The organism is Microcoleus vaginatus PCC 9802 (assembly GCA_022701275.1).
Taxonomy (GTDB): Bacteria; Cyanobacteriota; Cyanobacteriia; order Cyanobacteriales; family Microcoleaceae; genus Microcoleus; species Microcoleus vaginatus_A.
On record CP031740.1, the window covers coordinates 5,554,044 to 5,611,714 of the forward strand.

A 57,671-nucleotide genomic window follows, 5' to 3' on the forward strand; every position below is an offset into this window, starting at 1 on the left:
CCAGCTATGCTGGTTGGGCTGATTAACGCGCGGAGGGGTCAAGGGCACGCACCCCTATGGCTTGACCATTTTGCAAAACTAGCCTTAGCAATCGGTCTGGGATTGAGCTTGTATGACTTCGGAGGCCTGACAAGTCTCAGTCAGGTGCTGGAACTAGGAATGGCTTTTGGATTCCTAATGGGAACTTATCTGCTTTCCAAAGACAAGCCTCATGGATATTTCTGGCTGATGCTAGGGAATATTACTTGCGCCGGTCTTATGGGTATTCAGGGTCATTGGCTGCTTCTAGGCGAACAAACAATCTCCCTTGGATTCGTGTTTGACGCTTATTGGGTACAGCGGAGAAGACTTAAAATCAGGTCAAATAATTGACCTACCTTTAAGCGCTTTTAATAACAGTAAGATTTGCCTCTGCTTGAGTTTCTCTATCTCCCACAAAAAGTTTGCTAAAAAATGATGCAATAGTTGTGCATTTTTTTACTCAACAGATGAGAGCGATCGCAAATAATGATTTGTGCTTGATGTCTAACATCATTTCCAAATATTTTTTTAACGAAGAAACTGCTGAACCGCTTGGAGCAGCAAAACAGTACCTCTGGGCAAGAGGAATGCGCCTCGAAAGAGGGAAAGCATGGGGAGAAGACCCCCTCTACTCGTGACGATGCACCGTGAGATAACAAGTGGACTTCGATGAACCATGAATTAGAATCTCCACGCATCGACGGCTTGAGAGTATTTCAAATCCATATAACAAAACCTGCAAATTAGACAAAACTTGCAAGTTATGATTTCTGGCCCCTTTTTTAAGCATCTTTCACAAACAGGGAAAAAGCGTCAAATCTTCTCGCCCTCACCCCAATCGCCGCAACATCTAATTTACAGCAGATTGCAGGTTTATGAAGTAGACCCGCCTATCAATCAATCCCCGTACAGACACGGGACACGGCCGTGTCTAAAGTTGCTTCATAAACCAGGAATACGCTGTATATGCTTCGCAGTTTATGAGAGCGAGTTTTGTTAAAAAAGAATTAGTCAGGTTTTTCGTGACGAATGAACTCCTCAAAAGCTTCAAAAGCTGACTGCAAACCATTAGATAATCCGTGATTAATCCGACTTGGTATGAAGGGTCTAGACTTTCGTCAGCTTGGCTTTTAGGTGGTATCTGACTGTTGCGTAAACCGCTTTATAGGAAGCTTCAATGCTGTATTCCTGCTGCAACCACTCTTGAATCTCTCCATAGCTTTTAAAGCCTTCCTGGGGGTCGCTGAGGCGCATTGCCAAACTAGCGCGGGCCAGAGGAGGAATGGCCGGCTTGCGGCCGCCACTGTGCTTTGTTTCGAGGAGCCCTTCGAGTCCGTCAGAGCGGTACTTTCTCAGCCACCGCTGCACTGTAATTCGATTGACCCCGATCGTCATTGCCAATTCTTTAACTGTCTTAACGTGACAAATTTTGAACAGGTAAAGTGCTTGAATTTTTTGAAAGCCGCTTGCTGTTTTTTGTTCAGTTAACAGGTTTTTTAGTTCTTCAATTGTCTCTGTGATGCTAAGTTTACATACTCCAGCCATATCAATTACCTCACAATTCGCGTTCTACAATACCTTTGTTTGACAATGGAGCAAAAGCTGCTCCTATCCTAAATGCTGACCTTGTGTTTGCCCTGAAGCAATACAAAAGCGTTCGTTCTCATTAAACTTTTTCCTTCCTGGAGGCACTCAGACGCTCAGAAACCGGATTATTTTAACCTGGAGCAAGGTTGCAACGATTTTTTTGGGTAAAAAACCCACTTTCGGCGCCAGTTTTGTATTTGATGGACAAGCCTCATTGCTAATACTGATAGCCGTTAACCGATCGACTGTAACATTAGCGGCCATAGGTGACTCTTAAGGAATACCATTTATTCTCTTCTTGTTAAACATCTATCATGGTTTTCCTGGTATTTATTGGTATTTTTTGCGAACGTATGGGCGATTTTTAGTCATTAGGTGCTAGCAAACAGGCGAATGTACACCAGCGATCGCATTTTTATACAGACATTCCCCTAGTCCCCGAAGTGCATTTTTGGCTTTCGCTGTGCGAAAAATCCTTAGATATCAGCACTCTCATCGGTCAGAGCGGGTAGCGCTGAGTGACGTTGCAACCGACTTTCTTGCCGCGGGCAAGTATCTGTGAAACTACTGGCTTTATTGCCAATTGAGTAAAACACGGCGAGGGTGGCATTGTCAATTTCCCAGCATTACAGTATAAGTATCGGCTATTTTTGCCCGCCTGCTGTGATCGAAAGGGGGGTTTCTATGTGATCCTACTAACATGGCTTTGTGATCTTGGTCACACCCCTACTCAGTAAGCTCAACTACCCACAAAAAGTTATGGGTTTGATCGGAGTTTCCACGTAGAATCTTTGGGATTTAGTTAGGAAGTGGGCTCAAACTTGTTGTTAAAATTTTTAAAGATTAATTTTTAACCAAAGGGAAAACAGAATGCAGCTTTGTCCTTCACCCTCACCAAACCATCTAATTTATACTCAAACCTTGCAGATTGAGGGAAGTTTCAGGCTGGGTGTGAATATTTCAGAATCTAAAATAGCAGAACATCCGGTGTAACCAGCTTGCTGACAGTATTCTTCATTTAAAAGGTGTAGAGAAGCCACAATGAACGTTGACGAACTGCTCAAGCTATACGCAATAGGAGAAAGAAATTTTAGCGGGGTCTACCTGCACGAGGTCTACCTCTACGAAGCAGAATTGATTGGAGCCAATCTGTATGAAGCCGACCTGATTGGAGCCAATCTCAGCAAAGCGAAACTCAACAGAGTCAACTTTGGCAAAGCCAATTTGTGCAAGATTAATTTGATGAGAGCAGACTTAGGTGGAGCCGACCTCACAGAAGCACTTTTAGTTGAAGCTAACCTGAATCGAGCTGAGTTGATGGGAGCGAACCTCAGCAAAGCAGACTTGAGCGGAGCTTCCCTGATCCAAGCAACTTTAATTGGAGCCAACGTATCTCGGGCCACACTCAGCCGTGCAGACTTGCACGGAGTAAATCTTTACGGAGTAAACTTGCGTAGGGCGGTGCTGACAGAATGCGATTTAATTGGCGCAAACTTGAGCAAAGTAGACCTTAGCGGAGCCGACTTAATGGGGGCGAGTCTAATTAGGGCAGACTTGACTGAAGCGATTTTAAGTGCGTCAGACTTAAGCGGAGCAAACCTGTTGGGAGCAAACCTTACAAAAGTTAACCTGAGCGGAGTATATCTTAAGGGTACAACAATGCCCGACGGCACGATTCACGACTAATTTATTTGTTAATTTTTATGGTTGCCGAGAACAGCGGCTAAAGGGTAATGAGGTTTTCATTACCCTAATTTATTGGCAGCGAAATCTTTATTTGACACTAAGGTAAGGCCGAGAACTTCAATGTAGGGTGCTGATGGCGCACAGAACTCCTACATACGGCGAGTCAAAAGATTTGTTGGGTGAACTTGTGTTATGGTGATTTTCAATTGCTTGGATAAAAGCTATTTTAGATTTAATATTTTGGATTTTGGACGGTCAAAATGAAACTCAGAATCCTCGCTGCGGCAACGCTGCTGAGCGCGATCGCCCCGATCGCTCCTGCACCCGCCGAGAACATCCAACACACGCAACAATTACTAGCCACCCGACAGTGCCCCAACTGCGACCTCAGCAGTGCGGGCTTGGTTTTAGCCAACTTAACCGGAGCCAATCTCAAAGGTGCTGACTTGAGGTTGGCTAACCTCAGCCGAGCCAACCTCACCGGGGCTGACCTCAGCGGTGCCAACCTCAGCGGCACCAGCCTGTTTGGCGTCAACCTGACAGGGGCTAACCTCACCGGTGCGAACCTCACCGGTGCTGACTTGAGAAGTGCCTATCTCACCGACGCCAATTTGCTCAACGCCAATTTAACTAACGCGCAACTGCTCGGAGTTAGAGGAATGCCAACCAATATCGGCACCGCTGAAGACTTCTACCGGTTGGGAGTGCTGGAAGCTCAAGCAGGAAACTACAGAAACGCCATTGATTATTACAATCAAGCCCTGAATCTGAAATCGGATTTAGCAGCCGTTTATTTTGCGCGCAGTATGTCTCGCGCTGACTTGGGAGACTTCGCCGGCGCGACTCTAGACGCCGATCGAGCAAACAAACTCTTTACAGCTCAAGGAAATCCCCAAGGTCAGGATTTGTCAAAGCAGTTAGCCGAAGCCATTGTTGCACGTCAAAAGCCTACGGAACCCCGCACTTCCGGCCGCGGCGACTTTATGAGTCTTCTCGGTTCGATCGGTTCTGTGCTGGTGAAGCTAATGTTGCCTTAAAGAGTTGTGAACGACTTGGGCCTGCTCCAACGAGTTTTCATGCTGCGCCAACCCAAGCGATGCAGACCGTTTCATACACCCATCTGGCTTTACTAAACCTCTAAAGTATCTAAGGCAGATATACTTAGCCTAGTCTGGATATATCTGTCTAGGCTAGTTTAACTATTGATAGTAAGGAGGGGTAGTAGTATGAATAGATTTGAAAATATATCAGTAAGGGGTTTTCGGCGTCTTCAAAATATTGAGCTTGAAATGAGAAATCTCATCGTCATGATTGGTGCAAACGGATCAGGAAAAACTTCTTTTTTAGATGTTCTTTCAATACTAGCCGCTTCAGCAAGTGGAAATTTACAGAATTTATTGCAACTTAAAGGCGGCTTGAATGAAATTTTGACAAGAGGTAAAGTACAAGAACTGGAAATTGAAATTTCAATGCAAGTGCCAGATAAAAAAACTCCTTTGAATTACAGCTTAACATTGTCACCCAAAGGTTTATCCTATGAAGTCAGAGATGAATATTTAACACAGCAGAGAAATCCCAACAGGCCTGAACCCTTCAAGTATATTGAATCACAAGGTTTGGATATTAAATATTTTCAAGATGGCAGTGGATTGGTGAGGCCCAATTGGGAGCATAATCCTCTTGAAACCTCCCTTTCTCAAGTTCCTAAAATGTATCGCGAACCTGAGGATCTGAGAAAGAGCCTTGCTTCTTGCACCTATTATGGAGCACTCGATGTTTCAGAGAAAAGTCCAATCCGTCTACCTCAAGCAATGCGCCCTGCAAAGTTGCCTGGAGCAAGCGGTGAAAACCTCGTTTCCTGTCTTTATGACCTTCGGGAAACCGATCGTGACCGTTTTGAAATGGTTGAAAATATCATTTCTGCAGCCTTTCCAGATTTCGAGCCGTTAAACTTTCCTCCGGTTGCCGCAGGAACTATGTCTATGACTTGGACAGATAGGAATTTTCCTCAGCCTTTCTATGTCCATGAGTTATCAGAGGGAACGCTGCGTTTCCTCTGGTTGGTTGCGCTGCTTCAAAGTCAAACTTTAACAACCGTCACGTTGCTAGATGAACCAGAAGTTAGCCTGCACCCGGAACTCTTAAGACACTTAGTTTATCTAATGAGAGAAGCTTCAAAACACACTCAACTGATAGTTGCAACACACTCAGATCGACTCATCAGATTTCTTAAGCCAAGCGAAGTTTTGGTCTGCGACTTGGAAGAAGGTGAGGCAAAAATGAGGTGGGGTGACACTTTTAATCTGGATAAATGGTTAGAAGATTATAGTCTTGACCAGCTTTGGGCAATGAATATAATGGGTGGCCGTCCATGAAAATTGCTATTTTGGTTGAAGGAGCTACTGAAGCGGCATTTAAAAAGAAGCTTCGTGAGTTTTTGGAAAGTCGTTTAGAGCAAAAAATGCCCAAACTACACTTTATAACACAAGATGGTCGAATTCCCAAGGAAGGGAAACTCAAGAAAATAGTTGAAAATCTCCTCGATAATGATGGCTATGATGCTGTAATTGCACTTACAGACGTTTATACCGGACAGCCGGACTTTAAAGATGCCAATGATGCTAAAAATAAAATGATGATATGGGTAGATAAAAACCCAAAATTTTATCCTCACACGTAAGGATTCAGGTCTAAACTTGAGGGATTAAAGATGGGGTCTGCACAGCCGAGTTAACCATTGCCTTTATAGCCTGGTCAAAAAAATCAATTACAGAACGTCTTTGACGACGACAAGTTTGTATAACTGTCAATAAATTGGCAGTATTTTGGAACCGCTCCATCGAGCGGGAACCTCCACTAACTTTTCTTTTTGTTACTGCTAAACGTAATGTTCGTTCGGCTAAATTATTATCGGGTGGCAGCTCCGGGTGGTCTAAAAAATACCACCACTGATCGAATTTCTTTTGCAAAGAGCGTAAAACTTTACCAGCTTCCCCTCCGGCTTGCTCCATCCATGAATGAATAGAAGTTTCAACTTTTAGTTTAAACCCTGATGCCCAACTCAAGAATTCATCACAATTTTGGTTTTGTTGGAATAAAGCGTAGTTTTTAAAGGCTTCATCGAGCAGACTGATAAAGAAGGTCCCAATCTTTTGGTTATTTAATCCGGGAAGTTTGATCAGCTTCTTGAAATGACGGCGTAAATGCGCCAGGCATTTCTGTTGTGCTTTCACCGGATAACCATTATAGGCGCTATAGTCATCAGAACTAAGTACACCTTCGTAGCAAGAACCCAGGATGGATTCTAATTCGGCGCGAGAACGAGTATCAGCCGCATGAAATAGAGCGAATTCGGTATTGGCAAAAATCCATAACCATTCTTTGATCCCTTTGACTAACCAAGGTGTTTCATCAACATGAATATTTTGCTGGGTTTGCTTGAGCCACTCTTTAAGCCGGTCAATACTTGAATTTACTGCACCGTCTATTCGTTCATTTGTGGCTACTAATGTTCCCACCCCGATTTCTACTTTCCCCAATTCCCACAACAGTTCTTGTTGTTTTTCGTAGGATAAATGTCCGTAATTATTGAGCCATCCCAAACAAGCTTGCAGTCTGATTCCTAGATCTTGTCCTGGTACTATCTCCGCTGACCAGTCTGCTGTTTGTGTTTCCCCACACTCGCTGCAAATACACGTATATCTTTGATATTCTACTATTTCAATTGGCCTGTCCACTAACTGTGCTACTTGCTGTGTTTCTATTTTTATTGGTTTGCTACTGAATTCCTGTTGACCACAGCATCTACATACTTGCGGTCGTAATATCTCAAATCTATCTACTCGACCAAACCCTTTTCTAGTTTTTCCCGGATGCCCTGGTTGTCCTCCTGGTTTCCGTTTTGGGGTTTGGCTCTCGAATGGTTGAGCAACTGGATAGTTCTCGGTTTTTTTGAGGATGTCTGCCGATGGGGGTTTTGATGATGTTGTGCTGTCTAAATCTCGGCTGACTTTTAGTTCCTGTATTTTTTTTTCTAGTTCTACTACTCTGGATTTTAATTGCTCTATAGCCTGTGCCTGCTCAATAATTATCTCTACCAGTTGCGAGGGAGCCAACTGGTTCAATATTTCACTGTCTAGTTTGAGAGGCTGCTCTTTTTTCATAATTATAATAATCTCCCTCCTGTATCATCTTTGTCAATACCCCCTGACCTGAATCCTTACCCTCACACAGCATTACATGATTTTGAAGCATGGCTTCTTCCCTACTGGACAACTATCCAGAAGCTAGCGAAACACAACCGTTCTGCTCCTAGCGGTTTGCCTGAAACAGTGAATCATCAAAAGCCACCTTCCTATTGGATTAAGGAGATTTTTAGCTCTGGAAAACGCGGAAAAGACTATAACAAAGTGATTGATGGAATTGCTATTTTGAAAAAAAACGATCTGATGATTGCGATTCAAGCTTGTCCAGAACTAAAAGCTTTTGTGAATCGAATTATCTCTCTCTGCGATGAAGAGAAAATAATTTCTTGACGTAAAACGCGATCGCTGTTAATTACCCGAATTCTCAAAGAAGTCGGGTATCTGGGTGTGTTGTTTTTTTAGGTTGTTCTAGTTAATTCAGGGGAATCTCGATCCAGAACTCTGTACCATGACCGGGTACAGAAACACACTTAAGTACGCCTTGGTGTTTCTCAACTACAATTTGGTAACTGATAGACAGTCCTAAACCCGTGCCCCGACCTACGGGTTTAGTAGTAAAAAATGGATTAAATATGTGAGAGATTAACTCTTTGGGGATGCCGTGACCATTGTCGGCAATGCAAATTCCTACGGTTTTTTCATCGATTAATTCAGTGCGAATCCGAATGCAAGGGGATGGGAAATCAGGAATCAAACACTCGGTGGTGGCATTTATATCTCCTGACTCGATAGGCCGTATTTGGGAGCTTAAATGTGTCGGCGCTGCACTTGCCGCTTTAAAGGGAAGATTCATAACTCGCTCTTTTTTTCCCATTTCTAGGGCGTCAAGGGCATTACCGATCAGATTCATAAATACTTGATTGAGCGAGCTGGCATAGCATTCTACTAAGGGCAAATTGCCGTATTCTTTAATGATTTCTACGGTGTTGTGATCAGAATTGGCTTTGATCCGGTGCTGCAAAATCAACAGGGTACTGTCAATGCCCTCGTGAATGTCAACGGCTTTTTTCTCGGCTTGATCGCTCCTGGAAAAATTACGCAAAGATACCACTAACTGGCGGATGCGCTCAACTCCGACTGTCATGGAACCCAAAATTTTTGGCAAATCTTCGGCAAGAAATTCGATGTCGATTGCTTCGGAGCACTCGCTAATTTGTGGGTTGGGATTTGGGTAGTGCTGGCGGTAGAGTTCCACCAAGCAGAGCAAATCTTTGGTGTATTCGCTGGCGTGGGACAGATTGCCGTAGATAAAGTTAACGGGGTTATTGATTTCGTGGGCGACTCCGGCGAGGAGTTGTCCGAGACTGGACATTTTTTCGGTTTGAATCAGTTGGGCTTGGGTATTGTGCAGTTCTGTGACTGTTTTAGCTAGCTGTTCGGCTTTTAATCGCTCCGCAGTTGCTGCATTGAGACTTTCTTGATAAAGTTCTGCTTGGTGAATGGCGATCGCAGCTTGAGCCGCTAAATGTTGCACCAATTCCTGTTCTGCTGTTTGCCAAACTCTCGGCCCCGAACACTCATGGGCAATCAGCAACCCCCACAATTGGGAATCTTTGCCTCTCATCGGCACAATTAAACTTCCTCTCACCTGCAACTCTTCCAAAAATTCGCGGTGACAGGGTGTTAAATCCTCAGTATAAATATCATTAATTGCTCGCGCCCGTCCGGCTCGATAAAAGCAGTCTGAGCCTTCGGGAAAGCATTCTTGTGGAGATGTGATACCCAAAATTGACCGCCACTGGCCGCCCACAGCTTCGACAACTACCTCGCCCTGTTTGTCTGCTGCAAATCGGTAGATTACCGTGCGATCTGTATCCAACAAAACTCTGACTTCTCGCACAATAGTTTGCAGTATGATTTTTAAATCTAAGGTGCTGCGAATCTGGTCTCTAACTCGCGTCAATATTTTGGCAAAGTCCAAGGATTTTTGCAATTGGGCGGTACGTTCTTGAACTTGGCGCTCCAAGTTGGCATTCAGGGTCTGCACTTCTTTATAAAGAACGTACTGCCCAATTGCCGAACAAAATTGGCTGCCTATAGCTAAAGCTTGCTCAATTTCTTCGCACTTCCACTCGGGCGACTGACCTTTTTTTATTTCTCGCCAGAGTTCAAAGGATTGTCTGGGAAGGGTTTGTGCAGCGCTGCTGTCAAAGCGCCCCGCCCACATTTTTTCGGTATCTATTGCATTGCGAAAAATGGTCAAACAGCCGACTACTTGTTGTTTGTAGTGGAGAGGAATTACCAGCAAGCCCCTAATTTTAGTAGATTGGAAAGCGGGAACTAAAACTCTAAATAGAGGTTCTTTGTATAAGTCGGTAATTATCAAAACGGGAAATTGAGAATTAGTAAAAATTGAAAATTTGGGGAGTTCTTCGGTATTTTTGAATCCTTTGGTTAGCCATTCCTGCCAGAGGGGATGAGCTTCGATCGCCTTAACTTTTTCCCAGTTGGGAAGTGTCGGTTGTTCTCCTGTGGTGAACAGTTCAAAGGTAGCATCACTGTGGGTCGGGGCAATTGGCAATTCTCCTTCAATCTTGGGAGTGGATAACTTTTCACCGTTGATTTTCGGCGGGTTGAGATAGAGTCTGCCACCGCTGCCGCCCAAAGCGGTGACGGTGGCTTCTAAACCCTGTTGCAGTTGAATGTTGACGTGACCATACAACAGGGCTGCTATGCGGCTCACGGTAGCTTCGCGGGCGGCTTGAGAGCGGGTTTGCTGGAGGAGGAGCGCGTGGGCTATAGCGCTAGACAATTGATCTGATACGAGCTGAACTACTTCTAAATCTGCTGGTGAAATATTGAGGGGCGCAGAGTGGTGAGACACTAAAAGTCCCCACAGTTCGATGTGAATTTTTTGATTATTTCCTGGCTCGTATCGAGTCAGACACGTGGCCGCCTCGCAGATATCTGTTTTGCTGTTTGGCGACGCGATCCTGCGGTGCAAAATCGGCACGACTAAGGAAGATTGCACTCCCATTGCCATCAGGTAAGCGCTGTGGCAAGGATCGAGCGCTCGGTAGTGCATCTCCTCCTTTACTAAAGGTTGACCGGTGTCTGCTGCATCGAGGGGACTCAGGACGATCGTCCCTGAGTTAACATCTATTATTGTCCGCTGGCGCAAAGTGACATACATCTGCCTGGCACTCGCGGGAATGTCGTCTGCTGGAAAGTGCAGTCCTTTCAAGGAAGGGAGATGGTTGTTATTAATTGACTCAGCAACAACTTCTCCACTTCCGTCGGCACTAAACCTGTAAATCATAATGCGATCTGTTTTCAAAAAAGACCGCACTTCTGCTACCGTACTGGTTAAAATATCTTCTAATTCTAAAGATTGGCGGATACGTTCAGTTATCCGCCGTATCAAAAGTTCTCTGTCTAGTTTATAATGTAATTCTTGCGTATTTTCTGTGAGTTGCATAAATCTCCTTTTGTACTTAATACAATAATAAGAAGTTTTCATGTGCTGTTGGAACGTTCAAACTCAAGTACATTACCCGGAATTTTTGACTAAACCGATCTGTACAATTAATCGGTCGCGCACTTGTCAGAGACGACGGTGTATCGCCTCGGGTGGGCTGGGGTAAGTAAAATCTGAGATCGCGCCAGTTTAATCCTTGCCTTCAACAGGCAGAGCGACTTAAGCAAATAATTATTATTTTAATGCTCTTATAAATTTCTCGCAATCTTACACTCTCACTATGAGAATTCTTCATTGTTAGAATAACTTGACATTTGTTGTATAACTTCATATAATGATAATTAACGAAAGAATTTGAGTTTTTATCCGCGCGCAAGGCGCTGACTAATTTCTTGGCGCACGCTCATCAGAATTCTACCCAAATGATTTTGACCGGTTCGATCGCAGCCACACCCCCAGTAGTAATCCGTTGGCGAATCCTCGACAATCACTCGATCTCCTGTGGCGAGGAGAATAGCTTGAATGTCTGTATGAGTGAGAAACTTAGTTAAAACTGCTTCGCGCATAATGGGAATCTTCACCGCTTCCCAATCAGCGCGAATCCGGTGGTTCGGATCGCGACCTAATTTGGCGGCTTCCTGGGGAGTTGCTACAGCTCGAATCGCCGCCACTAATCTTTCATCAGCGCTGACAAATTTCTGGGCTTGATAGTAATGTTCCACAGTCAACCAATATTGACCGTGCAGGCTAATGTCGTGTAGTGAAAAATTAGAAAAGCAGCCGTAAGGCTCCTCTACTTTATAAAAATAAATTATCATTAGATTTGAGATTTTATATTTTACAGGATTTAGGTAGAATGTAATTATTCAGGGTGTCGCTGAAGCGCCTTACCGCGTTAGAGTAACGTGTCAAACCACTTTTTTTTGCCTCCCGGGCTATTTGAGGTTTATTCTATAAGCAGCGCGCGACTTGTATTAAAAAATCCTCGCATCGACTTTATTTAAAATAGCATTTACGCTTTTGAACCCAGTTTCTGGGAAAAAATCGGGTTGGGTAACGCAAAATCTAGGAATCAACAGGCTTTCTGAGGAATAGTGCGTAATTCCTATTTTTAAATTAACGAGTAAGAATTTGAAATCAAGAATGAGCAATGGGGATTTAAGAATATTTATTATTCCCTCTTCCTTCATTCTAAAACGGCATCAGCTTTTGAAAAGCACGGTTAGCGAGATCGGCATAAAGCAGTTCGCCACACAAAATTTTGCTCATCAACTTAGTAGTCCTCGGAAATTGGAGGCCCGCTCTAGAAACATCTGCTGTAAACTGATAGAAGGCCCTGGCTAAGCGACTCCCCCAAACCATATCAGTGTTCCATTCTTGGGCGATCGATTCAGTGTAGTGCTCCTTAACGTCGTCGGCACCTCCAAGAGCTCGATCGCTCGCTTTAGCGGCCTTAAAGCCACTAAAAATGGCAGGACGAATTCCCTCACCGGACAGGGGGTCGGCGAGACTGGCTGCGTCTCCTGCAAGCAGGGAATTTGGCGAGTGCAATTTGCGATCGCCCTCCCACAAACTCATGGGGTGTTCCCGCACGTTGCTGACACTAACATCCGCCCCGCACTTAGGTGCGTACTCTGCCAACATTTTCTTGATATCTTTTGGCTTGTCGCCACGCATCGCAGCAATACTCCAAGAGTAGCCGTCAGCTTGGGGAAAGCTCCAGATAAAACCTTTTTTTATAGTACCAAAATCGAAATTGACGGAATCGCCCTTGATTGAGCGAGTTTCTAAACTTGCGCTCAAACAGAGTTTTGGTTCTTTCAATCCCAGCTTCTTAGTCATCGACCCGCCGGCACTGCCAGCAGCAATCAAATAGCGGCCAGAAACAGGTTCTGAGTTTGTTTTAACTTCCCAAACAGAATTTTTAAACTTAATTCCTTTAACTTCTGTAGAGTGCCTAAGTTCCGCACCAGTTTTTTGAGCTTGTTTAATTAAAAAGTCGTCAAATACATCTGCCTGTACCATCCACATGGGGGAATTTATCTGCTGAACCTGCACCAGATATTCCATTTTCCATGTGTAGGTAATTTTGTTAGCTTTCCTCGAAATAGCTGGCGTCAGGTCAAAATCGAGCCATTGGGCGATCGCCCCAGGAACGCCGCCGGTACAAGGCTTTTTACGGGGCAAAGATGCTTTTTCTACTACCACAACAGAACGTCCCTGCTTGGCCAGGTGATAAGCTGCTGTGCTGCCTGCCGGGCCTGCACCGACAATAATGCAATCAAACATTTTGGGTAATGGGTAACTGGTAATGGGTGATTGGTCATGGGGCAGGAGGAATTGGTAAGTTAATGAGTGTTAAATCTTGAGTTTTTAACTCACAACTCACAAATCATTAAGCGTCTGCTCGTTGTTCGCGGCCGTATCTCGGCAATCTCAAAACTATTCCTATTCCCCCTGCCCAATTTCCCATTCCCTAAACAGTCGTGATATCTTTCTCTTTCGCTGCCAGAACTTCTTCTATTTTGGCAATGTACTTGTCCGTCAGCTTTTGAATTTTATCTTGCAAGTCCCGGGATTCATCTTTAGAGATATCGCTGCTTTTTTCCTGCTTGCGAATCGAGTCAACGGCATCGCGGCGGATATTGCGAATTGCAACTTTACCTTCTTCAGCAAACTTACTGGCCATTTTGACAAATTCTTGGCGTCTGTCGCTCGTCAGCGGCGGAATGTTCAAGCGAATAACTGAACCGTCGTTGTTGGGCACGAGTCCTACATCCGACAGGGAAATTGCTTTTTCGATCGAGTTGAGCGCTGTGCGATCGAACGGTTGAATGGTGATCGTAGTCGCATCCGGGGTGCCGATGTTGGCAAGGGATTTGATCGGAGTTGGAGAGCCGTAGTAGTCTACCATGACTCGATCGAGGAGGGAGGCGTTGGCCCGTCCCGTCCTAATAGTATTAAAAGACCGTTGAGTAGCCTCAACTGCCTTTTGCATATGATCTTCTGCGTCAGCTAACTTCACAAAAACCTCCGACAAGAGTTCCAATAGATTCTCCCATTACAGCTCGGTAGATGTTGCCCGACACCGAGAGGTCAAATACCATAATAGGAATATTATTTTCTTTGCAAAGGGCGATCGCCGTACTGTCCATCACCCGCAAATCTTGATTCAAGACGTGGGCATAGGTGAGGGTTTGATACCTGCGCGCGTTGGGGTTGAGGTGGGGGTCGGAATCGTACACCCCATCTACCTTAGTAGCTTTAAAAATCACCTCTGCATCAATTTCAGCCGCCCGCAAAGCGGCTGTAGTATCAGTAGTAAAAAAAGGGTTGCCAGAACCGGCACCAAAAATCACTACTCGTTTTTTTTCTAGGTGGCGAATCGCCCGCCGCCGGATGTAGGGTTCAGCTACTTCTTGCATGGCGATCGCCGATTGCACCCTCGTTGGCACTCCTACTTGTTCCAGGGCATCCTGCAAAGTGATAGCATTCATCACCGTAGCAATCATGCCCACATAATCAGCCGTTGCCCGATCCATCCCTGCCGAAGCCGCTTTCACCCCGCGAAAAATGTTGCCGCCACCGACAACAATCGCGATTTGAATCCCTTGGGACACGACTTTGGCCACTTCTTGGGCGATCGACTGAACGACTACCGGATCGATGCCGTAGCCCAAGCTGCCCATAAGCGCTTCACCGCTGAGCTTCAGCAAAACTCGCTGATAAACCATCCCCATGCCGCCACTATTTTTTTACTCTTTTTGCCTTCACCATAAGATAGCAGTACGGGTGCATTTTGAACATCAATTACCCAGAACAGACCCAAAAGCCTGTTCCAGAACACTTGACTGAGAACGGTTGACTAAATTTAATCCTTGGGGACGAAATTAAGAGCAGCAGAATTCATGCAGTAACGCTGACCGGTAGGTTTGGGCCCGTCGTTAAATACGTGACCGAGATGAGCGTCGCAAACAGCGCACAGTACCTCTGTTCGGCGCATGAACAAGGTGTTATCCGACTCGCACTTGACATTTTCTTCGCTAACTGGAGCGTAGAAACTCGGCCAACCGGTACCGGAATCGAACTTTGTTTCTGATTTAAATAGCTCCGTACCGCAGCAAATGCAATTATAAATTCCGGGCTTTTTGTTGTCGTGGTACTCGCCGCTAAAAGCTCTTTCTGTTCCCTTTTTTCGGGCGACTTTGAATTGTTCGGGCGTGAGTTGTTGTTGCCATTCTGCGTCGGTTTTTTTAACTTTTTCAGGCATGATTTGATGTTGGGTTAAGATGTATTTAGCTGTTGAGTGTTGACGGTTAACTGTTGAGTGTTGACGGTTAACGGTATATTCCTAGTTAACTCAGGCTTCCATTAATATTAACCTAATTGGCTCGAAATGAACATACCAGGGAAAAGGATTGTCCTTAATAGCCCTCCACTTTTCCTTGAAAACTTCGGCTTGCAAGTGATAATCTTGGGAATCATTGGGAGGCGAGTGCAATTTGAGATATAATGTCACCCGGTGCGGAGTTTCCACAGTCGAGGCGAGCCAACAAGCAAAAGTATTTTCACGATCGCACCCGCTAACAAAAATCAGTTGATGAGCCCGAATTCCGACAGAAACTAGAGATTTGGGAATGGGTTCGACTACAGTCAGAGTACAGCCCCAGTCGATCGCCTCCACGAGAGTTACGGAGATCGGTTTAGCTGCTGAGAAATTCTTGCAGCCAGTCAACTGGGCGACAGTGAAATTGCGAGGGCGATCGAAAATGTTCTCTTTGGTATCAAAGGCGATCGGCCTTCCCTCGGCCAACACCAACAGATCTTTGCACACCCGGTAAACTTCCTCTAAATTGTGGCTGACAAACAAAGTAATTCCCCGATAATTAGCCAGAGTCTGCATTAACTCCCGTTCAAGTTGACTGCGTAAGTGAGTATCCAAAGCAGAAAACGGTTCGTCTAACAGCAGCAATTCTGGAGAAGGGGCGATCGCCCTCGCCAAAGCCACCCGCTGCTGTTGGCCTCCTGAAAGTTCGTGCGGATAGCGGTTTTCCAGTCCCGACATTTGCACCGAAATTAGTTGTTCTTTTACTTGAAGTTTTTGCTCGCTTTCAGATAAATGCTGCAAGCCAAAGGCAATATTTTGGGCAACTGTGAGGTGAGGAAATAAAGCATAGTTTTGAAACAAAAAACCGATTCGGCGGTCTTTAGAAGCTACATTAATACCCTGTGCTGAGTCAAATAAAACCCTGCCATTGATTGAAATTTGACCGCTCCTGGGAGTTTCCAAACCGGCGATGCAGCGCAGAGTCATGCTCTTACCAGAACCCGACGCGCCTAAAATTCCCAGCACTTCCGGGCCAATATCGAAACCGACATCCAAGGCAAAGCTGGAGAGAGGTTTGAATATGTTTAAAAAAAGTCCCCTTTCCGGTTGTTGTTTTTGGAATTTTGTGGTAAAAGTAGACGCGAATTTAGGAAGATTTGATTGCAGTCTTTGGCTCGAATTCGGTTTGAGCGATCTGCTTTGTAAATCAGTCCAAAAATTAACAGCAGTGAGCACGCTCAAAGAAAGACTAAGAATAATCAAAACCCAAATAGCAGCTTGCCTCATATCCCCTGCTTCCACAGCAAAATAAATTGCCATCGGGATAGTTTGAGTTTGTCCGGGAATATTCCCTGCTAACATCAACGTCGCGCCGAATTCACCCAAAGCGCGGGCAAATGCGAGAATAGTTCCTGCTAAAATTCCCGGCCATGCTAGCGGCAACATAATACGCCAAAAGACTTGCCACTCCGATGCTCCCAAAGTGCGGGCTGCATTGAGAAGATTCGCATCAATTTGCTCAAAAGCTCCCAAAGCAGTTTTGTACATGAGGGGAAATGATACAACTGTGGCAGTAATGGCGGCGGCTTGCCAAGTGAAAATTATAGTTAAGTCGAATTGTAGCAAAAATTGCCCGATCGCCCCATTTCTACCAAACAGCAGCAGCAGCAAAAATCCCACTACTGTAGGCGGCAAAACTAAGGGAGAAATTAGAATCCCTTCAATTAAAGCTTTACCTCTGATGCGAGTTGAAAGCATCCACCGGGCGGCGGCTATTCCCAGGAAAAAGGTGATAAATGTCGCAATAGCGGAGGATTTTAGAGATATCCAGAGCGGAGAAATATCAAATTCCATCTATAAATACATCCGCGTTAATCAGCGCTTATCTGCTTTCATCAGCGGTAAAAAATCCATAATTAGTTAGTTATCGAACTATGCCAAATCCGTATTTCTGAAATACTATTTTAGCCCGATCGCCCGCCAAAAAGTCAACAAAGGCTTTCGCAGCAGCCCGATTGCGGCTGTTTCTGATAACTGCCAGCGGATAAACAATGGGCGAGTGTAAATTTTCAGCAGCCGTTAGCCGCACAGTTACTTTGTCGGATGCTTTGGCATCAGTCGTGTAAACTATGCCAGCATCAACGTTACTGCTTTCGACGAATGTAAGCACTTGGCGGACGTTATTTCCTAGCACTAATTTTGGCTGTATTTGCCGCCACAATCCAAGCTTAGTTAACATTTCCTGAGCGTATTGGCCCACAGGTACGCTTTTCGGTTCGCCGATCGCAATTTTCTTGATTCTGGCATCTGTCAACTGTTTGAAATCCCTCAAAGCAACACCGTTTTTGGGAGTAATCAAAACTAGGCGATTTGTCAGCAAATTGCGGCGCGTGTCGTTAATTAGCAGGTTAGATTGCTGCAAAGCATCCATTGGGTTGGTGGCGGCGCTGAAAAATACATCTACCGGGGCGCCTTGCTGAATTTGCTGTTCTAGAGCACCGGAAGCACCAAAATTATAAGTAATAGTAAAATTCGGATTACTGCTTTGATAAACAGTTTTGATTTCCTCTAAAGCTTTCGAGAGACTGATAGCAGCGGATACGTTTAAGGATGTTTGCGGCAGCGTATCGACTGAGGAAAAGTTCTTAAATAAGTTCCAACTAATCAGCAGTGCTAGCATGAAGGCGACTGCGAGAATTAAGTTGGGAATACGTCTACTTTTTAAGTTCACAGAAAATTGTTTTGAATCTTTTTACTCCTTACCAGGCTCTGCCTGGTAAAGCAGATTCGGAGGCTGTACCTCCAATTTGCCTCCACTCTTTGACGAGGCAAAGCCTCTGGAGATAGGTTCCCAGGCACAGCCCGGGAACCAGTTAATAATTACTGCCGGAACGTTAATTTTAAATCTGCCTATGCTCGCCATTTGACGGAACAGCCTATCGCCTCTGTAGTTGAAGGCTCAACGGGTTGACTGTTGAGCAATTGGTCGATCGCACTCCGCAGATAAGAAACCTGCACCGCCGCCGGATCGTCAGCGTTGTCGTCAATTAAACCTTTATAGCGCAGTTTGCCGTCTTGGTCTAACAAAAAAACCTCCGGCGTTTTAGAAGCCCCAAAACTTTCAGCCACATCTTGAGCAACATCTCGGATGTACGGGAAGTTGAGTTGATTGTTGGCTGCAAAAGTTTTCATGTTCTCAAAACTGTCGTCGGGATGCTGGTTTGCATCATTAGCATTAATCCCGATTAAAGTAACATCTCGATCTTGAAAATCTGCTTGAAGTTCTTTCATGCGATTGAGATACAACTGCACGTAAGGGCAATGATTGCACATAAATATCACCGCGATCGCCCGAAATTTTTCTAAATATCGAGCTAAATGGTGAACTTCTTCGTCAACTCCCGGCAATTCAAAATCGGGAGCGTAGCCGTTAATGGGAGTACCAGTTGTATCGATTAGTAAACTCATGTTTTCAGGAGGTGAAGAGCAGTATTTGCCAGCATGAAAGATGAAACTGTCAGCACGAATAAAATTGGCTGTTGTTTAGCTTTAACTTAATTCTAGCCTTGGCAACAGCCTATTGTGATTCGTACTTCGCGATTTATTCCTCGTCTGGCTTTAGCCAACCTTGAGCCAGAGCTTGGTATCCAATAAGTTTGTATGCTAATTTGGCGGCGGTAAATTCTGAGACTACAGAATCTACAATAGGTGCTAATTCCATAATGTCACACCCGATTACTTCGTAGGACTCGAAGATGCGGCGCAAAAATCCGGTGAGCGAATACCAATTTAACCCGCCCGGTTCCGGTGTGCCAACCCCTGGAATTAAAGTCGGATCGATGCCGTCTAAGTCGATCGTCAAAAATACTCGCTTAGTTGTGATGCTGGCAATTGCCCGATCGGCCCAATCCGGTTGAGTAGCGATTTCGCGAGCTCGAATCACGTTTAGCTGTTTTGCTTTAATCAAGTCGGCTTCTTCCTTGCAGATAGCGCGAATCCCGATTTGCAGTGTCGGTAAGCCCATATCGACAATACGTCGCATCACGCAGGCGTGGTTGTGAATCGAGCCTTCGTATTCGTGCCGCAAGTCTCCGTGGGCGTCGATTTGCACGACTGTGAAAGGTTCATCCGGGTATGCTTGGCGATAACCTTCGACAACGCCGGCAGTGATGCTGTGTTCGCCTCCGAGGGAGATGACAAATTTATTTTCGGTAACTAGCTGGTGGACTGCGGCTTGGGTGACTCGCAGCATTTCTGAGGATGAAACTGGTTGCCTATTGCGGGTATCGGCGATCGGCTCTTGTGTATAAATTCCGACATCGTAGCAAACTTCGGAATCCAATTCTTCGTCGTAGCACTCGAGTTGATGAGAAGCTTCTAGAAGTTTAGCCGGCCCGTTTTCGCACCCCCGGCGATAAGTGGTGGTAGCTTCGTAGGGAATTGGTAAGATTACTACTTTGGCGGTGTCGTAGTCTGGTACAATTTCTGACCCCAGAAACGGTACGACGGCAGTGGAAACGATCGTTGGCATAAGGGAAATTTCAATAAGGCAAAGAAGTCAGCATCTTTAATCGTGACATAATATCGGCTCTAACTGCAAAGTCAGAAGGAAGAAGGAAGAAGGAAGAAGGAAGAAGGAAGAGGGAAGAGGGAAGAGGGGAGAGGGAAGGAAGGCTGAGGATTTATGCAGTGGGGGCCATCTCCCCGTGGTTGCCTCGAATTGCGATACGGTTTGTAGTAATGACTTGAGTCCTTTGCAGCCTTGCATTCATCTAAAATCTAAAATCGTATGACATCTTCTACTCCCATTTCGTCAACAGTTGCTGCACCTCAAACTTGGCTGTGGAAAGGCTTTCCGATTTGCTACCAGGCTGCCGGTTCCCAGGGGCCTGCGGTGGTGTTTGTCCACGGTTTTGGTGCGTCTTGGGGCCACTGGCGCAAGAATTTGCCGGCATTGGCTGCTGATTGTCGGTGTTATGCGATCGACCTCATCGGTTTTGGCGGTTCTGCTAAACCAGCGCCCAAGCTTGAAATTGACTATACTTTTGAAACTTGGGGTCAGCTAATTGCTGATTTTTGTCGGGAAGTTGCGGGCGGGCCGGCTTTTTTGGTGGGAAATTCGATCGGCTGCGTGGCAATTATGCAAGCCGCTGTGGATTTTCCCGATATTGCTTCTGGCGTAATTTTACTTAATTGTTCCCTGCGGTTGCTGCACGATCGCAAACGCGCCGAATTGCCTTGGTATCGCAGTTTTGGAGCGCCAATCGCACAAAAAGTTTTAAATGTCAAGTGGATAAGTCAATTATTTTTTAAACAATTAGCAACGCCAAAAACAGTAAAAAAAGTGCTTTTGCAAGCTTATCACCGTCCTGAAGCTGTCAGCGACGAACTGGTAAATATGCTGCTGGAACCTGCAAAAGATAGCGGCGCCGTCGAAGTATTTGTGGCATTTATCAGTTATTCTCAAGGCCCGCTACCGGAGGATTTGTTGCCGCGTTTAAGCTGTCCGGCTTTGATTTTGTGGGGGACAGATGACCCTTGGGAGCCGATCGCATTGGGGCGAGAATTGGCAAAGTTTCCGGCTGTGGAAAAGTTTATTGCCCTGGAAGGTGTAGGTCATTGTCCCCAGGATGAAGCGCCGGAATTGGTCAATCCTATTTTACTCGATTGGATTAAAGAGCGATCGGCATTTGCAGAAAATTAATTGATTTTATTGGTTATTTGTAAAAAAACATAATACCAGAACCCCGACCAATTCTGCGAAGTCGGGGTTCTAAAAGTCGATATTTTACACGAATATGAAACTCTCAGGCGTAAACGGGCCTTGAATTACAGCAATTTGGTCAGACGTACCAGCCAAATTGATGGAGTTACCAACAATATTGTAGTCAGAGAGACTCCCACGTAACTGAATGCGATCGATTCCCTGCTGAAAATATGGAATCGATGCAAATCCTGTTCCACTATAGTATGTCTTGGTGGCATCACCGAGAACAAAAACATCTGTACCTCGACCCCCAATCAGCACATCCGTTTCATTGCTTCCTGGTGTAGCACTCAATGGATTTACTCCAATCAGGGTATCATTGCCGCGCAAACCTGAGAGTATATCGCTACCATCTCCTCCTACTAAATAATTGTCTTGGATGTTTCCGGTAAGGACATCTACATTGGGAGTACCTGTGACATTAACGAAATTCTCTACAGTAAAATTCAAAGTGCCGATACCGGGTAGATTGTTAACCGCCAAACGATTCTGCCACAAATCCACATTAATAGAAGCTGTGCCGCTACCTGTAGAAGCATCGATGGTATTAGTCTGTCCCAAAGGAGCAATTATTTGTTCTATATTTTGCATGGTATCTGTACCGGCTGCGCCTTTATCTACAATACCTTTAGCCTTCATGGTAATGCCGCTGCCGAGGGAAAGATAGCTAATTGTATCTGTGCCTCCTCCTCCAATTATGCTATCAGTGCCACTACTACCGAGGATGAAGTTATCTAAACTATCTCCGGTAATATTGTCGTTTCCTGCTGTGGTGCTAATACTGTTAGCTGGCGGAGGGGGTGGAGTTTGGTTTTGGGGAGGTAAAGCAGAATTCGTAAGTTGTGCGCCCTGATTTTGGGGAGGAGGATTGGCCGGTACTCCTTGATTTTGGGGAGAAGAATTGCCCGGTGCATTGATTGAATTAGGAAATAGTTGTGGCATGGTATAATTACCCCGATTAGTTTTCTAAGTTTGAAGCAGTTGTCAGGCTAAAGAAATGAATTCTCGATCGCCCTTTGAGTTAGTCGCTACAATCATTAAGCTGGTTGAACATGACATTTATCCCTGTGCTGGGATTACAGTTTTGTAATGTGGAAAAATTAGCGTTTTTCGGAATTTTGAGGTAAATTACGATCGCCGGGTGGACGCGGTGGAATGCCCAGAATTTTAATCAAATCTGCTTCGGTAACTCCCAACTTTTTCGCTGCACCGGGAATATCTAAACGAGGACGGGGCGGTGGGCCGGGCGGGCGATTATTTTCACTTGGTGGTTCCGGCGGTTTGGCGGGTAGGCCCAAAGCTTCGATTAGCTCGGCTTCGCTGACTCCTAATTGTTTGGCAGCAGCAGCAAAATCTATACGGTGCCGATGTCTGCGCTCTTGACTGGGTTCGGGTTGGCTCTGGGCTAGTACAGTATTAGAATTAGCTGTAGTCCGATCAGGAAAAGTCAAGCTGGTAAATCCCAGCAGCAAGGCTGTAGCAGGTAACGCGAGTAGTGAAGTAATTTTCATGAGAGTTACGATCGCCGACCTAAAAATGTTTATAACTACATCAAATTCCCCAAACATTACCTGCAACAGTGCGGATGGATTACAGTTTTGTAATTTAAGTAAATCCCTGATAGCCGTATAATCGCAACTGAATAGGTAAATCTATGAATGTTCTATACGTTGAAGATGAAGAAAAAATCGCCAATTTTGTTTGTATGGGCTTGAAAGAACAAGGCTTTGTTGTTGATTATTGCGATAATGGCAATGATGGCTATGGGCGGGCAATGGATAATGAATACGATGCGATCGTCCTGGATATTGTATTGCCGGGAAAAGATGGATTATCTATTCTCAAACATCTGCGAAAGGCCGGACGCAACGTACCCGTAATTTTATTAACTGCTCGCAATGAACTAGACGATCGCATTGAAGGATTACATCTCGGTGCTGATGACTATTTGGCTAAACCGTTTTTTGTTGAGGAGTTAGTTGCTCGGATTTATGCTGTAGTGCGGCGTGCTTCGGGCACTGGGCAAAATATTCTGAGTGTTGGCCCCGTTAAGCTCGATCGCATTCTCCGAGAAGTTACCTGCGATCGCCATAAAGTCGAACTGACAACCCGGGAGTTTAATCTATTGGAATATCTGATGCGATCGCCCGGTAGGGTACTCACCCGCACACAAATCCTCGAACATATCTGGGGTTATGATTTTAATCCGAATACGAATGTGGTAGATGTATGTATTCAACGCATTCGCAAGAAAATTGAACCGATTGGCGGTATGGGATGGGTTGAGAGTGTGCGCGGCGTTGGCTATCGGTTTCGCAAACCAGATTCACCATCATGAAACTCCAATCTTTCCGCTTTCGCATTGCTCTATCATCTTCTGTGCTCGCAAGTATTGCTCTGATTGGCTTTGGTGTTGTTTCCTGGTGGTTGATTTACGATGCTAAAGTCAAGCGTCTTGATGCTGGAATAGAAACTCAGTTAATCCACGCTACCCGCCCGCGATCGCCCGAATGGGATGCTTATACTGATTCTTTGCCATCACTTTTGGGCATGAATGGGGAAACCACCGTGGCTTTGCTAGTGGCTCAAAGAGATGGTAATTTAATCTACAAATCGAGCCAGTGGCAAGATGGACTTGATGCGAATTCCATCTGGCGATCGTTGCCGCTACCCGCTCCCGATCCTGGCATAATAGATTTTGAATTAGAACCTCCCCCTCGACAAAATCCATTAGAGCCACCACGTCCCGATCGCCTCAATTTATTTCCACCGCCCGAAAGCAGACCCCCATTTGATCGACCGCCACACGATCGACCTCGACATGATCTGCCCCCACACAATCTGCCGCCATTCGATCGACCTCCACAGGATCGATCCCCATTCGAGGGGCCGCCATCCGATTCACTTCATCCTCCTCAATTGCCCAAAGCTAAGCTAGCAACCCAGCGTACTAGCACCGCAATTTGGCGTGTCGGCGCGATTAATTCTCCTTATAGTCAAGCAGCCATTGCCGTTAACTTGCAAGCTATCGATGGGGAAATGGCATTGATTCGTAATATCTTTCTAATTTCTATTCCCGTCGTGCTTTTACTGGCGGCGAGTGGAGCGTGGGTCATATCGCGGAGTATTCTGTATCCAATTGGGCGCCTCACGATGGCGATCGGGAATGTTACCGTACAGGGGCTAGATCGGCGCGTCCCTTACGGAGCAACGGATATAGAGTTTATAGAATTAATTTTTGTGTTCAATCAGATGTTAGAACGTCTAGAGCGAAGTTTTAAACAAGCTTCTCGTTTTAGTGGAGATGCTGCCCACGAATTAAAGACTCCGCTGGCAATTTTGCAAGGTCAACTAGAACGGGCTTTGCATCAAGTTGAATCGGGTTCTGAGGTGCAGCAAACGCTGAGTAATTTATTGGATGAAGTGCGCCGTTTGAATGAAATAACCCGTAAACTTCTCTTACTTTCTCTAGCCGATGCCGGACGTATGGGTTTACATTTGGTTGAGGTGAATATGTCGGCTTTGCTATCGGAAATTGCCGAAGATATGGAACTGCTAGCACCGCATTTAGATGTACAAATGGCAATTGCTCCTAATTTATATATCAAGGGCGATCGCGATTTGCTGGTGCAGGTTTTGCAAAATCTGGTTGGTAATGCGATTAAATATAATTTACCGAAGGGTTGGCTCAGGTTACAGGCTAACTGTCAGGGAAAAAGAGTAATTGTCAAAATTGTCAATAGTTCTCAGGATATTTCTTTGAGCGAGCGCGATCGCATTTTCGAGCGATTCCATCGGGGTGACTCCACTCAGATCCAAAAAATAGAAGGCTCGGGATTGGGGCTAAGTTTAGCAAGGGAAATCGCCCGGGCCCACGGCGGCGATATCAAGCTAGATGCTGCAATACTTGGTCAAACAGGGTTTATACTGAGCTTACCTGTGGGCGATCGCGATTAACCTTATAGCAGTGAAGCAGGACGAGTTCTGTTGGCTAAGACTTTGGCTAATTCTAACTTTAAAGTTAACGGTGCGACTGGGGAAGTTAAGTTTTTGCTCAGTGGCGATCGCCACAGCAATGTAATTCTTTTGCAAGTTGTACCAGACACTCAATCCGATACAGGTTAAGATTTTATGCCAGCCATATCAAGTCCGGTTAAATAGATATGGCTTACCCAAGCAATCTTTGATGTTGAACCACAAATCATATATTAGAGTGGTAAAAATGTTTTATCTAACTGCGATCGCCTCATGTCCCTAAAGGCTCATACCAATTTCCTCGCAGCATTCGAGCCCAATCAAGTCTACGAATCGCTCACAGAGGGTCGCATAACCAGTGATGTTTTTCAGGCGGGTGACTTAGTTTTACCTTCAGGGCGTATTATTGCTTGCGACCCCGGTTGGCTGTGGTGCAAAGACGTTGACCCGTTTAGCAGAACCGTTCCACCAGGGCGCTATCCTGTGTTGCTAAGTGTGGTTGACGATGGGCGCACTGCCTGTGCGATGGTTAAGTTTTGCTCTGAATCCCCTGTCCGTTGGGAGATGGCTCTGCGTCCAGGTGAGGATTTAACCGAGTTAAGACGGAATCAGTTTTTTGGCTATGGTGTTGATGCGGGACTGGGGTGTTTTGTCGATGCTCAGGTAGTTGAGCGGCGTTCTGATGAAGAATTGCAGGGTCTAGTCGATCGTGCCATTGAACAAAGGTTTAAATTGAATGACTGGCTAGCAGCTCAGGATCTGGTAACTCAATTGACCTACCCATCTCAGCAAATTGTGGACCGGAGTGGCTTCAATCTCACCCTAGACCCCGATAATCTGCACACTTTCAATCTTACCCTAGACCCTGATAGTGGGGGCAATGCGATCGCATTTGGAAGTGGAGACGGGGATGGTAGCTATGCCAGTTATTGGGGGTTCACAGCCGATGATGAACTGGCTTGTTTGGTCACTGATTTCCGGGTACTGCTTGAGTACATCACGCAAAATATCGAGATTGAAGAAGTTATGAGGTTCCTAGAAAAATCCATAGAGCATCCTGACTTGGAGCAGCTTGAGATGGCTATAAGACTCAGCGTTCATCGCCCAAGTTGGGTTCAGCTTAGTGATGATTCCCTCAACGATCAACCCAGCAACCCAGATTGCATCGTGGTTTTGGAAGGACAGGGGCGCCAGCCCTGGAGCGTCGATTTAGAGCCGGGCGGTCGATATTCCGGCTGTAGTATGATGTCTTCAGAATGGATAGAAGAGGATAGGTGGTACAGAGAATATTGGTTCAATGAGCCGTTGCAAGCCAATGCAGTATTGAAGATGACAGTTAATTCTGAGGTTTATCCACTTCAACCTGTGACAACAAATGCGTGATTGTCCCCGGAATCAATGACTTCCCCAATTTCTCCCGATCGCCGTTTTTTAAAATATCGAATTGCCCTGCTCATCAGTATAATCGTGATTATCCCTTTAGGTTACGTAGTGAGATTTTCTCGCGGCCTTGCACCGGAATGGTTCAACGACTTTTTTGGGAGCATAGCTTATGAGGTATTTTGGATTTTGCTGGTAGTTCTGATCTTGCCGCAATTTTCGCAAATTAGGGCGGCTGTAGCTGTGTGTCTAGCTACCTGCGGAGTAGAGTTTCTTCAACTGTGGACACCTCCGTTTTTACAAGCAATGCGAGCTACTTTACCCGGAAGGCTGATTTTGGGAAATCACTTTAGTTGGTCAGATTTTATCTCTTATTTTGTGGGGAGTTTTTTAGGTTGGTTGTGGGTGCGATGGCTTCATTTCACTTGTTTCCGCTTGTAAGTTGTACTGCATTTAAATTGTATATTTCCCTGAACAGAGCCAAAATCCTCACATCCTCTCTCCATCGGACTCTCTCCCATCTCTCGAACGCCATAGACAATCTAGATGCACAAAAGCTTAATGATATGGTTGCGATTATTTTCACTCAATTCTAAGCGCTCGGGTTAACTTAGAATTGAGAGTTTTTAGGAGTTGAAGTGGGAGCTATATTTCCGCGATCTCGCCATAGCAACAACGGAATGCTTAACGTTCCTAAAATCATTACAACTCCAGTCAGAATCCAAACTAGCACACGATTTGGGCGATAATCACCTCGCTCAATTTGCCAGAATACTCGATTATAACGCCATGCTGCTAAGGCAATCACCGCAATCCCCAAAACGACCAGACTCAGCCCTAAAGTTTCGGAGTTGAAGAAGGGAGGGGAGGAAACTTCTTGCTGAGTCACTGTAGCTTGAAATTGGCGGAGAAATAAACTGAACCGACTGATCGCAAACCCAAAACCAATTAAAGCGAGTGAAGTTCGTAGCCATGCAAGAAACGTGCGTTCATTTGCCTGATGTTCCCGCTGTCGGTCTATTTTAGCACCCTTGTTCATCAACGCTACCTTTATAAAATATCTTAAGCTTTCCCTCGTTGATTATTGTTTCAGTTGAGATTGCGGAGGGAAGTATCGCTATTGCGATCGTGATTCATCATCACCAAAAAATATAGTATCAGTAAATCGACAAAAAAGCGATCGCCTCCATCTCTACCAACACAAAAGAAGAGGACACAGCATTGCTGTGTCCCTACAAATACCCCAGTTAAAATCTAGTTTAAAAAGACTTAGCCGCACTGCCGGACTGAGCCTTTTTCTCCAACCAATCCTTACCCAATCTGATTGTCACGTCGGACTGCAAAGAACCGGTACTCTCAACCAGCACATCTCCAAAACCCAAAAACTGGCGAATCGCTTGAGCACCTTTAATATCGCCCTGTTGAGCTACTAGAGTAGTTACCTCCAGCGGTTCGGGCCAAGCTTTATAAACCTGAACATTCCGATAACCGGCTTGAGTCAAATTATTGACAAAAGCTTCAACAGCCGATGGATCTCCGGTAGCATCTTGAACCGCCACATTCAGAAAAGTCGAATCAGCATTCTCAATTTGCCAAGTATTTTGGCCGAAGTCAAAATGTTCTGCCACCAGAGTTTCGATGCCATATTGGTCTGGCAACCAAAAACTTGACTTGTAGTCCTTAGAATCGCTAAATTTACCGGGAACCATCAACATCTGCACGCCAGCCCGATCGGTTTGAGTAGCAAAACCAGCCAAAGCCACCAATTCTTCTATACTCAAATTCGTGTCAAGGTGAGATTGAATCACCGACAAAATCTTCGGTAGTCGAGACAGCAAACCTACATTAACTTCCTGTTCCACAAAAGCCCGCATCAACAATTGTTGGCGCTGCACCCGCCCGATATCGCCCAAATCGTCGTGCCGGTAAAGCAAATATTGCACGATTTGTTCGCCGTTTAGTTTCTGCTTGCCCGCCTTTAAATCTATATATAAATGCTGGCTTTCATCGGTATACTTCATGTCTTTAGGGACATTAATAGTAATGCCACCAAGGGCATCTACCAAACTTTTTATGCCATGAATATTAACTGTGACATAGCGGTCAATTCCCACACCCCCCAGAAGTCCGCTGACTGACTTCGCTGACGAAGCCGGGCCACCGTAGTAATTAGCTTCGTTGATTTTCACCTCGCCCCTGCCTTCAACATAGGTGCGGGTGTCTCGCGGAATGGAAAGCACGCTTAACTTTTTATTTTGAGGGTCAAACCTCACCAACAGCATGGTATCGGTTAACCCCTTAAAGGAGTTTTCCCAAACCTCATATCCGACTTTTTTGTTGGCACTTCCTTCGATGTCAGAGGTCAGAACTTTAAGTCCTAAAACTAAAATATTAACTGGGCGAGTCAGCTCGGGCATCTTCATGCTGAGCTTTGCCATGTCGCCTTGAGAAAACACCGCCGCTTCTTCAGGGCTCAACTTTTGTTGCTGAAGTGGCGTTGTAGAAAGGGAGACGGCTAGCAATGCTCCGGCTGTGGCTGAGAGCATGGCTACTCCAGCCAAACCAAAACCAAAACCCAGCCAGCGGCCTCGATGGGGCGGGGAAGATTTTTTGGTTGCAGGTTGAGCAGTTGATTGTTGGATAGGGTCTTGATTAGGAATTTTTTGAGCTGGCACTGGCTTCCTCACACACAACAAAAATAAAAAAGATAATGGCAATATGTAGTATCAAGCTGAAGACGCAATCAATCAATAGGGTAGGAGCTTAAAATAACCCTAAATTATGATAAATGTTTGCCTACTACTTGCTCAGCTACGCGACTAATTCCGGGCAACCATAGTGGTTGACGCTTCCAGAGGCGAACCATCAGTCCCAGAGCAACGATGAAATAGCTGGTTGTTAGCAGGCTACTCATTAATAACATGGGAAGTGTCGGAGATTCCGCAGAAATCGCTCCAGCTTCTAAAAGAATATGTCCTAAGAGCCAACTAAAAGCAAGGGCAATTGCCAAGCGGCTGACGGCTTTGCGTTCGGGACTACCCTGACGGCGGTAAAGAGTCCACAGGGCGGGGAAAAAGCCGATGACTGGGATCATTAATACAAACAGACTGGCACGATCGAGTTCAGGATTTTCTAAGGGATCTGTTCTTTTCATAATTCCGTACTCAAAATTTGCAGAAGGTCAGATTTGGCACACAAGTTATTTGTTAGAGGGAAAATTTATATCCTAAACCAAAATTCCGAGAGCTGGGCTGGGGCGATCGCCAAACTTGTCTGTCAGAGGCAAAATTTTTCTGCCCTCGCAATCTCGCAACCGATCGTTGGCAACTTTTCGACCCGGAGACCCGTATTTTGATAAACTGGATACAGCACAGCAGTCAGGAGAACAGACTTAGCCATGACCCAATCCCAAAAACCCATCGTTATTGCTCCATCCATATTATCAGCCGATTTTAGCCGTCTTGGAGAAGAGATTCAGGCTGTCGATCGAGCTGGGGCTGACTGGATTCACGTAGATGTGATGGACGGTCGCTTTGTTCCTAATATTACTATCGGGCCGCTGATTGTTGAGGCAATTCGCCCTGTTACTACCAAGGTGATCGATGTCCACTTGATGATTGTGGAGCCCGAGAAGTACGTCGAGGACTTCGCTAAGGCTGGTGCTGACATTATTTCGGTTCACGCGGAACACAATGCTTCGCCTCACTTGCACCGCACCCTCGGCCAAATTCGGGAATTGGGCAAAATGGCTGGTGTCGTTCTGAATCCTTCGACGCCACTGGAGTTGATCGAGTACGTGCTGGAACTTTGCGATTTGGTGCTGATTATGAGCGTCAATCCGGGCTTTGGTGGTCAAAGTTTTATCCCGGCAGTTTTGCCCAAAATTCGCCAGTTGCGTAAAATGTGCGACGACAAGGGCCTCGATCCTTGGATTGAGGTAGATGGCGGTTTGAAGGGGAACAATACTTGGCAGGTGCTGGAAGCGGGCGCAAATGCGATCGTCGCTGGTTCTGCTGTGTTTAAGGCGAATGATTACGCAGCCGCGATCGAGGGTATCCGCCACAGCAAGCGTCCGACTCCTGAGTTGGCTGCGGTTTAATCAAAGATTTTTCGAGTTTTTCTGGTTTTTCTCGTTCCCAGCCTGCTTTGGCTGGGAACGAATTTTTAGACTCGGTTTCCAAGAGTCATGAATTACTTATTTCGAGACAGAGGCGAGAATGCTTTCCATCTCAGAAAGCTCGATCGCGCCGGAGAAAGTTTGGCCGTTCATAATAAAAAATGGAGTGCCTTCAATGCCCAGTTGTTGGGCAAGTTGCACGTCTTTCTGAATGGCGGCTTCGGCAGCAGGGCTGTTGCGATCGGTGTTAAATTTATCTAATTTTAGATTGAGCTTTTGGGCGATCGATCCGTACAATGGTTCGCCTAACTCTTTCTGCCCTTCAAACAAAGCGCTGTAGTATTCCCAAAATTTGCCCTGTTGTTGGGCAGCCCAAGCTGCTTTAGCTGCTGGCAGCGCTTGAGGGTGAATTGAAGTCAAGGGAAAATGCTTGTAAGCTAAAGTAACTTTGTCCTGGTGTTTTGCCATAAACTGCTTGACAGTATCGTGAGCGCGCGCGCAAAACGGACATTGAAAGTCAGAGAATTCTAAAAGTACAATTTGCTGGGAAGGTGAGCCGGTGCTGGGAGAATCCCCGATCGCAGATTTGGGATTAGTTGTCATCTCCTGCATAAATGACTGCTGCGCTGCTTTGAGAGACTGCTGCTGCTGTTGCTGGTACGCTTGTACCGACTCTAAAATAGCTTGCGGGTTTTCGCGGATAATCTGCAATACTTGCTCTTTCAACTTGGGATCGACTGAATTGCCAGCCGCTGACTGGGCGGGGGAACAACCGATAAATACCAGGCAACCTGCCAGGAGTACAGCCAAGCAGAAAGCTTGCTGGCTGCGGAGTTTTCGCCAAATACTGGATACGTTCATCTTTTTTTCTGATTCACGGCAACACTTAATCCTACATTTAATTTTGCGGAGTGTCAGGTATACCGCAGTTTACTGTTGTGCAGCTATTTTTACCTTTGAGCAATAATTAGTGATTCGTAATCGGTAATTGGCAAGGTTTTTTACTTACCTAAACAGCTACGACCCCCATAATTAATATTTAAACAATCGGGATTTAGTATTATAATATAATGTTCCGTTGAACGACCGCCATCAAAGATGCTGGTAGTGAGGACTAAAGTTTGAGTGAGTTTTAGGATGACTAAACTCCTCCCTAAAAACGCGATCGCAGTTATTTTACTACAACACTAAATATAAAAGATAAAAGGACGAGCGCTCGAGCGCTCGTCCTTTTATCTACTGCACGTATTATCAGCTTTTAAACTGGTCTGAATCCGAGACTATTTGCGGTTGTTGAGCCATTTAGCAGCAACTATTCCCAAAATACCCGCAACAACTGGATTGCCCAAAAACTTCATCAAACTCGGCTGTTCTGCCAGCACTTCTTGGAAAATATCCGGGTGAGTGTGATAGGTAAACGAAGCAAGCTTGGTAACATCGTCAGCATTCATGCGGCTGGCGTGGTGGGTAGAAAGTCCTAGCTGCTTTTCCAATTTGCGATCGTCCAATCCTCTCTTCCCCAAATGCTTGAAGAATTCCCGCGCTACATCGTCGCGTTCGTTGGGCTTAATTTGGGCGATCGCCTTTTGCAATTCCGGTTCCAACTGAGCCGGCGGGAGGGAGTCGTGATTCAGAGAACGCCCGAATAATTGTTTGCGCTGAGCGGGCGAAGTTCTCTGAGCAAAATCGTCAAAGTTTTCGTAATCTTCACCAGTTGTCTCCGGCATCATTTCTCGATCGCCCTGGGCTAAATCGTTCATGATTTGACGCTTGTAATTATCGCTGCTACTCATGGTAACTTTTTTCCAATCTACACAACATTTCAGTCTTAAATTGAGATTGTTTCGCCTTCAAAAAACTGCGGAAAATATTAAACCGCCACGCGGCTATCATTTAAGCTTGCTAACCAGGTCAAGACTTGTATTCAATCTGATTTGATTGCTGATCGTACTTAGCAGTCAAAATCAACTTTTTGTCAGGAGCGTAAACCAAAACACTTACATCCTGATTTGGGAAATTGCGGTGAAAACCTTGTGCTAACGATTTCGCCAAATCTTTCACCTCAGTGGGGCGAACTTGCGGGGTAATTACAACTCCCAATTTGTTATTGTCGCGGACGTAAGCATCCTGAACCAGGCCCTGAGCCGTCAATGTTACCCATTTACCAAAATCTTCACCGGCGGCGGTATTGCCACGTTCTAGCTGCGCGTAATCACCCTGACTGCCACCACTTGCTACAGGTACATCAGTCGGTTTTTGGGTTGAAACGCTGGGCGCGCAGGCAGTCGTAACAGCCAGCATTAAAACCAAGAGTAAGCCCGCAATTATTTTGCGACTCTGCTGCAATAAACTCACCTTTTTTCCTCCGTTCAGAAAACATTTGGCATACTTGAAAGGGTCAGGTTGCTCGACCCTCTCAATTAGTATTAGGCTTAGTCTAGTTTCTTTTTGAGCTCATCTTTTACATCTTCGATCGCGTGACCCGCTTCAGCTTTTGCCTGCTTGGCTTTGCCTTCTGCTTTATCCTTCGGGTCGCCAGTAACATTGCCCAAGGCTTCTTGAGCAGCGCCTGCGATGTTGTTGCCAGTTGCCTTTGCTCTATCTTCAGTGCTCATGGGTTTCTCCCTATGTGTATCTAATCAGACATTTTTTACTTACTAAACTCATCATAGGTAACTAGGAGCTGCGTTGCACTCTACCTCTAGGAAGAAACAATGAAGAGGGAACATGAAAGATGGAAAAATTATTTTTCACTTTTAGACGGACTGCCACTTTCATACTTAACCTTACCGGCTTTTTTTACCGTTTCTGCTGGCTGCAATCAAGTATTTTGTAAAAAACTGCTGGAGGGTCGCCTGTGCGTCCAATACTATTTTTTAAAACCAAAAATAATTTATACTTTTAAAACTTTATTTAATTCTGCCTTAAAAAAGCAGGTGTGGGCAAGACCGCATCTTACCCACACCCGAAAAAATTTCGTATTATTTTTAATCTACCTTGTGATGACATTCTTCATCTATTCTGTGCTGAAGTTCTTCTTTCAACTGTTCGACAGCGCGCATAGTTTGAGCATCTTCTTGTTTTTGCTGACCGAGGGCTTTTTCTGTTGCCTCCCCGAGCAATACTTCCCTGGATTTGGGTAGCGTGACTTGATTTTCGCTGCCAGGGTGGGTCGCGTTTTCTTGACTATTCATTAGTTTTTCCCTTATTGTTTGCAAAATTTATTTTTAACAAGGGTACTTAGAAGTTAACCTTATATTTATCATAAGGGAAATCACGAAGACTTCCCTCTGTCTGAAGGGAGATAGGGGCTGGTGAAGAGTTTTGAGTTTTGAGTTTTATAGTTAAGATAAATTACGGAAACTTCCATTAGCCCCAAAGGAGATAGGGGAAGGGGAATGGTGCGTGAGATTGCTTGGTGAGTCGCAAGGCGCGGGCAGTGAATGAGTTGGGGAAAGAGGAGGAGGGGGGAGAATTTTTCTGCGGCGCGATCGCCATAAGCACCTTTTGTGGTTTGTTTGATGAGGCTGTTTCGAGATCCGTAAAAGATCAAGAGAGAAATAGGCGACAGATTTAGTGCAGACTTAAGTCAGATGTAGAGCAGTTTGACCGTTAAAATCAACAGCGTGCCGCAATTGGCAAGTTGTGTGACGCTCGGGTTAAATAATCTGCTAAACAAGACTTAGCCTCAAGGCTAACTTCCTGCCGGAGCCAACTAAAATTTCTGTTATTAGTAAAAAGTATCTAAAACCCTATGGGAGCAAGGAGCAGTAACCCCCTCGAAGCAGCCGGCCCGACTCGTAAGCCGATCAAAATAGGCGTGTTGCATTCGCTGACGGGCACGATGTCCATCAGCGAAATTTCTGTTAAAGATGCGACGCTGTTGGCTGTTGAGGAAATTAATGCGGCGGGAGGGGTGCTCGGACGCCCCTTGGAAGCGGTTATAGAAGATGGAGCTAGCGATTTGCAGACTTTTGCTCAAAAAGCTAAGCAATTGCTCTTAGAAGCGCAGGTGGCGGTGGTATTTGGCTGTTGGACTTCGGCGAGCCGCAAAGCTGTACTGCCTGCTTTCGAGCAGGGCCAAGGGTTGCTGTTCTATCCGGTGCAGTATGAAGGGCTAGAACAGTGTCCGAATATTTTCTACACTGGTGCTGCCCCAAACCAACAGATTGTGCCTGGGGTGAATTACTTGCTGGCACAGGGGAAGCGGAAAATTTTCCTGTTGGGTTCGGACTATCTCTTTCCCCGGACGGCAAATCGGATTGTGAAAGCTCAACTGGCGGCACTAGGGGGAGAGTTGGCGGGGGAAGTGTATCTGCCGCTGGGATCGAGGGAAGTGGGCGAGGCGATCGCACATATCTTAGCAGTGAAACCGGATGCTATTGTCAACACTCTCAACGGGGACAGCAATGTGGCTTTTTTCCTTCATCTGCGGGAAGCTGGCGTGAAACCCGAGGATTTGCCCGTGATGTCAGTCAGCGTAGCAGAAGAAGAAGTGCGGGCGATCGGGCCGTCCAATATTGCTGGACATTTGGTGGTTTGGAACTATTTTGAAACGGTGGATACACCGGAAAATCGTAAATTTGTCAAGGCTTATAAAGCCCGATACGGGGAAAATCGAGTTACCGATGACCCGATCGAAGCGGCTTATTTGGGCGTTTACCTGTGGAAGCAAGCAGTAGAAAAAGCTGGTTCGACAGATGTGGTTAAAGTCAGGGCGGCTGCTAAAAATATTGAGTTTGCCGCGCCCTCGGGCAAGGTAAAAATAGATGCCCAAACTCAGCATATCTGGAAAACAGTGCGGATTGGCAAGGTGAGGGTGGACGGTCAAATTGAGGAGATTTGGAATTCCGGCGCACCGGTGCAGCCAGATCCTTTTCTCAAGGGCTATCCTTGGGCGGCGGCACTTGCTACGAGGGGGATTTCTCTGGGAACTCGGGCGTCATTGAGCGGGCTGTTTGTCATCTTGGTACTGATAACTTGGATGGCGGTGGGAGTCGGGTGGATGGGTTCTGTGGATATGAAGAACTATTTGCTGGCAATAGAGGCTGCCTCAGCTCCGGCGACGGGGGTTTCTGAGGCAGCACAGGCGGTGCTGGTGCAGCAAACTCTCTTTGTGGCGAGTCGAACTCAGCACTGGCTGATGGGGGCTTTGGTTTTGAGTTTGATCGCGGGGATAGTGGGTTTTGTGTCGGTGTCGGCAATTATTCGGAATCTCGGCTTGCTGCGGGAAACTGCCGAACAGATGGCGAGCGGTGATTTGACGGCTCGATCGCCTGTTGTTTCTAATGACGCGATCGGGGTGCTATCTTCTACTCTCAATACCATGGCTCAGCAAATTAGCAGTTTGCTCAACGGTTTGGAAGTGCGGCAGCGGCAGCTAGAGGAACGATCGGAGGAATTGGAAGTTGCTAAGAATGCTGCCGAAGCTGCCAACCGGGCGAAAAGCACTTTTTTGGCAAATATGACTCACGAGTTGCGGACGCCCTTGAATGCGATTATTGGGTACAGCGAGCTGCTGCAAGAAGAGGCTCTGGAACTCGGCGAAGAAGAGTTTGTGATGGATTTGGCAAGCATTAATATGGCAGGCAAGCAGTTGCTCTACATTATTAGTGACATCCTGGATATTTCTAAAATTGAAGCAGGAAAGATGACTCTTTTCTTGGAGACTTTTGATGTGTTGAATTTGCTCGAGCAGGTTGTCACTACTGTTCAACCCCAGCTAGGGAAAAATGGCAATACTTTGATTGTCAATTGCGATCGGAATATTGGCACGATATACTCCGATTTGTCAAAGCTGCGGCAAGCGCTGTTGAATTTGGTGACCAATGCTGCTAAGTTTACCGATCGAGGCAAAATTACGATTAATGTTTGGAAAGAAGAAGGGGAGGTTTTGCCGATCGACAATTCCGAAGAACTATCGGCAGATCCTTCTCGGTGTCAACAGCCTTGGATCGTCTTTCAAGTAACCGATACCGGCATCGGCATGACTGAGGATCAGGTGTCGAGGCTGTTCGGAGCTTTCGCTCAAGCGGACGATTCTACTACCCGCAAATACGGCGGCACCGGTTTGGGGCTGACAATTAGCCGGAAATTTTGCCAGATGATGGGCGGAGACATTACCGTTGAGAGCGAATTTAATTGCGGTTCTAGTTTTACGATCCGGTTGCCGATTGCGGTTACAAGCCCGAAAGAAGCGCAGGACGATCGAGAAATCCCAGAAATTGAGACCGAGCCTTCCCAGGATTTAGACACGAGTGCAGAAGCGACAGAAGCGAAGCAAAAAGCAGTGCGATCACAACCGCTGGATCTGCCGGATGCTGCTACTGTGCTCGTGATTGACGACGATCCGGACGCGCGGGATTTGATGACTCGCTGCTTGTCGAAACAGGGATTTCGGGTGCGATCGTCGGCTAGCGGTCAAGGGGGGCTTCTGTTGGCTAAGGAGTTGCTGCCGGACGCGATTATTCTGGACGTGATGATGCCAAGTATGGACGGCTGGGCGGTGCTGTCGGCGTTGAAAGCCGATCAAGATTTGGTTGATATTCCAGTGATTATGATAACTTTTTTGGACGACCAAAATCAGGGGTTGGAATTGGGAGCGGCGGAGTATGTGAGGAAGCCTGTGGATTACAAGCGCTTTGCTGCTTTATTGAGCAAATATCAGGGTATCGACAAGTAGTTAGTTGACTGTTGGCAGTGGTTATTAGTTATTAGTTATTAGTTATTGGTAGCAGATGACAACTAACAACTAACAACTAACAACTGACTAATTAATCTAAAAAGCCCATTAATGTCGAGCTATCGTCAATTTCGTTTGAGGCAATAGGGCGGTTTCCTCCCATTGTGGAGTAAACTTCATCAATGTGCAGAGTGCTCATGCCAATAGGGCGGGCACCGGACATACTGAACATTTCGCTGACTTGCATGGCGCTAGAGCCGATCGGGCGATTGCCGAGTGTAGCAACCACTTCAAAGTCGCTGGATTCGACCGGGCGATTGCCTACAGTGCCGTAGGTTTCGCTGAGGTGCAGGGTGCTAGTGCCGATCGGGCGGTTCCCCGAAATCGAGACGGTCTCGCTGATGGTAAAATCGTCTGGGCCGACGGGGCGGTTGTCATGCAGGAGTTGCGGGCGATAAAGTTGAATTCCTGTTGCTTTGGCATCCGTGGGTTCTGTCGGTTGGCTTTTGGAACCTGCTTTGCCACGGCGGGCGAGTGCTTTGCCTTTGCCTGTACCTGTGCTCCTCGTATCCATAATTCTTTTCCTCGCTTATTGCTGTTGATTGCTGGGTTCGGACAACTGCTTTTGTGAGCTTTCTGCTTTCTATTTGGGCCGATGATTAAAATAATATTACAAAGTCTAACTATTTTCTTAGAGAAATTGCAGAATCTCTGCATTTTTGTTAAGATTTATGGGTAATAGCTACATTTTCCTATGGTAACTGCGGCAGCATCTTTTCAATTGCAAGCGCCCTTCCAGCCCACAGGCGACCAACCGCTAGCGATCGAGCAACTTGTCAAAGGCATCGAAGCGGGCGATCGATTTCAAACCTTACTCGGTGCCACAGGTACGGGCAAAACCTTCTCCATTGCCTCGGTGATTGAAAAAGTCGGCAGACCCACCTTAGTCCTAGCACACAACAAAACTCTAGCCGCTCAACTGTGCAACGAACTGCGTAATTTTTTCCCCAACAATGCAGTCGAATACTTTGTCAGTTATTACGACTACTACCAACCTGAAGCATACATCGCCGTCACCGATACTTTCATTGAGAAAACGGCAGCAATTAACGACGAGATCGATATGTTGCGGCACTCAGCCACGCGATCGCTCTTTGAACGCCGCGACGTAATTGTAGTTGCTTCAATTAGCTGCATCTACGGTTTGGGAATGCCCGCAGAATACCTGAAAGCTGCTATTCCTTTGCGAGTAGGAATGGAAGTAAACCAGCGGCAAGTTTTGCGCGATTTAGTTAACGTCCAATACAGCCGCAACGATATAGATTTAGGTCGAGGCAAATTTCGCGTCAAAGGCGATGTTTTGGAAATCGGCCCCGCTTACGAAGATAGAATTATTCGCGTTGAATTCTTCGGAGATGAAATCGATGCCATTCGCTACGTTGACCCGGTAACCGGTAAAATCCTGCAAAGTTCAACGGCTTTAAATATCTATCCAGCGCGCCACTTTGTCACCGCAGAAGATAAATTAGAGGCAGCTTGTCAAGGAATAGAACTCGAATTAGAAGACCGACTGGCAGAATTTGAAAAACAGGGTAAACTATTAGAAGCTCAGCGGTTGGAACAGCGCACTCGCTACGATTTGGAAATGCTGCGCGAGGTAGGTTACTGCAACGGAGTCGAGAATTATTCGCGGCATTTAGCAGGGAGAAATGCGGGGGAACCGCCAGAATGTTTGATTGATTATTTTCCGAAAGATTGGATGTTGGTGATAGATGAATCTCACGTCACAGTGCCGCAAATTCGGGGAATGTACAACGGCGACCAAGCGCGCAAAAAAGTATTAATCGAACACGGTTTTCGCTTGCCCAGCGCGGCAGATAACCGCCCTTTAAAAGCAGAGGAATTCTGGGCAAAAGAAAATCAGTGCATCTTTGTTTCTGCTACGCCTGGGGATTGGGAAATGGAAATATCGGAAGGCAGAGTTGCAGAGCAAGTAATTCGCCCTACCGGAGTAATAGATCCGACTATTTTTGTGCGCCCGACGGAAGGACAAATTGATGATTTGTTGGGGGAAATTAAGGAGAGAGTAAGTCGGGACGAGCGAGTTTTGGTGACGACTTTAACGAAGCGGATGGCGGAAGATTTAACGGAATATTTGCAGGAGAGGGCTATTAAAGTCCGGTATTTGCACTCGGAAATTCAGTCGATTCAACGCATCGAAATTATCCAAGATTTGCAGGATGGTAAGTTTGATGTATTGATTGGCGTTAACTTGCTGCGGGAAGGTTTGGATTTGCCAGAAGTTTCGCTGGTGGTAATTTTGGATGCGGATAAAGAGGGGTTTTTGCGATCGGGACGTTCGTTGATTCAAACGATTGGAAGGGCGGCGCGGCACGTTCAGGGACAGGCTATTTTGTACGCGGATAATTTGACGGATAGTATGGTTAAGGCGATCGACGAAACGGATCGACGCCGGGGGATTCAGCTAGCGTACAATAAGATGCACGGGATTACGCCGCAGCCGATCGCGAAAAAGCGATCGAGTAATGCGATTTTGGCATTTTTGGATGTGTCGCGCAAGCTGAATTCTCAGCAGTTGGAGGAGGTTTACGAACAGGTAAACGAGTTATCTTTGGATGAGATTCCTCAGTTAATCGGGCGGTTGGAAGCGCAGATGAAGGCGGCGGCTAAGAAGTTGGAGTTTGAGGAGGCGGGTAAATTGCGCGATCGGATTAAGCATTTGCGGGATAAGCTATTGGGACATTAGACTTCTGATGAAAAGCAGAGTCTTGAGCAGGCAAGATGCCTGCTCCACAAGAATTATGCGAGACATAAATGAGCAAATTTCAATTATTGGATGCCGTGACTTTAACCGAAGCAGTCGCCCTCGCAGATGGCGGAGTTGCACCCCCAGAAACAGCCGGGGCGATTGTTGAGGTATTCAAAAAGGGTGAAGCCTATTTAGTCGAGTTATTTGGCGGATGGGTGAAAGCAGAAGTTGGCGGGGATTTTGTGCCTGCAACTCAGGATGAACCGGGCGCATTTATGGAAACGATTGGTGTTGAAACAGTTTATCCGCATCAGTTGCAATTAGTAAAATCTGCCAGCGAAATGATGGGAGATCGAGAGCGTTTACAGTCAGTTTTGGATAATTTATCTGAAGATTTAGTGGCTGAAGTCTGCGATTTTGCCGAGTTTTTGCAGGAAAAACAGCAAAAAGTGCGATCGGATTAAGGATTTGTGAGAAAAACTACTCTGTCATTAACCTTAAACTTAAAAACTATTATAATTGTGTCTCTCAAGACTTCTGTCCAGCACGGCGTGCTAAAGCTAGAATTCTTGGACGCCCACCAGCCGTCATTGAAAAGTCTAACCCCCAACGGAAAATTTCCGGCATATAATATTCATCATTTTCACGGATGACTACACCATTATCTTCCAAGATTTTCATTTCTTCTACTGAGAGTTCAATCATATCCCTCGTGAAGGGTATTTTCCGCTTTTCTTTTGGTAAGTTACGCAACTTAGTGAATACATCTTTCAATGCTGTGTTTTCTATCTCAATTTCATCAATTTTGTTCCGGCTGCATTCGGGCAATGCCCCCTTGATGGCTGTAGGGATAAGTATCCGATCTTGCCAGCGACTATCATCATTGACAGACTCTTTGGCTGCTAAGTGTAGAAGCCGTACCAAATCCCGTGCTTGAATTTGTCCCCTGAGATCCGAGATTGCTGCGAGCGCAAATCTGGCAGAACCAGCTTCTTTAGAGCGTTCGCTTCCCAGTCTTTTACCCCATAAAGGAACTAAAGCTTCCGTCAGTTCTTCTTCATTCATATTTTGAAGTTTTTCATAATTAATTTGGGGAAGCATATTTACTCGTTTTGTTACCCAAGCAACCAGCCGCAGTGCTTCTTCCCGATTCCACTTCAAAGCGTAAGGTTCATATCGAGCCATCATTTGAGCTGCATTTTGGTGTACAGCAGCAAGCACTATATCGCGTCGCACAAATATAATAATACCTAACGGAAGACCCGGCTGTTGCCCTAGCCATTCAGGGACATCCTGAAGCAGAGATCGGATAGCAGTTTGTTGAGCTGGATTGCTGGCAAAGTTTTGGAAAAGGTCTTCTAAGCCATCAATAACAACAACCAGTTGCTTTTTAGTAGCGGCTAGATACTCAGTTAATCTTCGGCCAGCATTTTCTAGCGTAGTATCTTCTGCTTGGGATTTTGTTTTTTTATGGTCGAAGCCAACACCCCAGGCTATAACATTTAACCAGCGATCGCGCCACTCTCCTTCGTGAAGATTATTGAGCCGATAACTATCTCTGATATAGTCACGAATAGGACTGGCATCTGGCGCCTCGAAACCCAACACCTGTGCTGCCTTTGTTCGCACGTTTCGGACTATATTTTGAGCAGATTCTTGCAGGTTGCTTGACTCTATAATGGGGCAAATAACAGCATTACTTTGGACTTCTATTGCACCAGCATCTATGGCAAACTTTTGCCATGTTTCTCTGCAAACAATCTGGAGAAAAGTGTAAGTTTTACCTGAACCTTTCGCGCCAACTATTACTGTAATAGGGAGGCGGCGACGGTGATCAGAAGCCAAGTGCCGCAAGGGAGTGGTAGCTAAAAAGTCATTTACTTCTGCATTTTCTGCAAACACTAATTGTTTAGCTATCTTGCTCAGTTCTTCTCTTTGGGACTTCAAGCTAGAAAGGGGGTCTTCAATAAGTTTGCTGCACTGAATTGGTAACCATTCTACTAAAGGACGTACAGCATCAACAATTCCCGATCGCAACAGACGAGTGACTACCTCTTCCCAAGTAGGAGGCAAAACCAGTAGACTGTCAGTAAATGATGTCAAGACTCTCACAGGTTCGCCACCTTCTCCTAAAAACGGACTAGCAGCTTCAAGCAGTTTAGTTTCCGCTTCTAATACTATATCGCTGGGTCGCTCCTGGTCTGGAATCTGGTTAATAATCAATGCAGGCAATGGTTCAGTATCTCTCCTAGAAAGCGATCTTTCTCCAAGAAGCTCTAGAAGTCTTACTGTTCCTGAAATAGACTGTGCGCTTAAAGTGGTAACAAAGATACGGTAGACTCGCGGATCTAAGATTAGACCTGTAGAAAGTTCAGAAACTCCAGCCCGCAGGTCTACTATCACAAAATCAGCGCCTAAAGCTTGACCGAGACTAGCTAAAATATTCGTTAATATAAAAGGGTTTTTAGCACCTTGAAAAAGATGTTCTGGTCGGATCTCTAAAGCAGTAAATTTTTCTGTGAAACGGAACGAAGGTAACACATAAATCCCATCAATTAGAGCATTTTGAATTCGGTCTGCTACTAATTGAACAGCATCTACAGCGTCAGGAGAAGGATCGCCGTGAACGAGGGCGATCAGGTCAGCAAAGGAGACACTAGGATTAGGCAATCGGCGAGCAAAAACCCAACTAATCCCAGGTGCTTCTAAGTCTCCATCTACAAGGAGAACTTTATGTTTATCTTCCGTTAGAGCCTGTGCTAAAGCCAGAGCATGGGTTGTGCGTCCAACGCCACCTTTAAAGGAATGAAAAGCTACTACTGGCGGTAAATCAGGTGGTAAAATGTCTGGATATTCAATATCTTCGCTAGGGTGCCAAATCACTGCTGGTCTGGACAAACTGGGGGTTAGTCTAGGAGTAGATGGTTCTTCTTCTGTCTCCTCAAAAAAAACTGGGAGAGTACGTTCATGGTTGGGGAGACTTTCTAAAACAATCAAACCCTCTACCATCTCTTGCTCTGGATTAATTCGGAACCGAGGATCATAGACCTCGTACAACCAATTCTTTGCTTGTACTTGAGTGCCGGGGCGAATTCCCATAGTTAGCTCGTCCCAGTAAGCTCTTGCCCATACCAGCCATTCTGGCCACTGTTGCATTCGCAGTAAAACTTCTTCTGCGTCAACCCAAGTGTAAAGACGAATATCTGACGGAATCATCGCTATATTTCCTCTTTAATCCAGTTGTAAATTTTTTCCAGCCACTCAACTAGCTGCTTTTCCTTCTCAACGTTCATCCCAATTCCATATCGCCATACTTGATGAGCTTTGGCTACTTCTAAGTCAGAGCCACCAACAGCCAAGCTGAAAGCAGGCGCATAACCAATGGTAGCAGAAATTTTGAGTTCTTTTTTCCATCTATTTAAGTTATGACCATCTGGAGATAACATAGTTGAGTCGGCAATATCATTTGTCGTTCTCAGATTATTGCGTTTTAACCACACACTCTTCATGCCGCATTCAGCAGCATAAAAGAGTAACAAGTAAGAAGAAAGACCTTGTGTTTTTTTAGCGGCGGCATTATGAGCATTAAAGGCTTGCTTCAATCCTCTCACATGAGCAGCAACCATTTTAGAGCCTAGCTTTGTTTTTTGACCTTTGATTTGGACTAGAGCCTTTTTTAGATTATCTAAATAAGTGAGCTCCTCAGACTTTTGTGCTGGGTCAACTAGCAATTCGATGTAATTTAATAACTCCTCGATCGCCTTCAGTGTTTGCCGATCCAGATTCAGTTTAGAAAAGTCTAGGTTTCGTAAAGAGTCGGGCATAGTAACTTTGAATGTATTCTTCTTATATTATAGCTGAGCTATCAACACCTAACTACCTAAAAATTAGTGGATGCTTGGCAAGATAAACTGTTGCCGCTCTTTGGCTTTATGAGGGCAGGCAAGCTTGCTGCCACGCTTAGCCTGCCACATAATATCAAACTTAAAACCAGTTGTCAACTATGGCGTCGGATTCGGATACTTAGCGTGCACCGCATCGATTTCCGCTACAATCTCCCGATCCAAATTCACCTCCAAACTACCGATATTTTCCTCCAACTGTTCGAGACTTGTTGCACCGATAATTGTGCTAGTTACAAACCAGCGCGATCGCACATACGCCAAAGCCATCTGCGCCGGACTTATCCCATGTTTCCCCGCAATCTCAACATACGCTTTCACCGCATCGTTCAGATTAGTTTTATCGTAACGCTGGCCGAATCCCGCGAATAAAGCCAACCTAGAATTTTCGGGAATTCCATTCAAGTATTTACCCGTTAACAGCCCAAATCCCAAAGGACTGTAAGCCATCAATCCCACATTCTTAAAACGGCAAGTTTCTGCTAAATTTAGGTGAAATGTCCGATTGCTCAAACTGAAAGCATTCTGAATCGAAACAACTTTCGGCAATCCGTGTTTTTCCGCCAAGGTGCAGAACTCGCAAACTCCCCAAGGTGTCTCGTTGCTCAAACCCAAATAGCGGATTTTCCCAGCTTTAATCAAGTCAGCAAATACCTCTAACTGTTCCAAAATCGGGACTGTTTCGTGTTCTTGGGCGAGGTCGTAATCCGGCGCGCCAAATAGCGGGACGTAGCGATCGGGCCAGTGGATTTGATACAGGTCAATGTAGTCAGTTTGCAAGCGCTTCAGGCTGTCATTCAGGGCTTTTTCGACATTTGGGCGATCGATCTGATTTTTCCCTTCCCGAATCCACTTTAATCGAGTGCTTCTGCCCGCCACTTTAGTAGCTATAATGACTTTATCCCGCTGCTGTTTCGCCAACCATTCGCCGATATATTCCTCTGTTTTTCCCTGAGTTTCCGCCTTTCCAGGGACGGGATACATTTCTGCCGTATCGATAAAGTTGATGCCTCTATCGATCGCAAAATCGAGCTGTTGGGCCGCTTCCTCAACGGTGTTCTGCTGACCGTAAGTCATCGTACCCAAACAGATTTCAGATACTGATAAGTCGCTGTCGCCGAGTTTTTTGTATTCCATGATTGCGATTGCTGCAAAATTCTCTGCTTCTATATTACCGAAAAACTTTCCTTTAGTTGAACGCTCAAAAAAAAGTACGTGAAGCGCAGCTATTCCGTAAAAAATCTCCCTTTCCCCTCTTTTACTCTGCGTCCTCTGCGGTAAAAAAAAATTAAATGCTATCCGCACTAAAATGTTAATATAAAGAATTATGTCTCGATAGTTTATGAGTAACCGCCCGCCAAAAGTTCCGTTTGTAAACTTTTCACTGCAACACCAACCAATTGAATCGCAAATAGCAGAAGCAATTAGAAAAATAATCCAGGAAGGAGACTTTATTTTAGGCCATGCACTCGCAGAATTTGAAACAGCATTTGCAGCAGCTTCTGGAGTAAAATACGGCGTAGGAGTGGCTTGTGGAACAGATGCGATCGCTCTGGGACTCCAAGCTTGCGGCATTAATCCGGGCGACGAAATTATCATACCCGCTAACACTTTTATCGCCACCGCGATCGCCGTCCTCGAAGCCAAAGCTATACCTATTCTTGTAGATTGCGACCCAGAAACCGCCCTGATTGACCTCACAGCAGCCGAAACAGCAGTTACCTCGAAAACTAAAGCAATTATCCCCGTACACCTCTACGGTCAAATGGTATCGCCCCGGCAGCTTTTAGATTTTGCGAAGCGCCACGATTTAATCATATTTGAAGATGCCGCCCAAGCGCACTTAGCCCACAGAGAAGGATACCGCGCCGGTTCCATTGGTAAAGCAGCAGCATTCAGCTTTTATCCCAGCAAAAACCTTGGTTCTTTTGGCGACGGCGGGATGTTAATTACTAACGATGCACAACTCGCACAAAAAATGCGAACTCTCCGCAATTACGGAGCACCCAGCAAATATTTGCACACAGAAATTGGTACAAACAGCCGTCTCGACAATTTGCAAGCGGCCGTGCTCAATGTTAAATTGCCTTACTTAGAAAAATGGAATCGCGATCGCACCGCCGCCGCCCAACATTACGATACTCTACTAGAACCCCTGAAACACAAAGGCATTGTACCGATCGCCAACCACAGCAGCAGCGGTCACATTTATCACCTCTATGTGATCAAAATTACTGAGGAAAGCTCGATCGACCGCAACACCCTTCAGGAAAAACTTGCCCAAGACGGCATTCAAACAGGCATACACTATCCCCTACCTTGCCACCTGCAACCCGCCTACCAAAACTTAGGCACTCGGGGCGACTTCCCCCGCGCAGAAACCCTGTGCCAACAAATTTTATCATTGCCAATGTATCCCGGATTGAGCAATACTCAGATCGAGCAAGTTGTTCGGGCGATCGTACTATCATTGAATTGCTAATTGTTCATAAAATTTATGCGGCAGGTGTTTCAAGCACTAAGGTGCGGTTATCAAAGCGTTTTTGTGGGGAATTAATAAATCTTTAACTGACAGTTCAAAACCGCACAGCGTTGCGAATCCAGCGCGGCAATCTTAAAACTTCTGACACCATGCAAATCCAGCGCAAAATTCGCATTGTTTTCAAGCGATACCTACTGGCGGAAGGTATCACGGTGCTCCTAGTGCTGCTGTACGCCCCCCTGCTAGTACACTGGTACGACGGCTGGCTCAACAAAAGCATCAGCCTCGAACACGAATATTTCAGCCACGGACTAATTGGTTTGCCCTACGCAGCTTATATTGCTTGGATGAACCGAAAGTGCTGGCGCAGCTTACCCAACTCACCGCATTTTTTGGGAGGCTTTTTGCTGGTACTAGCCACGCTTTTTTATCTGAGTCGCTTGAGCGATTTAGTAAATTTATCCCTGCCCGTAATGCTGGTCAGCATTTGCTTATCTTTAAAAGGAATTCCCGGCTTGCAATTGCAGGCGATGCCGCTTTTGTTCGTATTTCTAGCCTCGCCGAACCACATTCCTTACCTCATAGAACCCTACGCCTTGCCCTTACAGCAATTCATTGCTGAAACATCAGGCTGGATATTAATTAAGGTTGGTCTCAATGTGAGAGTCGAAGAAATTTATCTGTACGTAAACGAGCGCATTGTAGAAGTTGCTCCACACTGTGCAGGCTTAAAAATGCTGTTTACCAGTCTTTATGTCAGCTTAATTCTGCTGGATTGGACGGGAGTTTGGAGGTCTCGCAAAAAAAGTCTTTTGTTTTTAGTGATTACATCCATTATTAGCATCACTTCCAACATTTTTCGCAATACCTTGCTAACTTACTTTCACGGAACCGACAGAGAGGCGCTTTTTAATTGGCTACACGCCGGATGGGGCGGAGATTTATATTCTGCTAGTATACTAGGGTTATTGGTACTTCTCCTCAACGGGATGGACAAGTATTTCCCAACTCAGTCTGGCAATGAATGAAACAGATGATTTCAGCACAGAAACTACTGCGGCGGTATCAATTATCTAAAATTATGGTACTGGTGTTTTTGCTGGTATTAGTTGGGGCAGTAGCAATTCCCGGCTACGCGACGGGAAGGTGGCCTTGGACAAACCCGCCAATCCTTGCCAACCTCAAGCAATTAAGAAGTTTGCGCCAAAACGGGATAAAAATTCCTGGGTGGCAGGTTATAGCCGTTCAGAATAACGTCCAAATTGGCGCTCACAGATGGTTAGTTGAAGAAATTAAAAATGATCAAACAATTGCCATTTTATTGCTGTTGCCTCAAAATTACCCCAAAAACCAGCCCCAAGTGGAATGGCTAGATATCGATGGATTTCACCGGTGGCAAACCGATTCTCATCGCACTTTGAGGTTTACAGTTAAATTAGCACCAATACCCGACCAGCCACCGCCTACTGTCGAGGCCCGGTTGTTCCGAAGCTGGACTGCCCAACAAACTTTTGCTGTCGTGCAGTGGTACGCTTGGCCTAACGGGGGTTCTCCAACAACCATTCGCTGGTTTTGGGAAGACAGCATTGCTAGACTCTCGAACCGCCGCGCCTCTTGGGTTGCTGTCAGTATCATCCTCCCCATTCAACCGCAGGGCGACATTAAGATAGCTCAACCATTGCTCAAATCTCTTGCCGAAAGTGTCCAGGCTAAATTAATTACAGAAACTTTTCGGTTTGAGTAAGCAGGGATGTGCCAATAAATCAGCCTAGGGCGTGGGCAGGTTTTGCCAAAATCAACTGCTTCCTAGTAAATATCCGGATTCAACTCGCCCCTAAAATATCTTATTGTTTTTTCTCGTCGCTATATTTAGATGAAACTTACAAGTCAGGCTATTATTCACAATATTACTTTTTTAAATACTCTCAAAATGCGGGAAAAATCCACAATTAAAAATCGCCTCGCTTTTTCCTTTGCCAGCCTGTATTCAACTGCTTGGACTCTATCTTTTGCTGCTGTATTCTGAGGTTTTAATAGCAAAAATTTTTCGGAAACGGCTTTAGCTCAATCTGTTGTTCCAAGAGACGAGCGACTTGTGGCGCCACCGCCATTGCGTGTACCGCCACTGCCGCCTGCCAATTTCAACCGGGATATTAACCCAGCTTTTCGGAATCGGCCCTACCGCCTGGGCCCGGGAGACCAGATTACTGTTCAAGTTCAGCGCTTCCCAGAGCTAGGTTTTACAGGTCCAATCAGCCCTGAAGGGGTAATTGTACTGCCGCTAATCGGAACAGTAAATGTGCGTGGTCTTACTGTCGAAGAATCACAGCAGCGCCTCCGCGAGCGCTTTGGCCAATTTATCAAAAATCCTCAAATCTCGGCTGCTTTGGTCGTTCAGCGCCCTGTAGTGGTGACGGTGACGGGGGAAGTGGCGAGACCAGGGTTTTATCCGCTCCAAACCCCCCAGCTTCCGGCGGCTCTGGCGGCTGCTGCTGGGACTACTCCTACGGCCGAACTGCGGGCGGTGCGGGTGCGGCGGACTCTGCCGGGAGGTGCTGTCGCGGAGCAAGTTGTTGATATTTTGACACCGTTGCAAACTGGTATTGCTCCGCCGGATTTGCGTTTGGAAGATGGAGATGCGATCGTCGTACCGTATAAACAGGTTACGCCCGATCGCAAATCCGATCAAGATTTAGCATCCAGGTACAGCCTCGCTGCTGCTCCTGTCCCCGTCCAAATCACTGTCACCGGAGAAGTCAGCAAACCGGGTTTTTACACGCTTCCGGCGGGTTCTGGTCGAATTTCGGCTGCTTTGGTGATTGCGGGGGGAGTCACGGGAAAAGCCGATTTGCGGGAGGTGCGAGTGCGGCGGACGCTGATGGACGGCTCGTCCGTGGAGGAGCCAATCGACCTCTACACTCCCCTAGCAAACGCTAACGATTTGTTCGATTTTCCTTTGGCATCGGGAGATGTGATTGTCATCCCGGAATTGGACGCTAGTACCAAAAACCTAGACTACGACAAAGCTCTGGTTTCGCGGTCTACTCTGATTAAACCCAGGATCTACGTTCGAGTTTTGAGTTACGCTAGTGGTGGTTTGACCTCGTTCTACGTAGAAAATGGCAGCAGGTTTTTGGATGCTCTCAATAACTTGCCTGTTAATCTTGCTGACTTGCGGAAAATAGCCCTGATTCGGTTCGACGAAAAGCAAGGTAGAGCAGTCAACCGTTCGATAGATGCTAAAGCTGCTTTGGAGGGCAATGTTTCTCAGAACCCGATGCTCGAAGATAATGATGTGATTGTGATTGGTAGGAATTTGGTCGAGCGCATTGGTTATGTAATCAATACTTTTACTCGACCATTCCGCGATACTTTGGGATTTATTCTGTTCTTTGAGCAGTTGAGAAATGGGGTAACAGATTTGTTCGGCCCGTCACGTAATGATAGGTAGTCATATCATTTTCGATTTTCGATTTTCGATGGGGAATGACTTATGCGATATGCGTTTACAACTTACCTACAGTTGCAGCTTTTTGGGAAATGGGTATCATTTGTCAGCAATCATTAGTTATCGTTAACAATTAGCAATCTAAAATCTAAAATCTAAAATCGTCATGACTTTATCCGTTGTCAAACGTTATTTAATTGCTTTCGACCAATACAAGTGGGTGGGACTGGCTACTCTCGCGGTGACTGTGGGCGTATCGGGAGTAGTGGCTGTGCAGCCAAAGGCGGCGCCAGTTTACGCTGCTACAGGTACGCTGGCTTACCGCAGACCGAGCGTGATTTTTTCATCGACTACTACTAAAATTCAACAGGAAGGACAAGAAATAACTAAAGATATGCTGCTGGATACAACGGTGGTTGAAGCAGCAGCAAAAAAACTCATCAAACCCGCAAAAAAATTAAACCAAAAAGAAGAGCAAGAAGAAGTAAAAGCTTTGGCTAAAAAGCTGGTAAAAGATGTGCAAGTAAAGATGCCCAGTAAGAATAATGACCCCAGCGCTTTGATTCAAGTATTGTACAAAAATGCCGATCGCAAAAAAGCAGAAGCGGTAGTAAAGACGCTGATGAACGAAATGGTGAAGTACAGCACAACATTTAATACTTCTAGACTGCGAGACACGATCACGCAAATTAACCAGCGTTTGCCGAAAGTAACTCAGGAACTCAGAGAGACGGAAGCAAAACTTGAAGCCTACGCAAAACGAGAAGGAACTTCAATTTTAGCTGCTCAGAGCGGTGCTTTGCCGCAAGCGATTACCAGCATCCAACAGCAGCAGCGGCAACTCCGCGTGCAGTTGGGAGGAATTGAAGCTCAAATTAATAGTTTGCAGGATCGCTTGGGATTGAATGTGGAGCAAGCTTACGTCGCTCAAGCACTCTCTGCCGATCCAATTATTGCCCAACTGCGAGTGCAATTGTTTTCGATCGAATCTCAGCTCAAAATTCTCCGCAGCGACTTGCAGGAGGAGCACCCGAAAATTGTAGAATTGCTCAAACAAAAACTTGCTTTTGAGCAGCAGTTGCAGCAGCGGCAATCTGAGGTACTCGGCGGTAACGGGGTGGCGGCTCCGCTCAGAAGTGCCGATCGAATTCGGGTAGACTCTTCTTTAGATCCGGCCAGACAGCAGTTAGCTCAAACTTTGATTGCTTTGCAAACGCAGCGCGATACGGTGCAACAGCAACTTCAAGGAATCGAGAAAACTGAAAAAGAATTGCGTCGGGAACACGCGACAATCCCGAACAAGCAGTTAGAACAAGCGCGGTTGGCCCAACAAGTGGCGTTCAAACAAGCTCTCTACGACAAGATGCAGTCGGCTTTGGTAGATGCTGAGGCGGCGGTAGCTGAGACAACGGGGAGTTTGACAATCGCCCAATTGCCGCAAACTGATGACGTTGAGTCAAATAAGAGAGGTTTGCCCGTGATGCTGGCGGTGGGCGGATTTGTGGGATTGCTGCTGGGCGGGGGGTTGATATTTTTGTTGGGGATGCTCAACGGCAAGTTTTACAGTTGGGAAGAAGTGCGGGCGGCTTTGGTGGAAAAAGAGGTGCCGATACTGGCAGTTTTGCCTGAAGTGACGGTGTTTGATTCCTACGGCGATGAAATGCCTCTGGCCCTAGAGGCAAATTCTCCCTATTTGGAATTTTACGAGCGGTTGCGTACTAATTTGCGCCGGATCGGGAACAAACCCGTGAAGGTGGTGTTGCTGACTTCGGCGGCGCCTTTGGAGGGGAAAAGTTTTAGTGCTTACAATTTGGCAATTGCATCGGCTCGATCGGGTAAACGGACTTTGCTAATTGAAGCAGATTTGCGATCGCCTTCTAACGTTGAATCTTTGAAAATTGCTGCTGATCCTTTGGCGACGGTGGAACCTTTGCACTATTACGGCAATATTAGCGAGTGCGTCCTTTTGGTTCCAGAGGTAGAGAATCTATACGTTGTGCCGAGTCCCGGCTTTTTGCGACAAGCCTCGGCCGTACTAGAATCAAGCGAAATGCGGAGATTGTTTGAGGATGTTCGCAACCGCTTTGATTTTGTGGTGGTGGATTCTCCGGCTTTGAGCGAGTGCAACGACGCGCTGACGCTGGAACCGTACACGGACGGTATGATTTTGGTGGCGCGGCCTGGTTACACTTTGTCTAGTATGTTGTCTGAGGCGGCAGATCAGTTGCTGGAATCTGAGGATGAGGAGTCGAATAAATCCGGGCCGCGGCTATTGGGAGCGATTATTAACGGTGCTGACATTCCGGTCAAGTTCCGCAATGATATTGATGAATTGGAGCTGCCTTTGAGTGCGATCGGCGATCGCGCGATCGAAGTGAAATCGAGGCAATTACCGCAGCAGTCAAAGCCTAAAAACAAGGCTATTAATAGTAAATTGAGCTAATTTATCGGGCTTGATTCTTGGAAAGCAATCCTCAACGAAATATGAATATATTGTAGGTTGCAACCTAAACAGCTTAAGCTTAAAGCACCGTTAACAGCCAGTCGATTTTAGATTTGAGATTTGAGATTTTAGATTCGACTCCACAGATGAATCTGGGAGGCTAAACTTTACTCTAAAATTTTGCGATCCGGGCGACTCCTGTCTTCAAGCAAGTATCAGTTTTTGGGCGAGTTCAACATTCAACAGTCTGTCGATTTTAGATTTTAGATTTGAGATTTGAGATTTAAAAATTGACTCCACAGATGAATCTGGGAGCTGGAACTTCGGTCTAAAATTTTTAGCTTGTCAACAGTCAACAGTCATTACTTGAAAATGTGTCATCGCACTATTGATTGGATTCAGGGCGTTTCTGGTGTTTGCTCTGGATAAACTGTTCCAAATCGGCAATCGCATCTTCAAAATCCGACAAATTAATTTTCGCAGGTCTAGTCTTCTTCGGCAAACTCGAAGACTGACTCGAAGACTTAGCCTGAGGCGGTGGAGATTTAGGTTGTGCCGCTTGAGTGCTGTTCGATTCTATAGAATCGAACAATTCATCCAGGGACTCAAAAAATGATTGAGCCGAGGCCCGGCGTAAATCTTTCTGGTCGTCGTCATCCGTCATAAGCCACTCCATAGACTCTAAAAGTTGCCAACAAACTCTGCCAGCCCCCGGCGCGTGCAGACATGAAAAGCCGACTAAAACAAGCAGGCGCACACAATTTAACCGGGCGGTGGAATGCTTGCGGCTGAACTTGCTGCCCCCATATAAAACCCACAGCGGGCAGTGTCAGCCCTCAAACTATATTTAACTTTACACCCGCCTACTGAGTGATTTGAGACTTGGTGCAGACTCTGCTCAAAATCATTGACCCTGAAAAAATCTCAGTTACGGCTCTTTCGTTGTCTAATTAACCCTAGTCTAGTCGAGAATAAGGAAATAGGACTTGGGCAACTATTACCGCTGTTCAAGGGTTGCGATCGCAACGCGCCAGCTCGAAAGGACGGACATACGGTGTTTTTTGCTTGAGTTCTAAGATTTCAAAGGCATTAGGAGATTTTAAGGTGACTCAGGGATTTGATTACGATTTAGCAATTATCGGCGCTGGCGTGGGCGGACACGGGGCGGCCATACACGCGGTTAGCTGCGGGCTGAAAGTGGCAATTATCGAAGCGGGGGACATGGGGGGGACTTGCGTCAACCGCGGCTGCATTCCCTCTAAGGCGCTGTTGGCGGCTTCCGGGCGAGTGCGAGATTTGCGGAATGCCCACCACCTGAAGACTTTGGGAATTCAATTGGGCAGTGTGGATTTCGATCGCGGGGCGATCGCCAATCACGCTAACACTATTGTTAGCAAACTTCGCGGCGACTTGACCAACAGCCTCAAACGTTTGAACGTCGATGTCATCCAAGGTTGGGGCAAAATTGCCAGTGCTCAAAAAATTACCGTCGAAACCGATAAAGGCGAGAAAACTATTACCGCCAAGGATATTATTCTCGCTCCCGGTTCAATTCCTTTCGTCCCCCCCGGGATAGAAATTGACGGCAAAACTGTATTTACCAGCGACGATGCTGTCAGGTTGGAATCGCTACCGAAATGGATTGCAATTATTGGTAGCGGTTACATCGGTTTGGAGTTTTCCGATATTTACACCGCACTGGGCTGTGAAATCACGATGATTGAGGCTCTAGATCAGTTGATGCCGACTTTCGATCCAGATATTGCTAAGTTAGCAGAACGAGTGTTAATTGCACCTCGCGATATTGAAACAAAAGTGGGTGTTTTGGCTAAGAAGATTACTCCTGGTTCGCCGGTGATTATTGAATTAGCTGATTTCAAGACTAAGGAAATTGTCGAAGTTTTGGAAGTAGATGCTTGTTTGGTAGCAACTGGCCGAGTTCCTGTCAGTAAGAATTTGGGGTTAGAAACTGTTGGCGTGGAAACGATGCGCGGTTATATCCCAGTTAACGATAAGATGCAGGTTTTGGCGGCGGGAGAACCGGTGCAAAATTTGTGGGCGATCGGCGATGTTAATGGCAAGATGATGTTAGCGCATTCTGCGTCTGCTCAGGGAATTGCTGCGGTGGAAAATATTTGCGGGCGTGCCCGCGAAGTTGACTATTTGAGTATCCCGGCGGCGGCGTTTACTCACCCGGAAATTAGCTATGTGGGGATGACGGAACCTGCGGCCAAAGAGTTAGGAAAAACAGAAGGGTTTGAGGTAGCTTCTGTCAAGACTTATTTTAAGGGAAATTCTAAGGCTATTGCTGAAGGGGAAACCGACGGTACGGCTAAGGTGATTTACCGGAAAGATACTGGGGAGTTGTTGGGAGTTCACATTTTCGGTTTGCACGCTTCGGATTTGATTCAGGAAGCGGCAAATGCGATCGCCCAGCGCGATTCTGTGAACAATTTAGCATTCCGAGTGCACACGCACCCAACGCTTTCGGAAGTGTTGGATGAGGCGTTTAAACGGGCGGCTGGAGCGGGTAGTCATTAATTTGTAGGGGCGGTTTTCTTGTTTTATATCCCCGGCTTCTTGAAGAAGTCGGGGATTTCGGTATACTGTTTTAGGGCGGTGGTAGAGTGCCGATCGCATTTTGGGCTAATTCGAGAAATTCTTCAGCTTGGGCGATCGAATCTGCGGCTTGATCGCTCGTAACGGCATCAAGTTCGCCGTAATCTCCAGCATTTCGCAATTCCTGAGCTCTGATGAGGTATTGGTGAAACTTAACAGGAACTCTTCCGGTACGAGCAAATTCTCGGCCAAAGGCACTAATGACTGCGGAATGTTTAGAAAAAGATAACCCTTCCCCTTCTAAAAATGCTTCGGCAATATAAAACATACTGTAGTAGGCGCGAGAGGCTGCATAATCTGGGTATTCGCCATCTAACATTAACTTAGCCGCTGAAAGGCTTTGACGAGCTTTTGCGAGTAAGTTTAATTGAGCCGATGTCATATTAAAATTCCCTCTTTACGGATATTTCTGAGCAAAGGGCCTTGATAATTAGTAAATTTTTCTTCATTCATAAACTGGCAGCTAATCACTTCATCATTTTCGAGCGACAAATCTGCTACAATCTGAAGAGTTCTATCAATTTCTTCGCCTGCTTGAACTGGCGCTTTCAGAACTACTAAAACATCTATATCTGAGTCGGGATGTGCATCGCCTCGCGCTTGGGAACCGTAGAGCACCATTTGCGTGAGCCGATCGCCGTAAAGTTGCTCGAAGTGCGATCGTAACTGAGTTAGGATGGTCTTGAGTTTATCGTTAATAGTCATATTAGTGATAAATTATTTAAGGTCGATATATCCTCTGTGCTAAAATTGCTGTATAGGAACAGGATTAAGCATAAACCAGGTGCGAGGTGATTTCAAGTCAAGATTGGACATGTCCAGAAGCAGCCAGCCAGAAAATACCCGAATCCTGGGGCGATGCACAGCCAAACAAAAAGAAACCAGGTTGGCGGTGGCAAGAGCCAACAAATCAGGGAAATGGTGTAAGAATTGACAAAGGGGATGCAGATAGCAGTTTTCCTTGTCAGCAGGTAGACCACGTTATTATTAGAAAAGACGGTCAAGTTATCGGTAAAAATGGTCAACCCATCCCAGGTAGCATCAAAAATAGTCCCACAGAAGCTCACATCCCTTTAGATGAATGGTTGCAGTGGCCAACCTGGTACGCACCTTAGTAAAGGAGAAAGTTGTATGGTAAAGTATCCGAAAATGAGAGAGGAGTTATTAGAAACTCTCCGAAGTTTGGCAGATAGAGAATATCAACATAAAGCTTGGCTAGAGAGCGATTATCCGCCCGGTATTGAGTGCGACAGTTTTGATGAGGCGGTTCATTTTCTTTACGACGATACAGTGCTGGCAGAAAACCCAAAGGCGGCAATCGGAGTAATTATTGAAGATGAAAAAGAAGCCCGTTTGATCTCAGCAGTTTGTCAGGCTATAGACTTAGTGTTTGAGGCGTTGGGGACAGGAGTTTCTGATGAGGAGTATATTAAATCTTCTGAGTGGACAAGCGTAGTTGAGGCGGCATCGAGAGCGTTGCAGGCGATGAAATTCAATCGCAGGAAGCGGTTAAGGTTTAAGTTAAAGTGCGATCCCCGACGGGATAGCTACCCTCCACGCACTTTAGGCAGAATCCTGCAATGTGGCTGAATTTTGGCAACAACAAAAGGGGATTCGATATCGAGCGACCACTTTTCATCAATAATTTTGAGATGGGTATCTAAAATCAGAGTCAGTTCGCCAATTTCATCATCGCCATCATCGCTAACCAGGTTGTTTTCGCCAGCAGATAAATCGGCTTTGAGTAAAAATTTAAGTTTAATCCAGTGAGAAGTGGAATGGTTGTTGATGATATTCGTGCCCATTGATCGACTGATTAACTCAGCATAGATTGGATGAATGAAAGCTATTTATTCATAAAATTTATTGCTATCCCAGTAACCGCGTATTTTGTAATTGCAGCACTCTAGATGTTTCTCTATGACGTGATTCAGGGCGATCGGTGCTAATAGTTGAGCAAGTTCATCCCAAATTTGGTGATTGGTCACAGTTACTGCATTCCTCAGATTCCATTGGGTTGTCTGCGCTCGGGATTATTTCATTATACCAAATATCCCACTCCGAATTTCTCCTACTGGCTATAGCTTGCCTTATGAATGGTTGTCAAAGCGGTAAAAATTCCCTATGCTGTTGGAGAAACAGAATTAGTGATAGTCAAAAAAAGAGCGATCGCACCTCAATAATAGAAGGGCGATCGCTCTTTCAGCAGCTAAATCAATTTTCACTCGCATTGGAGTAGGTGATAAGCACCTAAACCAATTGCTATACCTAATACTGCGGGAGCCGCAACAGCAGCAGCAATGGCAACGCTACCACCAACCGTAGCAGCAGCAATACCTCCGCCAACACCTCCAATTGTTGATGCAACTTGTCCTGCTATTCTTCCATTTTTTCGTGCTTCACGTTCGCGTTCAGTCAAAGCTTCATCATCTTCAAGTATCTTGCCAACTATGAAATCAGCAGCTAATCCACTGGCTATGCCACCCACACCTACAATACCAGCAGCCGCTTTACCCGCTACAGCAGGCGCTTGTTTAAGCCCTACATTGATGAGAACTTTAGATATAGGGTCAGCAGATTTAATAGCAGCTTCAGTGGCGATTTTAGTTGCAAACTTGGTTCCTGCGCCAATAGCGCTTCCTTGAACTAAACCAGCAACTCCAGCTTGAGCTTGTGCTACTTGTTCACTCTTATATTTTCCTGTTTTGCACCAATAAGCAAAATGCTCACAATTATTGCTAAAAAGGTCATATCCTTTTTCGCCTAACCTGGCCTCTGCTCGTCTGACTACTGAATCATCTGAATAACATTTCCCATACTCCTTTACATTAATTTTGTTTCC

52 protein-coding genes and 3 pseudogenes (2 of these 55 cut by a window edge) are annotated in these 57,671 nt (G+C 45.9%); 23 read left to right on the forward strand and 32 right to left on the reverse strand.

Features of this window, described 5'->3' with window-relative positions; translation table 11 throughout:
• Window positions 1-372, forward strand: partial view of a hypothetical protein gene (locus D0A34_22890; protein ID UNU21311.1) — the 3' portion only. It extends 213 nt beyond the left edge of the window; the window shows 372 of its 585 coding nt (coding positions 214-585); the start codon falls outside the window, past its left edge; it ends in the stop codon at window positions 370-372.
• Window positions 373-1,128: 756 nt separating this feature from the next.
• Here D0A34_22890 and D0A34_22895 read toward each other — a convergent pair.
• On the reverse strand, window positions 1,129-1,566 hold the full coding sequence (locus D0A34_22895; GenBank protein UNU21312.1) for a helix-turn-helix domain-containing protein: 438 nt from the start codon (window positions 1,564-1,566) through the stop codon (window positions 1,129-1,131).
• Window positions 1,567-2,649: 1,083 nt separating this feature from the next.
• Here D0A34_22895 and D0A34_22900 point away from each other — a divergent pair.
• From D0A34_22900 to D0A34_22915, 4 genes and pseudogenes are all read left to right on the forward strand, one after another.
• Window positions 2,650-3,294: a pentapeptide repeat-containing protein gene (locus tag D0A34_22900; protein ID UNU21313.1), complete on the forward strand. Its 645-nt coding sequence runs from the start codon at window positions 2,650-2,652 to the stop codon at window positions 3,292-3,294.
• Window positions 3,295-3,554: 260 nt separating this feature from the next.
• Entirely contained in the window at window positions 3,555-4,331 is a 777-nt protein-coding gene (locus tag D0A34_22905; GenBank protein UNU21314.1) for a hypothetical protein, read from the forward strand.
• A gap of 189 nt (window positions 4,332-4,520) precedes the next feature.
• Window positions 4,521-5,669, forward strand: a complete 1,149-nt coding sequence (locus tag D0A34_22910; protein UNU21315.1) for a DUF2813 domain-containing protein — start codon at window positions 4,521-4,523, stop codon at window positions 5,667-5,669.
• Window positions 5,666-5,971, forward strand: a pseudogene (locus D0A34_22915) (hypothetical protein). The gene D0A34_22910 and the pseudogene D0A34_22915 overlap by 4 nt, the downstream one beginning before the upstream one ends.
• Window positions 5,972-5,984: 13 nt before the next feature.
• On the opposite strand, the gene D0A34_22920 reads toward D0A34_22915, so the two are convergent.
• Window positions 5,985-7,457, reverse strand: coding sequence for an IS66 family transposase (locus D0A34_22920; GenBank protein UNU21316.1), 1,473 nt, complete (start codon window positions 7,455-7,457; stop codon window positions 5,985-5,987).
• Here D0A34_22920 and D0A34_22925 point away from each other — a divergent pair.
• Window positions 7,443-7,829: a DUF4276 family protein gene (locus tag D0A34_22925; protein UNU21317.1), complete on the forward strand. Its 387-nt coding sequence runs from the start codon at window positions 7,443-7,445 to the stop codon at window positions 7,827-7,829. The two genes, D0A34_22920 and D0A34_22925, sit on opposite strands and share 15 nt — an antisense overlap.
• Window positions 7,830-7,911: 82 nt before the next feature.
• Here the strand turns inward: D0A34_22925 and D0A34_22930 are convergent, their stop codons facing one another.
• From D0A34_22930 to speB, 11 genes are all read right to left on the reverse strand, one after another.
• A complete protein-coding gene (locus tag D0A34_22930; GenBank protein UNU21318.1) occupies window positions 7,912-10,917 on the reverse strand; it encodes a GAF domain-containing protein in 3,006 nt (1,001 codons plus the stop codon).
• Between the two features lie 362 nt (window positions 10,918-11,279).
• Complete coding sequence (locus D0A34_22935) at window positions 11,280-11,735, reverse strand: NADAR family protein (GenBank protein ID UNU21319.1); 456 nt, start codon at window positions 11,733-11,735, stop codon at window positions 11,280-11,282.
• Between the two features lie 156 nt (window positions 11,736-11,891).
• On the reverse strand, window positions 11,892-12,107 hold the full coding sequence (locus D0A34_22940; GenBank protein ID UNU21320.1) for a hypothetical protein: 216 nt from the start codon (window positions 12,105-12,107) through the stop codon (window positions 11,892-11,894).
• Between the two features lies 1 nt (window position 12,108).
• Window positions 12,109-13,206 carry a geranylgeranyl reductase family protein gene (locus tag D0A34_22945; protein UNU21321.1) on the reverse strand — a complete coding sequence of 366 codons (1,098 nt, stop codon included), beginning with the start codon at window positions 13,204-13,206 and terminating at the stop codon, window positions 12,109-12,111.
• 187 nt (window positions 13,207-13,393) lie between these two features.
• Entirely contained in the window at window positions 13,394-13,942 is a 549-nt protein-coding gene (locus tag D0A34_22950) for a ribosome recycling factor (GenBank protein ID UNU21322.1), read from the reverse strand.
• On the reverse strand, window positions 13,929-14,657 hold the full coding sequence (locus tag D0A34_22955) for a UMP kinase (protein UNU21323.1): 729 nt from the start codon (window positions 14,655-14,657) through the stop codon (window positions 13,929-13,931). Before D0A34_22955 ends, D0A34_22950 begins: the two co-directional genes overlap by 14 nt.
• A 131-nt stretch (window positions 14,658-14,788) precedes the next feature.
• Window positions 14,789-15,187: a peptide-methionine (R)-S-oxide reductase gene (msrB, locus tag D0A34_22960; protein ID UNU21324.1), complete on the reverse strand. Its 399-nt coding sequence runs from the start codon at window positions 15,185-15,187 to the stop codon at window positions 14,789-14,791.
• 90 nt (window positions 15,188-15,277) lie between these two features.
• Entirely contained in the window at window positions 15,278-17,098 is a 1,821-nt protein-coding gene (gene modB, locus D0A34_22965) for a molybdate ABC transporter permease subunit (GenBank protein ID UNU21325.1), read from the reverse strand.
• Window positions 17,099-17,168: 70 nt separating this feature from the next.
• A complete protein-coding gene (gene modA, locus D0A34_22970; GenBank protein ID UNU21326.1) occupies window positions 17,169-17,924 on the reverse strand; it encodes a molybdate ABC transporter substrate-binding protein in 756 nt (251 codons plus the stop codon).
• Window positions 17,925-18,154: 230 nt separating this feature from the next.
• Window positions 18,155-18,712 carry a thioredoxin family protein gene (locus tag D0A34_22975; protein UNU21327.1) on the reverse strand — a complete coding sequence of 186 codons (558 nt, stop codon included), beginning with the start codon at window positions 18,710-18,712 and terminating at the stop codon, window positions 18,155-18,157.
• A gap of 133 nt (window positions 18,713-18,845) precedes the next feature.
• Window positions 18,846-19,775 (reverse strand): agmatinase, encoded by a 930-nt coding sequence (gene speB / locus D0A34_22980; GenBank protein ID UNU21328.1) that lies wholly within the window; start codon window positions 19,773-19,775, stop codon window positions 18,846-18,848.
• Window positions 19,776-20,033: 258 nt separating this feature from the next.
• Here speB and D0A34_22985 point away from each other — a divergent pair, with 258 nt between their 5' ends.
• On the forward strand, window positions 20,034-20,948 hold the full coding sequence (locus D0A34_22985; GenBank protein ID UNU21329.1) for an alpha/beta hydrolase: 915 nt from the start codon (window positions 20,034-20,036) through the stop codon (window positions 20,946-20,948).
• A gap of 84 nt (window positions 20,949-21,032) precedes the next feature.
• Here the strand turns inward: D0A34_22985 and D0A34_22990 are convergent, their stop codons facing one another.
• Together D0A34_22990 and D0A34_22995 are read right to left on the reverse strand one after the other, a co-directional pair.
• The gene (locus D0A34_22990) at window positions 21,033-21,953 is read right to left on the reverse strand and encodes a hypothetical protein (protein UNU21330.1); all 921 of its coding nucleotides are present in this window, start codon (window positions 21,951-21,953) and stop codon (window positions 21,033-21,035) included.
• Window positions 21,954-22,111: 158 nt separating this feature from the next.
• On the reverse strand, window positions 22,112-22,579 hold the full coding sequence (locus tag D0A34_22995; GenBank protein UNU21331.1) for a hypothetical protein: 468 nt from the start codon (window positions 22,577-22,579) through the stop codon (window positions 22,112-22,114).
• Between the two features lie 86 nt (window positions 22,580-22,665).
• Here D0A34_22995 and D0A34_23000 point away from each other — a divergent pair, with 86 nt between their 5' ends.
• The 4 genes from D0A34_23000 to D0A34_23015 all read left to right on the forward strand — a co-directional run bounded on the left by D0A34_23000 (window position 22,666) and on the right by D0A34_23015 (window position 26,807).
• Window positions 22,666-23,349: a DNA-binding response regulator gene (locus D0A34_23000; protein ID UNU21332.1), complete on the forward strand. Its 684-nt coding sequence runs from the start codon at window positions 22,666-22,668 to the stop codon at window positions 23,347-23,349.
• Complete coding sequence (locus D0A34_23005; GenBank protein ID UNU21333.1) at window positions 23,346-24,968, forward strand: HAMP domain-containing protein; 1,623 nt, start codon at window positions 23,346-23,348, stop codon at window positions 24,966-24,968. Before D0A34_23000 ends, D0A34_23005 begins: the two co-directional genes overlap by 4 nt.
• A gap of 291 nt (window positions 24,969-25,259) precedes the next feature.
• Window positions 25,260-26,369 (forward strand): DUF4241 domain-containing protein, encoded by a 1,110-nt coding sequence (locus D0A34_23010; protein UNU21334.1) that lies wholly within the window; start codon window positions 25,260-25,262, stop codon window positions 26,367-26,369.
• 15 nt (window positions 26,370-26,384) lie between these two features.
• A complete protein-coding gene (locus D0A34_23015; protein ID UNU21335.1) occupies window positions 26,385-26,807 on the forward strand; it encodes a DUF2809 domain-containing protein in 423 nt (140 codons plus the stop codon).
• 169 nt (window positions 26,808-26,976) lie between these two features.
• Here D0A34_23015 and D0A34_23020 read toward each other — a convergent pair whose 3' ends face one another.
• The 3 genes from D0A34_23020 to D0A34_23030 all read right to left on the reverse strand — a co-directional run bounded on the left by D0A34_23020 (window position 26,977) and on the right by D0A34_23030 (window position 29,520).
• The gene (locus tag D0A34_23020) at window positions 26,977-27,405 is read right to left on the reverse strand and encodes a DUF202 domain-containing protein (GenBank protein UNU21336.1); all 429 of its coding nucleotides are present in this window, start codon (window positions 27,403-27,405) and stop codon (window positions 26,977-26,979) included.
• 220 nt (window positions 27,406-27,625) lie between these two features.
• Entirely contained in the window at window positions 27,626-29,041 is a 1,416-nt protein-coding gene (locus D0A34_23025; protein UNU21337.1) for a LytR family transcriptional regulator, read from the reverse strand.
• 104 nt (window positions 29,042-29,145) lie between these two features.
• Window positions 29,146-29,520 carry a hypothetical protein gene (locus tag D0A34_23030; protein ID UNU21338.1) on the reverse strand — a complete coding sequence of 125 codons (375 nt, stop codon included), beginning with the start codon at window positions 29,518-29,520 and terminating at the stop codon, window positions 29,146-29,148.
• Between the two features lie 243 nt (window positions 29,521-29,763).
• Between D0A34_23030 and D0A34_23035 the strand changes: the two genes are divergently transcribed.
• Window positions 29,764-30,465, forward strand: a complete 702-nt coding sequence (locus D0A34_23035; protein UNU21339.1) for a ribulose-phosphate 3-epimerase — start codon at window positions 29,764-29,766, stop codon at window positions 30,463-30,465.
• Between the two features lie 96 nt (window positions 30,466-30,561).
• On the opposite strand, the gene D0A34_23040 is transcribed toward D0A34_23035, so the two are convergent.
• From D0A34_23040 to D0A34_23060, 5 genes are all read right to left on the reverse strand, one after another.
• Entirely contained in the window at window positions 30,562-31,344 is a 783-nt protein-coding gene (locus D0A34_23040; protein ID UNU21340.1) for a disulfide bond formation protein DsbA, read from the reverse strand.
• Window positions 31,345-31,763: 419 nt separating this feature from the next.
• Window positions 31,764-32,276, reverse strand: a complete 513-nt coding sequence (locus D0A34_23045; protein ID UNU21341.1) for a hypothetical protein — start codon at window positions 32,274-32,276, stop codon at window positions 31,764-31,766.
• 118 nt (window positions 32,277-32,394) lie between these two features.
• Window positions 32,395-32,838 carry a hypothetical protein gene (locus D0A34_23050; protein ID UNU21342.1) on the reverse strand — a complete coding sequence of 148 codons (444 nt, stop codon included), beginning with the start codon at window positions 32,836-32,838 and terminating at the stop codon, window positions 32,395-32,397.
• A 77-nt stretch (window positions 32,839-32,915) separates the two neighbouring features.
• Window positions 32,916-33,098, reverse strand: a complete 183-nt coding sequence (locus D0A34_23055; GenBank protein ID UNU21343.1) for a CsbD family protein — start codon at window positions 33,096-33,098, stop codon at window positions 32,916-32,918.
• 372 nt (window positions 33,099-33,470) lie between these two features.
• Window positions 33,471-33,677 carry a hypothetical protein gene (locus D0A34_23060; GenBank protein ID UNU21344.1) on the reverse strand — a complete coding sequence of 69 codons (207 nt, stop codon included), beginning with the start codon at window positions 33,675-33,677 and terminating at the stop codon, window positions 33,471-33,473.
• Window positions 33,678-34,237: 560 nt separating this feature from the next.
• On the opposite strand from D0A34_23060, the gene urtA reads away from it, so the two are divergent.
• Entirely contained in the window at window positions 34,238-37,165 is a 2,928-nt protein-coding gene (gene urtA / locus D0A34_23065; protein UNU21345.1) for an urea ABC transporter substrate-binding protein, read from the forward strand.
• Window positions 37,166-37,256: 91 nt separating this feature from the next.
• On the opposite strand, the gene D0A34_23070 is transcribed toward urtA, so the two are convergent.
• Complete coding sequence (locus D0A34_23070) at window positions 37,257-37,739, reverse strand: hypothetical protein (protein UNU21346.1); 483 nt, start codon at window positions 37,737-37,739, stop codon at window positions 37,257-37,259.
• 180 nt (window positions 37,740-37,919) lie between these two features.
• On the opposite strand from D0A34_23070, the gene uvrB reads away from it, so the two are divergent.
• Together uvrB and D0A34_23080 are read left to right on the forward strand one after the other, a co-directional pair.
• The gene (gene uvrB, locus D0A34_23075) at window positions 37,920-39,932 is read left to right on the forward strand and encodes an excinuclease ABC subunit UvrB (protein UNU21347.1); all 2,013 of its coding nucleotides are present in this window, start codon (window positions 37,920-37,922) and stop codon (window positions 39,930-39,932) included.
• A 68-nt stretch (window positions 39,933-40,000) separates the two neighbouring features.
• Complete coding sequence (locus D0A34_23080) at window positions 40,001-40,399, forward strand: DUF2281 domain-containing protein (GenBank protein UNU21348.1); 399 nt, start codon at window positions 40,001-40,003, stop codon at window positions 40,397-40,399.
• 64 nt (window positions 40,400-40,463) lie between these two features.
• On the opposite strand, the gene D0A34_23085 is transcribed toward D0A34_23080, so the two are convergent.
• From D0A34_23085 to D0A34_23095, 3 genes are all read right to left on the reverse strand, one after another.
• Window positions 40,464-43,151, reverse strand: a complete 2,688-nt coding sequence (locus D0A34_23085; protein UNU21349.1) for a ParA family protein — start codon at window positions 43,149-43,151, stop codon at window positions 40,464-40,466.
• 2 nt (window positions 43,152-43,153) lie between these two features.
• Window positions 43,154-43,693 (reverse strand): hypothetical protein, encoded by a 540-nt coding sequence (locus D0A34_23090; protein UNU22426.1) that lies wholly within the window; start codon window positions 43,691-43,693, stop codon window positions 43,154-43,156.
• A 243-nt stretch (window positions 43,694-43,936) separates the two neighbouring features.
• Window positions 43,937-44,974 carry an NADP(H)-dependent aldo-keto reductase gene (locus D0A34_23095; GenBank protein UNU22427.1) on the reverse strand — a complete coding sequence of 346 codons (1,038 nt, stop codon included), beginning with the start codon at window positions 44,972-44,974 and terminating at the stop codon, window positions 43,937-43,939.
• Window positions 44,975-45,179: 205 nt separating this feature from the next.
• Between D0A34_23095 and D0A34_23100 the strand changes: the two genes are divergently transcribed.
• The 5 genes and pseudogenes from D0A34_23100 (at window position 45,180) to D0A34_23120 (ending at window position 52,210) form a co-directional block, all read left to right on the forward strand.
• Window positions 45,180-46,319 (forward strand): DegT/DnrJ/EryC1/StrS family aminotransferase, encoded by a 1,140-nt coding sequence (locus tag D0A34_23100; GenBank protein UNU21350.1) that lies wholly within the window; start codon window positions 45,180-45,182, stop codon window positions 46,317-46,319.
• A gap of 149 nt (window positions 46,320-46,468) precedes the next feature.
• Window positions 46,469-47,347, forward strand: a complete 879-nt coding sequence (gene crtB, locus D0A34_23105) for a cyanoexosortase B (GenBank protein UNU21351.1) — start codon at window positions 46,469-46,471, stop codon at window positions 47,345-47,347.
• Window positions 47,344-48,063, forward strand: coding sequence for a cyanoexosortase B system-associated protein (locus D0A34_23110; protein ID UNU21352.1), 720 nt, complete (start codon window positions 47,344-47,346; stop codon window positions 48,061-48,063). The genes crtB and D0A34_23110 overlap by 4 nt, the downstream gene beginning before the upstream one ends.
• A 129-nt stretch (window positions 48,064-48,192) precedes the next feature.
• Window positions 48,193-49,770, forward strand: a pseudogene (locus tag D0A34_23115) (polysaccharide export protein).
• 163 nt (window positions 49,771-49,933) lie between these two features.
• A complete protein-coding gene (locus D0A34_23120; GenBank protein ID UNU21353.1) occupies window positions 49,934-52,210 on the forward strand; it encodes a lipopolysaccharide biosynthesis in 2,277 nt (758 codons plus the stop codon).
• Between the two features lie 385 nt (window positions 52,211-52,595).
• On the opposite strand, the gene D0A34_23125 is transcribed toward D0A34_23120, so the two are convergent.
• Window positions 52,596-52,874: a hypothetical protein gene (locus D0A34_23125; protein ID UNU22428.1), complete on the reverse strand. Its 279-nt coding sequence runs from the start codon at window positions 52,872-52,874 to the stop codon at window positions 52,596-52,598.
• Window positions 52,875-53,314: 440 nt separating this feature from the next.
• Between D0A34_23125 and lpdA the strand changes: the two genes are divergently transcribed.
• The gene (gene lpdA, locus D0A34_23130; GenBank protein UNU21354.1) at window positions 53,315-54,751 is read left to right on the forward strand and encodes a dihydrolipoyl dehydrogenase; all 1,437 of its coding nucleotides are present in this window, start codon (window positions 53,315-53,317) and stop codon (window positions 54,749-54,751) included.
• Window positions 54,752-54,821: 70 nt separating this feature from the next.
• Here the strand turns inward: lpdA and D0A34_23135 are convergent, their stop codons facing one another.
• Both D0A34_23135 and D0A34_23140 read right to left on the reverse strand, forming a co-directional pair.
• The gene (locus D0A34_23135) at window positions 54,822-55,211 is read right to left on the reverse strand and encodes a HEPN domain-containing protein (GenBank protein ID UNU21355.1); all 390 of its coding nucleotides are present in this window, start codon (window positions 55,209-55,211) and stop codon (window positions 54,822-54,824) included.
• Window positions 55,208-55,543 carry a nucleotidyltransferase domain-containing protein gene (locus D0A34_23140; protein UNU21356.1) on the reverse strand — a complete coding sequence of 112 codons (336 nt, stop codon included), beginning with the start codon at window positions 55,541-55,543 and terminating at the stop codon, window positions 55,208-55,210. Before D0A34_23140 ends, D0A34_23135 begins: the two co-directional genes overlap by 4 nt.
• A gap of 77 nt (window positions 55,544-55,620) precedes the next feature.
• On the opposite strand from D0A34_23140, the gene D0A34_23145 reads away from it, so the two are divergent.
• Complete coding sequence (locus D0A34_23145; GenBank protein UNU21357.1) at window positions 55,621-55,944, forward strand: hypothetical protein; 324 nt, start codon at window positions 55,621-55,623, stop codon at window positions 55,942-55,944.
• Between the two features lie 16 nt (window positions 55,945-55,960).
• Window positions 55,961-56,308 (forward strand): annotated as a pseudogene (locus D0A34_23150) (hypothetical protein).
• 68 nt (window positions 56,309-56,376) lie between these two features.
• Here the strand turns inward: D0A34_23150 and D0A34_23155 are convergent.
• A complete protein-coding gene (locus D0A34_23155) occupies window positions 56,377-56,634 on the reverse strand; it encodes a hypothetical protein (GenBank protein UNU21358.1) in 258 nt (85 codons plus the stop codon).
• A 416-nt stretch (window positions 56,635-57,050) separates the two neighbouring features.
• A protein-coding gene (locus D0A34_23160) for an NC domain protein (protein UNU21359.1) crosses the window boundary here: on the reverse strand, window positions 57,051-57,671 show its 3' portion. 141 nt of this gene lie beyond the right edge of the window; the window shows 621 of its 762 coding nt (coding positions 142-762); its start codon lies beyond the right edge, outside the window; the stop codon is at window positions 57,051-57,053.

Coding starts and splice junctions, on each gene's coding strand:
- D0A34_23060 (UNU21344.1), bottom strand. CDS start 33,677: ATGAATAGTCAAGAAAACGCGACCCACCCTGGCAGCGAAAATCAAGTC.
- D0A34_22905 (UNU21314.1), top strand. CDS start 3,555: ATGAAACTCAGAATCCTCGCTGCGGCAACGCTGCTGAGCGCGATCGCC.
- D0A34_23010 (UNU21334.1), top strand. CDS start 25,260: ATGTCCCTAAAGGCTCATACCAATTTCCTCGCAGCATTCGAGCCCAAT.
- speB (UNU21328.1), bottom strand. CDS start 19,775: ATGCCAACGATCGTTTCCACTGCCGTCGTACCGTTTCTGGGGTCAGAA.
- D0A34_23110 (UNU21352.1), top strand. CDS start 47,344: ATGAAACAGATGATTTCAGCACAGAAACTACTGCGGCGGTATCAATTA.
- D0A34_22895 (UNU21312.1), bottom strand. CDS start 1,566: ATGGCTGGAGTATGTAAACTTAGCATCACAGAGACAATTGAAGAACTA.
- D0A34_23000 (UNU21332.1), top strand. CDS start 22,666: ATGAATGTTCTATACGTTGAAGATGAAGAAAAAATCGCCAATTTTGTT.
- D0A34_22935 (UNU21319.1), bottom strand. CDS start 11,735: ATGATAATTTATTTTTATAAAGTAGAGGAGCCTTACGGCTGCTTTTCT.
- D0A34_23035 (UNU21339.1), top strand. CDS start 29,764: ATGACCCAATCCCAAAAACCCATCGTTATTGCTCCATCCATATTATCA.
- D0A34_23055 (UNU21343.1), bottom strand. CDS start 33,098: ATGAGCACTGAAGATAGAGCAAAGGCAACTGGCAACAACATCGCAGGC.
- uvrB (UNU21347.1), top strand. CDS start 37,920: ATGGTAACTGCGGCAGCATCTTTTCAATTGCAAGCGCCCTTCCAGCCC.
- D0A34_23095 (UNU22427.1), bottom strand. CDS start 44,974: ATGGAATACAAAAAACTCGGCGACAGCGACTTATCAGTATCTGAAATC.
- modB (UNU21325.1), bottom strand. CDS start 17,098: ATGGAATTTGATATTTCTCCGCTCTGGATATCTCTAAAATCCTCCGCT.
- D0A34_22930 (UNU21318.1), bottom strand. CDS start 10,917: ATGCAACTCACAGAAAATACGCAAGAATTACATTATAAACTAGACAGA.
- D0A34_22940 (UNU21320.1), bottom strand. CDS start 12,107: ATGAAGGAAGAGGGAATAATAAATATTCTTAAATCCCCATTGCTCATT.
- D0A34_23030 (UNU21338.1), bottom strand. CDS start 29,520: ATGAAAAGAACAGATCCCTTAGAAAATCCTGAACTCGATCGTGCCAGT.
- D0A34_23085 (UNU21349.1), bottom strand. CDS start 43,151: ATGATTCCGTCAGATATTCGTCTTTACACTTGGGTTGACGCAGAAGAA.
- D0A34_22985 (UNU21329.1), top strand. CDS start 20,034: ATGACATCTTCTACTCCCATTTCGTCAACAGTTGCTGCACCTCAAACT.
- crtB (UNU21351.1), top strand. CDS start 46,469: ATGCAAATCCAGCGCAAAATTCGCATTGTTTTCAAGCGATACCTACTG.
- D0A34_23100 (UNU21350.1), top strand. CDS start 45,180: ATGAGTAACCGCCCGCCAAAAGTTCCGTTTGTAAACTTTTCACTGCAA.
- D0A34_23155 (UNU21358.1), bottom strand. CDS start 56,634: ATGGGCACGAATATCATCAACAACCATTCCACTTCTCACTGGATTAAA.
- D0A34_22975 (UNU21327.1), bottom strand. CDS start 18,712: ATGAGTTTACTAATCGATACAACTGGTACTCCCATTAACGGCTACGCT.
- D0A34_22900 (UNU21313.1), top strand. CDS start 2,650: ATGAACGTTGACGAACTGCTCAAGCTATACGCAATAGGAGAAAGAAAT.
- D0A34_22995 (UNU21331.1), bottom strand. CDS start 22,579: ATGTTTGGGGAATTTGATGTAGTTATAAACATTTTTAGGTCGGCGATC.
- D0A34_23005 (UNU21333.1), top strand. CDS start 23,346: ATGAAACTCCAATCTTTCCGCTTTCGCATTGCTCTATCATCTTCTGTG.
- D0A34_23070 (UNU21346.1), bottom strand. CDS start 37,739: ATGGATACGAGGAGCACAGGTACAGGCAAAGGCAAAGCACTCGCCCGC.
- D0A34_23020 (UNU21336.1), bottom strand. CDS start 27,405: ATGAACAAGGGTGCTAAAATAGACCGACAGCGGGAACATCAGGCAAAT.
- D0A34_23135 (UNU21355.1), bottom strand. CDS start 55,211: ATGACATCGGCTCAATTAAACTTACTCGCAAAAGCTCGTCAAAGCCTT.
- D0A34_23080 (UNU21348.1), top strand. CDS start 40,001: ATGAGCAAATTTCAATTATTGGATGCCGTGACTTTAACCGAAGCAGTC.
- msrB (UNU21324.1), bottom strand. CDS start 15,187: ATGCCTGAAAAAGTTAAAAAAACCGACGCAGAATGGCAACAACAACTC.
- D0A34_23045 (UNU21341.1), bottom strand. CDS start 32,276: ATGAGTAGCAGCGATAATTACAAGCGTCAAATCATGAACGATTTAGCC.
- D0A34_22945 (UNU21321.1), bottom strand. CDS start 13,206: ATGTTTGATTGCATTATTGTCGGTGCAGGCCCGGCAGGCAGCACAGCA.
- D0A34_22990 (UNU21330.1), bottom strand. CDS start 21,953: ATGCCACAACTATTTCCTAATTCAATCAATGCACCGGGCAATTCTTCT.
- D0A34_23125 (UNU22428.1), bottom strand. CDS start 52,874: ATGACGGATGACGACGACCAGAAAGATTTACGCCGGGCCTCGGCTCAA.
- D0A34_23120 (UNU21353.1), top strand. CDS start 49,934: ATGACTTTATCCGTTGTCAAACGTTATTTAATTGCTTTCGACCAATAC.
- D0A34_22910 (UNU21315.1), top strand. CDS start 4,521: ATGAATAGATTTGAAAATATATCAGTAAGGGGTTTTCGGCGTCTTCAA.
- D0A34_22920 (UNU21316.1), bottom strand. CDS start 7,457: ATGAAAAAAGAGCAGCCTCTCAAACTAGACAGTGAAATATTGAACCAG.
- D0A34_23015 (UNU21335.1), top strand. CDS start 26,385: ATGACTTCCCCAATTTCTCCCGATCGCCGTTTTTTAAAATATCGAATT.
- D0A34_23040 (UNU21340.1), bottom strand. CDS start 31,344: ATGAACGTATCCAGTATTTGGCGAAAACTCCGCAGCCAGCAAGCTTTC.
- urtA (UNU21345.1), top strand. CDS start 34,238: ATGGGAGCAAGGAGCAGTAACCCCCTCGAAGCAGCCGGCCCGACTCGT.
- D0A34_22955 (UNU21323.1), bottom strand. CDS start 14,657: ATGGGGATGGTTTATCAGCGAGTTTTGCTGAAGCTCAGCGGTGAAGCG.
- modA (UNU21326.1), bottom strand. CDS start 17,924: ATGCTAGCACTGCTGATTAGTTGGAACTTATTTAAGAACTTTTCCTCA.